Here is a 57,671-nt window from a genome sequence, read left to right on the forward strand (position 1 = left end):
TGCTCGATGTGAGCCTCGGTGTCGTGTCCGCGCTGGAGTGCGCGGCGGAGGGGGTTCCGTTCGCGCGGGACGCCGGGATTCCGGCGGCGACGGGGGTGCTGTTCGGGCTGCTGGCCGGTTCGGTGCTGGTGGTGCGGCGGAAGTGGCCGATCGCGGTGGTGCTGGTGGCGCTGGCCATCACGCCGGCCGAGATGGGCTTCCTGATGGGCGTCGTCGGCCTGTACACGCTGGCGGCGTCGGAGTTGCCGCGGCGGATCATCGGGGCCCTGGCGGGGATGACGTTCCTGGGGACGCTGGTCGTGACGTTCGTGCGGCTGGGGCAGGACATGGCGCGGGACGGTCTGGAGCTGGGGGACTGGTTCCTTCCGTTCGCGTCGATCGCGACGTCGCTGGGGATGACCGCGCCGCCGTTGCTGCTCGGCCTGTACGTGGGGCAGCGGCGTCGGCTGATGGAGAGTCTGCGGGAGCGGGCGGACAGTCTCGAGCGTGAGTTGCAGTTGCTCGCGGAGCGGGCGGAGGAGCGCGCGGAGTGGGCGCGTGGCGAGGAGCGGACGCGGATCGCGCGGGAGATGCACGACGTGGTGGCGCACCGGGTGAGTCTGATGGTGGTGCATGCGGCGGCGTTGCAGGCGGTGGCCCGGAAGGATCCGGAGAAGGCGGTGAAGAACGCGGCCCTGGTGGGGGACATGGGGCGGCAGGCGCTGACGGAGTTGCGGGAGATGCTCGGGGTGCTGCGCAGCGGTGGGGACGGTGCGCGTGCGGAGCGGGCGTCGGTGCCGTTGGCGGCGGTGGGGGTGGCGGCTGCGGCTGCGGCTTCGCGGGCGGCGGAGGGCGGGGAGTCGTCGTCGGAGGGGCCGTGTCTGTCGGAGCTGGACGAGTTGGTCGGGCAGTCGGAGGCGGCCGGGATGGCCGTGGATCTGTCCGTGGAGGGGGAGGTGCGGGTGTATGCGGCGGAGGTGGAGTCGACGGCGTTCCGGGTGGTGCAGGAGGCGTTGACGAACGTGCACAAGCATGCGGCGGGTGCGAAGACGTATGTGCGGCTGGCGCACCGGGTGTCGGAGATCGCGATGCAGGTGGAGAACGAGCCGCCGCCGGAGCTGTCGGGTGAGGCGTCGGCGCGGTTGCCGTCGGGGGGCAACGGGCTGGTGGGGATGAAGGAGCGGGTGGCCGCTCTGGGGGGTGTGTTCGTGTCGGGGCCGACGGATGCGGGGGGTTTCCGGGTGTCGGCGGTGATTCCGGCGTCGTAGGCGTCGTAGGTCTTGGCGGCGGCGCAGGTCTCGTAGGCATCGTAGGCCTTGTGGCCGCGCCCTGCGTCAGCCGGTGGCGGTGAGGCGGGTCGGCTGGGTGCCGGCGACGAGGGTGGCGAGGGCGGTGTCGATGGTGGGGCCGAGGTACCAGTCGCCGGTGTGGTCGAGGGCGTAGACGCGGCCTTCGGTGTCGATGGCGACGAGGGCCTGGCTGTCGGTCTCGGTGCCGAGGGGGCAGGCGTGGGTGTCGAGGGCGCGGCCGAGGTCGCCGAGGGTGCGGGCCATGTGGAGGCCGTGCAGGGGGTCGAGGTGGAGGGTCGCGGGGGCGAGCTGGCGGCCGGGTCCGGTGGGGGCGATGTGGAGGCCGCCGAATTCGGCCCAGGCCTCGACGGCGGCGGGGAAGACGGTGTGGCGGTGTCCTGCGGGTGAGGTGTGCTCGCGCAGGGTGTCGGCCCAGATCTCGGCCTGTTTGATGTCCCAGCGTCCGGGTTGCCAGCCGGCGTCGCGGAGTGCGGCGTCGACGGGGACGGGGAAGCGGGTGGTGGAGGTGCGGTCGGCTTGCATCGGCCCTTGGTTCGTCTCGGTCGGCTGGTTCGGCCCGGTCTGTGCTGTCAGCCCTTGTCCGTCGTGGGGTCGACGACGCGGACGCCGAAGTGGGCGGTGAGGGCGGTGCAGGCGCGGCAGGGGGTGGCGAAGGCGCCGTGGAGGGGGTCGCCGTCCTCGCGGATGCGGCGGGTGGTGAGTTTGGCGTGTTTGAGTGCTTTGCGGGCTTCGCCGTTGGTCATGGGTTTGCGTGCGGCGCGTTTGCTGCGTGCGGCGTCGGCGGTGGCGAGGTGCCGTGAGATGAGGATGGTCTCGGCGCAGCGTCCGGTGTAACGGTCTCGTTGGCCGCTGGTGAGGGTGTCGAGGAAGTCCTGGACGAGGTGGTGCAGGGCGGGCGGTGCGTCGGCGCGTGTCGCGGTGCCGGTGAGGGTGGTGCCGCGTACGGAGAGGGCGGCGGCGACGGTGGGGAGTATGCCGTCGCGGCGGTGCCGGAGGGTGGGGGCCTGGGCGGCGTCGGTGCTGCTCCAGCCGATGCGGGGGTCGCCGCCGCGTGGGTCGCCGCCGCGGGGGTCGTCGGACCGCCCGGTGTCGGGTCCCGTCTGTGTCGCACTCATGATCGTTTCCCCTCCTGAGCATCCCCCCGAAGGTCACAGGGTGCCAAATCCCGTGGCTGCTGCGGAAGCTGGGGCGTGGCGACACGCCCGGGTATGGGCGGTGTGTCACGGGAGGGTGACGGCTGGTCACGGAAGCGGGGTGGCGGCCGCCGGGTGCGGGGTCCGGCGCCGGTGACCCCTCTGGCCGTACCGCATAGGCTGTCGGCACCGCGATCGGACGCGGTGCCATCAGACAGTGCAGGCAGATCAGACGGATCTGGCAGCAGACAGACGCCGCAGGGGGCAACCGCCATGACGACAGGTCGGCTCGGGCAAGCAGCCGCGCCGCCGAACGCGGCCTATGCCGGGCAGGTCGTGCATTTCCCGGATCCGGTGCGTGCGGCCCGTCACCCGAGAGGGGTACGGGTGGATGCGGGTGGTTACCCCGTTTTCTCGCCGTACGCGCGTGCGGTCGCGGAGATCGCGGATCCGCCGGAGGGGTTCGGGGTCGACGAGCTGCGGCTGACGGACTACGTGTCGGCGAACGCGGCCCTGTCGGCGTCGGGGCACGAGCTGTGGGACACGGTGCCGGCGGTGGCGACGCCGCACGGCTGGACGTGGCACCACGTGGTGGGTTCGCGGCGCATGGAGCTGGTCCCGGTCGAGGTGAAGGCGCTGCTGCGGCACCACGGCGGGATCTCGACGGCGGTGGTGGACCAGGGCAAGCGCGGGACGCGGCCGTTGCAGGAGACGCGTCCGGTGCACTTCGGTCTGCCGAAGTCGGGTGTGGCCGTCACGGAGCAGCAGGTGCAGGGGGTCGAGGAGGACCTCGGGTACCGGCTCCCGGGTGCCTACCGGTCGTTCCTGAAGGCGGCGGGCGGCTGCGCGCCGGTGGGTACGGCGCTCGACGCGGAGCTGGGGCTGCTGGTGGACCAGCCGTTCTTCACGGTGCGTGAGGAGGCGGCGGTCAACGACCTGGTCTATGTCAACAAGTGTCTGCGGGACCATCTGACGAAGGACTATCTGGGCGTCGCGTTCGTCCAGGGCGGTCTGCTCGCGGTGAAGGTGAAGGGCGAGCGGATCGGTTCGGTGTGGTTCTGCGCCTACGACGACGTGCGGGACGTGGACCCGTCGTGGCCGCCGGCGGACCGCGTGGAGCGGCTGCTGCTGCCGTGCGGTGAGGACTTCGACGCGTTCCTGTCGCGCCTGGCGGGCTCGCCGCCGGAGCTGGAGACGGTGGCGAACCTGATGGTGGACGGCGGGTTCGCGCGTGCGGTGCCCGCGTCTGCGCCGGTAGGGGAGTGAGCTGACGATGGTGACGTTCGCGCAGGCGCAGGAGCGCGCGGAGGAGTGGGTCAACGGCGAGCTGCCGGCGTACCAGCACCGTGAGGTGCGGGTGCGGGAGTTCGACCTCGGGTTCGTGGTGTGGGCCGAGGACCGTGCGGACGGGCCCCGTTCGGACGGGGGTGCGCAGCGGCTGGTGATCGCCCGGGACAGTGGCGAGGCGACGCTGTGGCCCTCGTTGCCGGTGGGTGAGGTGATCCGCCGGTACGAGGAGGAGTACGGCCGTCCGGACGAGGCGGAGGTGTCGGCTCCGGCGCCCGCGGCGCGGGTGGACCTGAACCAGACGTCGTTCCTGCTGAGTCCGCCGGAGTGGTTGCAGGAGGCGGCGGACCGGATCGGCATTCCGGATCGCCGGGGTGGGGATCAGGAGGGGCAGGACGGGCCGGAGGGCGGTGGCACCGGGGGAGCCGGGGCTGTCGCCGGTGCCGGGTCCGGGTCCGGTGCCGGTGGCGGGCTGCCCGAGACGCAGGCCGGGGTGCCGTCGGCTCCGGCGGCGCCGGCGGACGCCTCGTCCGGGAGCGGTGCGGGGTGGCCGGCCGCGGGCGCGGGTGACTCGGGGGCGGGCGCGGGTGCGTCCGGTGTGCCGAGTGGTCCGGGTGCGCCGGGTGCGCCTGCCGGGGCGACGCCCTGGGCGGGGACGGACACCAACGCGGACGCCGGTGAGGACCGTTCCGTACCGCTGCCCCAGACCGTGTTCGCACCGCCGTTGAGCGGTGCCGACGACGACACGCCGCCGCCCTCCGCGACGCCGGACGCCAAGACGGCGCTGATGTCGGGCGGCAGCCAGCTTCCGCCGACGGCGCTCTCGCCGGCGATCGGCGACCCGAACGCGCCGGGCGGGCCGGGCGCGCCGGGTGGTCCGAACGCCCCGGGCGTGCCTGCCGGGGCGGACACGCCGCCGCCCGCGCCGCCGACGCCGCCCGCCGGGCAGCCGTCCGCCGGGGACATCGCCGACGCCGCGACGAGCAAGGCGGGGCCCCCGCCGCGCCGTGGCGGTGGCGCGTCGACGCCGCCTCCGCCGAGCGCGCCGGGTGTGCCGGGCGCGCGTCCGGGGAGCACGCCCGCGCCGTCGGGGACTCCGGCACCGGGTACGCCGGCGGGTGGCTACGTGCCGACGCAGCTGGTGTCGTCGCTCGGCCCCGAGGGCCCGGCCGGTCCGGGAGGTCCGGGTGGTCCGGGTGGTCCGGGTGGTCCGGGTGGTCCTGGCGGCCCGGGTACGCCTCCCCCGCCCAACGCCCCCGGTACTCCGCCCCCGCCCAACGCCCCGCAGCCTCCGGCCGGTCCGGGCGCGCCGGGTACGCCGCCTCCGCCGAGTGCGCCGAACGCGCCGGGTGGGACGCCGCCGGGCGCTGTGCACCACGCCGCGACGATGCTGGCCGACCCGGGCCGGACGGGCGGCGGCGCCCCGCCGCCTCCCGGTCCTCCCGGGGCTCCTGGTGCTCCCGCCGCTCCGGGGGCGCCCGGCGCCCCTGCCGGTGCGGGCGCGCCGCCGCCTCCCCCGTCCGTTCCCGGCGCTCCGGGTGCCGTGCCGCCGCCGCCCGGTTCCGCAGGGGGCGCGGGCGGTGCCGTGCACCACGCGGAGACCATGCTGGCGTCGCCCTCCGTGGGCGGTCCCGGCGGCGTCGGTGCGCCGCCGCCCCCGCCGCCTCCCGGCGCTCCGGGCGCTCCGGGTGCTCCGGGCGCCCCCGGTGCCGTACCGCCGCCGCCGGGGCAGCCCGTGCCGGGTCAGCCCCCGGCGTACGGCTACCCGCCGCAGCCCACCGGTCAGCCGACCGTCGGCCCCGGCTACCAGGCCGTGCTGCGCTACCGCGCGCAGGACGGTTCCGAGCAGCAGCTGATCCGGCGTTCCGCGCCGGGCACGCCGCACCCGGAGTGGCAGATGTTCCACGAGCTGCGCTCCATGAACGTGCCGCCGGACCAGGTTCTCGAGCTGCACACCGAGCTGGAGTCGTGCGAGCTGCCGGGCGCGTACTGCGCGCGGATGATCCGGGAGCAGTGGCCGCAGGCGCGGATCACGTCGATCGCGCCGTACGGGCTGGACCACGCGAGCCGGCAGCAGGGCATGCGGCAGCTGCTGGCGCACCAGGGCGAGCTGCATCAGGTGGCCGACGGGCCGGCGCGTCCGGCGCCGGTGCGCGCTCCGCTGCCGCAGGTGCAGCCGGTGCCGCCGGTTCCGCCGGAGGCCGTCGGGCAGGAGTTGGCCGGGGCCTTCGGGCCGGGTGTGTTCCGGTTCGAGCAGGCCGCGGTGTCCCGGCAGGGGGTGCCGCCGGTGGTGGCGCACACGCTGGTGGCCGCGGGCCTGCCGATGGACATGGGGCCGTTCTTCTGGGCGCAGGCCCAGCCGGGGCGGCCGGTGCCGACGCTGGCGGAGCTGGCGGCGGAGCGCGGGGTGCAGCCGGCCTCGGACGCGGGGTCGTACCTCGTCGTGGGCAGTGACTTCGGCCGGGCGATCTGTGTGCAGTACGGCACGGCGGCCATCGTGGCGGTGCCGGTGGAGGCGGGTCCGGGCGGTGCGCCCGTGCCGCCGCAGTTCGTGAACTCGGGGCTGCCGGAGTTCGCGCGTTCCCTGGCGCTGCTGGGCCGGATGTGGCGGCTCAGGTTCGGTCTGAACCAGGAGCAGGCGGGCCGCTGGACCGTCGACTTCCAGGCGCAGTTGGCCGCGCTGGACCCGGCGGCGCTCGGGTCGCCGGAGAGCTGGTGGTCGGTGCTGCTCGAGCAGATGTGGGACGGGTTGCTGTGAGGCGCTCGCGCCGCTGAGGTGCCCGACGGGCGGGGCCCGGTCGACCTGTGGGTCGGCCGGGCCCCGCCCTTTTGTGTGCGGTGTGTCGGATTATGTGGGCTTACATCCGGTCCATAAAGTCGGTCGGGTCCATGTGATGCGGCAGGTTCACCGCGAGGTGAGCACAGGGTGATGCAGGGGTGATGGGCATGAGTGGTGCATCGGCGTCTCCCCACGGCTTCGTGACCGTGCGCGGCCGCGGCCGCGGCTACCGTCCCGAGCAGGTGGAGGCGTACGCCGCCGCCCTGTCCGAGGAGCGGGACGCGGCCTGGGAGCGGGCCGCCCGTCTCACCGTGCTGGCCCGGGAGATGGAGGAGGACCTGGGGGACCTGGAGGAGGTGGTCGAGCAGCTCACCGCGCAGGACTACGAGGTGCTGGGGGAGCAGGCGCGGGATCTGTTCCGGCTGGTCGAGGCGGAGGCCGAGGCGGTGCGCGAGCGGGCGCGCGGTGCCGCGGAGGGGCTGATGGAGGACGCGCGGGCGCACGCGGCCGGGGTGCGGGAGGCGGCCCGGGCGCATGCCGACGCCGTACGCGCCGAGGCCGACGAACGGGCGCGGCAGTTGCTGCTCGCGGCGCGCGCGGAGGCCGACGAGGCGCGGATCGCGGCGCGGCGCGAGGTGAAGGCGGAGCGCGCGGAGGCGCTGTCCGCGCTGCGCGAGACGCGCAGGCGTGCCACGGGGGCGGCGGCCGAGCAGAGCGGGGAGCTGGCCGGGCGGTGGGCCGCCGCCGAGCGGGCCGAGGAGGAGCGGGCGCGGGCCCTGGACGACCGTCACGCGGAGTTGACGGCGCGGGCCGAGCAGGAGGTGCGCGAGGCGGAGCGGGAGCTGGCCGACGCCCGGGAGGCGGCCGTGCGGCGTCAGGAGGAGGCCCGGGAGCGGGCGGCCGAGGTGGTCGCCGAGGCCCGGCTGTGTCAGGAGCGCGTCGCCCGCGACACGGAACGGGTGCTGCGCGAGCACGGGGAGCGGTGGGACGAGTTGCAGGCCCAGATGGACTCCGTGCGCAGCAGCCTCAGTTCGCTGACCGGCCGCGCGGTGGAGTGACGGTCTGACGGTCCGGGCGGGGCCGGCTTGACCCTGACGTCGCGTCAGGGTGGAGGCTCGGTGCGTCTGAAGGGGGAGGGCGACCCTGAGGTCCGCTCCGCCGGAGGGTGGACTGCCCCTAGGGGTACCTCCGTACTAGGGGTCGGGGAGGGTTCGTACCGACGGAGGACGAGGCGGGGGCGGTGGCGTCCTTAGTCTGGCTTTACGCCGCTGGGGGGCGGTGAACCGGAGCCGCGGGGGTGGGGTTTTCCTCAGTAGAAGACTGCGCTGAACACCAGCGCGGTCGACCCCCGGTTCCGGCCAGACTCTTCGAGACAGCAACCGGGACGGCCACAAGGCGCATGCGCGGCGGCACGGACGTCGCGCCGGGCACCGGCGGCTCACTCGATGACCGACATAGGAGACTTGACATGACATCGGCCGTAAGTATTCCCGCACACGGGAGCACTGGAGGGCGTACGGCCGTTGCCGCGCGAGCGCGGCAGGTCGTGAAGGCATACGGGTCGGGCGAGACCCGGGTGGTCGCCCTCGACCACGTGGACGTGGACATCGCCCGCGGGCAGTTCACCGCGATCATGGGCCCTTCGGGTTCCGGCAAGTCCACGCTGATGCACTGCCTGGCCGGCCTGGACACGGTCACCGGCGGGCAGATCTACCTCGACGAGACCGAGATAACCGGCCTGAAGGACAAGAAGCTCACGCAGCTGCGCCGGGACCGGATCGGCTTCATCTTCCAGGCGTTCAACCTGCTCCCGACGCTCAACGCGATCGAGAACATCACGCTGCCCATGGACATCGCCGGCCGCAAGTACGACCGCGCGTGGCTGGACCGCGTCGTGGAGACCGTGGGCCTCGCCGGGCGGCTCAAGCACCGGCCCACCCAGCTCTCCGGCGGCCAGCAGCAGCGGGTGGCGGTGGCGCGGGCCCTGGCCGCCCAGCCCGAGATCATCTTCGGTGACGAGCCGACCGGAAACCTCGACTCGCGCGCCGGCGCCGAAGTCCTCGGCTTCCTGCGCCGCTCGGTCACCGAGCTGGGCCAGACCATCGTCATGGTCACCCACGACCCGGTCGCCGCCAGCTACGCGGACCGCGTGCTCTACCTGGCCGACGGCCGGATCGTCGACGAGATGTACCAGCCCACCGCCGAGGCCGTCCTCGACCGGATGAAGGACTTCGACGCCCGGGGGCGCACGTCATGACCGTCGTGAAGACCTCGATGCGCAACTTCCTCGCGCACAAGGGCCGCATGGCGCTCTCGGCGGTGGCGGTGCTGCTGTCGGTGGCGTTCGTGTGCGGCACCCTGGTGTTCACCGACACGATGAACACCACCTTCGACAAGCTCTTCGCCGTCACCTCGTCGGACGTGACGGTCGCCCCGAAGGACGCCGAGGCCGAGGACACCCCGCAGAACGGGGTGCCCGAGTCGCTGCCGGCGTCCACGCTGGAGAAGATCCGTTCGGCCGACGGCGTCGAGTCCGTCGAGGGCGCGGTCGTCTCGATGAACGTGACCGTCGTCAACTCCGACAACGACAACGTGGGGGCCACCAGCGGCGCCCCGACCCTCGCCGGGAACTGGACCAGGAACGACCTGCGGTCCATGGAGATCACCTCGGGCCACGCGCCGCGCGGTCCGACCGAGACGATGGTCGACTCCGACACCGCCGACAAGCACGACCTGAAGATCGGCGACGAGCTGCGCACCATCGCGCAGACCGGCGACTTCAAGGCGAAGATCGTCGGTATCGCCTCCTTCACCGTCACCAACCCCGGTGCCGCGGTCGTCTACTTCGACACCCCCACCGCACAGCGTGAACTGCTCGGCGGCCCCGACCGGTTCAGCCAGTTCAACGTCACCGCGGCCTCCGGCGTCACCGACACGCAGCTCAAGCGCAACGTCTCCGGGGCCCTGGGCGACGGCACGTTCAAGATCCAGACGGCCAAGGAGGCGTCCGACGAAGGCCGCGCGGACGTCGGCGAGTTCATGGACGTCATCAAGTACGCCATGCTCGGCTTCGCCGGGATCGCGTTCCTGGTCGGCATCTTCCTGATCATCAACACCTTCTCCATGCTGGTCGCCCAGCGCACCCGCGAGATCGGACTGATGCGGGCCATCGGCTCCTCCCGCCGGCAGGTCAACCGCTCGGTGCTGGTCGAGGCGCTCCTCCTCGGCGTCGTCGGCTCGGTCCTCGGCGTAGCGGCCGGTGTCGGTATCGCCATCGGCCTGATGAAGCTGATGTCGGCGGCGGGCATGAACCTGTCCACCGACGACCTCACCATCAAGACGGCGACCCCCGTGACCGGCCTGATCCTCGGCGTCGTCGTCACCGTCCTGGCCGCCTACCTGCCCGCCCGCCGGGCCGGGAAGATCTCCCCGATGGCAGCCCTGCGCGACGCCGGGACCCCGGCCGACGCCAAGGCCGGCCGGCTACGCGGCCTGATCGGCCTGGTGCTCACCGGCGCCGGTGCCGCCGCCCTGCTCACGGCCGCCTCCGCCGACAAGGCGAGCGACGGTTCGATGATGCTCGGCGCGGGCATCGTGCTCTCCCTCATCGGCTTCGTCGTCATCGGCCCGCTGCTGGCCGGGTTCGTGGTGCGGGTGATCAGCGCGGTGCTGCTGCGGGCCTTCGGTCCCGTGGGCCGCCTCGCCGAGCGCAACGCCCTGCGCAACCCGCGCCGCACCGGCGCCACCGGCGCCGCCCTGATGATCGGCCTCGCGCTGGTCGCCTGCCTGTCCGTCGTCGGCTCCTCCATGGTCGCCTCGGCCACCAGCGAGCTGGACAAGACGGTCGGCGCGGACTTCATCGTCCAGGGCAACCAGCGGATCGTGCCGCAGGCCGAGAAGGCCATGACCAACACCCCCGGCCTGGAGCACGTCACCCGCTACAAGGTGCTCGACGCCACGCTGACCTCGCCCGACGGCAAGACGGACGACGACGGCGTCACGGCCGCCGACCCCACCTACGCCGAGGACGTGCGCCGCGCCACGACCGAGGGCAAGCTCTCCGCCGCCTACGGCACCGACGCCATGTCGGTCGGCTCGGACTACGCCGAGAAGCACGGCGTGCACGTCGGCGACACCGTCTCCGTCGCCTTCAAGGGCGGCGAGACCGCGAAGCTCAAGGTCGCCGCGATCACCAGCGACGACGTGGCCATCGACCAGGGCGCCCGGTACATCAGCATCGAGACGATGGAGAAGTACCTGCCGGCCGAGAACGTCCCGCCGAACATGATCATGTTCGCCAAGGCGAAGGACGGCCAGGCCGACCGGGCGTACGACGCGCTGAAGAAGTCGCTGGACGCCTACCCGCAGTACCAGGTGGCCGACCAGACCGACTACAAGCAGGAGCTGAAGGACCAGATCGGCCAGCTCCTGAACATGGTCTACGGTCTGCTCGCCCTCGCGATCATCGTCGCCGTCCTCGGTGTGGTGAACACCCTGGCGCTGTCGGTGGTCGAGCGGACCCGGGAGATCGGCCTGATGCGGGCCATCGGCCTCTCCCGCCGCCAGCTGCGCCGCATGATCCGCATGGAGTCCGTGGTCATCGCCCTCTTCGGTGCCCTGCTCGGCCTCGGTCTGGGCATGGGCTGGGGCGCCACGGCCCAGAAGCTGCTCGCCCTGGAGGGCCTGAACGTCCTGGACATCCCCTGGCCGACGATCATCGGCGTCTTCATCGGCTCGGCCTTCGTGGGCCTGTTCGCCGCCCTGGTCCCGGCCTTCCGGGCAGGCCGCATGAACGTCCTGAACGCCATCGCGACGGAGTAGCTCCCGTCCCGACCGCCACCGCACACGGGGGTTGCGGGGGAGGGCCCGGCGCCGACGTCCCAGAGGGACGAAGGCGCCGGGCCTTTTGCGCCGCCGCCCGGGGCACCGCCGGCGTCCCGACCCGGGGTGCCCGTCACTCCCGGGGGCGCTGCGCCTTTCGGCGCCGGGGGGCCAGGGGCCGGGGCGCTGCCGCCTGCCGGCGCCGAGCCGTCCGGAGGAGGGGGCCGGGGGCCGGGGCGCGCCGCGTCCCCGGGTCGTCCGTCACCCCGGGCGTTCGCGTTTCAGCCCACCGAGTCGGGTGGTGGGGTGGGCACAGGCCCGGGGGTCCAGGGGGCGGAGCCCCCTGGTACGGCCACCGTGGCGCCGGCCACCGCGCACCCGGCCACGCACCCGGCGCCGTCCACAGCCCCCGACGCCCGCGCATGCGGAGACGTACGCTGGAGGCACCCCGGCCCGCGGCGCGTGTCGGGCCCGTCGTGTTGTACACCCCCCGCACGGAAAGCGCCCCGAATGAGCCTGCACGGTCTGCTCGACGCCGTAGTCAAGGACACCGCCCTCGCGGAAGCGATCGCGGCGGCCGCAGACGGCAACCGCATGCACGTCGACCTGGTCGGCCCGCCCGCGGCCCGCCCCTTCGCGATCGCGGCCCTGGCCCGCGAGACGGGCCGCCCGGTGCTGGCGGTGACGGCGACGGGACGCGAGGCGGAGGACCTGGCCGCGGCCCTGCGCTCCCTGCTCCCGCCCGAGGGCGTCGTCGAGTACCCCTCCTGGGAGACCCTCCCGCACGAGCGGCTCAGCCCCCGCAGCGACACCGTGGGCCGCCGCCTCGCCGTCCTGCGGCGCCTGGCCCACCCCCGCCCCGACGACCCCGAGACCGGCCCGGTCTCCGTCGTCGTCGCACCCGTACGTTCCGTGCTCCAGCCGCAGGTCAAGGGCCTGGGCGACCTGGAGCCGGTGGCCCTGCGCACCGGGCAGAGCGCCGACCTGGGGGAGATCGTCGAGGCCCTGGCGGCAGCGGCGTACGCGCGCGTCGAGCTGGTGGAGAAGCGCGGCGAGTTCGCCGTGCGCGGCGGCATCCTGGACGTGTTCCCGCCGACCGAGGAGCACCCGCTCCGGGTCGAGTTCTGGGGCGACGACGTCGAGGAGATCCGTTATTTCAAGGTCGCCGACCAGCGCTCCCTCGAGGTCGCCGAGCACGGCGTGTGGGCGCCGCCCTGCCGTGAGCTGCTGCTGACGCCGGACGTGCGCGAGCGGGCCGCCGCCCTCGCCGAGGACCACCCGGAGCTGGGCGAACTGCTCGGGAAGATCGCCGAGGGCATCGCGGTGGAGGGCATGGAGTCGCTGGCCCCCGTCCTCGTCGACGATATGGAGCTGCTCCTGGACGTGCTGCCCAAGGGCTCGATGTCCGTGGTCTGCGACCCGGAGCGGGTGCGGACCCGGGCCGCCGACCTGGTGGCGACGTCGCAGGAGTTCCTCCAGGCGTCCTGGGCCGCCACCGCCGGCGGCGGCGAGGCGCCGATCGACGTGAACGCGGCCTCCCTGTGGTCCATCGCGGACGTCCGGGAGCGGGCCCGCGAGCTGGACATGATGTGGTGGTCGGTCTCCCCCTTCGCCGCCGACGAGACGCTGACGTCCGACGCCGGCGCGGAGGGCGACCCGGACACCCTCAAGCTCGGCATGCACGCCCCCGACACCTACCGCGGCGACACCGCCAGGGCACTGGCCGACACCAAGGGCTGGCTCGCCGACGGCTGGCGCGCGGTCTACCTCACCGAGGGCCACGGCCCCGCGTCCCGCACCGTCGAGGTCCTCGGCGGCGAGGGCATCGCCGCCCGCCTCGACCAGGACCTCGGCACGCTCAGCCCCTCGGTCGTGCACGTCTCCTGCAGTTCGCTCGACCACGGCTTCGTCGACCAGGCCCTCAAGCTCGCCGTGCTCACCGAGACCGACCTGACCGGGCAGAAGGCCGCAGGACGCGAGGGCGCCCGGATGCCCGCCCGGCGCCGCAAGACCATCGACCCGCTCACCCTGGAGGCGGGCGACTACATCGTCCACGAGCAGCACGGCGTGGGCCGCTACATCGAGATGGTGCAGCGCACCGTCCAGGGCGCCACCCGCGAGTACCTGGTCGTGGAGTACGCCCCCGCCAAGCGCGGCCAGCCCGGCGACCGGCTGTACATCCCCACCGACCAGTTGGAGCAGATCACCAAGTACGTGGGCGGCGAGGCCCCCACCCTGCACCGGCTCGGCGGCGCCGACTGGACCAAGACCAAGGCCCGCGCGAAGAAGGCGGTCAAGGAGATCGCCGCCGACCTGATCAAGCTCTACAGCGCGCGGATGGCGGCGCCCGGTCACGCGTTCGGCGCGGACACCCCGTGGCAGCGCGAGCTGGAGGACGCCTTCCCCTACGCGGAGACGCCGGACCAGCTCACCACCATCGCCGAGGTCAAGGACGACATGGAGAAGACGGTCCCCATGGACCGCCTGATCTGCGGCGACGTCGGCTACGGCAAGACCGAGATCGCGGTCCGCGCCGCCTTCAAGGCCGTCCAGGACGGCAAGCAGGTCGCCGTCCTCGTGCCCACGACACTCCTGGTGCAGCAGCACTTCGGCACGTTCGGCGAGCGCTACGCCCAGTTCCCGGTGAACGTGAAGGCGCTCTCCCGCTTCCAGACGGACACCGAGTCCAAGGCGACCCTGGAGGGCCTGCGCGAGGGCTCCGTGGACATCGTCATCGGCACCCACCGCCTGTTCTCCTCGGAGACCAAGTTCAAGGACCTGGGCCTGGTCATCGTCGACGAGGAGCAGCGCTTCGGCGTCGAGCACAAGGAGCAGCTGAAGAAGCTGCGCGCCAACGTCGACGTGCTGACCATGTCCGCCACCCCCATCCCGCGCACCCTGGAGATGGCGGTCACCGGCATCCGCGAGATGTCCACGATCACCACCCCGCCGGAGGAGCGCCACCCGGTGCTGACCTTCGTCGGCCCCTACGAGCACAAGCAGATCGGCGCCGCCATCCGCCGCGAGCTGCTGCGCGAGGGCCAGGTCTTCTACATCCACAACCGCGTCGAGTCCATCGACCGGGCGGCGGCCAAGCTCCGCGAGATCGTCCCCGAGGCGCGCATCGCCACCGCCCACGGCCAGATGTCGGAGCAGGCCCTGGAGCAGGTCGTCGTCGACTTCTGGGAGAAGAAGTTCGACGTGCTGGTCTCCACGACCATCGTCGAGTCCGGCATCGACATCTCCAACGCCAACACCCTCATCGTCGAGCGCGGCGACAACTTCGGCCTCAGCCAGCTCCACCAGCTGCGCGGCCGCGTCGGCCGCGGCCGCGAGCGCGGTTACGCCTACTTCCTCTACCCGCCGGAGAAGCCGCTGACGGAGACCGCGCACGAGCGGCTCGCCACCATCGCCCAGCACACCGAGATGGGCGCGGGCATGTACGTGGCGATGAAGGACCTGGAGATCCGCGGCGCGGGCAACCTGCTCGGCGGCGAGCAGTCCGGCCACATCGCCGGTGTCGGCTTCGACCTGTACGTGCGGATGGTCGGCGAGGCCGTCGCCGACTACCGGGCCTCCCTGGAGGGCGGGGTCGAGGAGGAGCCGCCGCTCGAGGTCAAGATCGAGCTGCCCGTCGACGCGCACGTCCCGCACGACTACGCCCCCGGCGAGCGGCTGCGCCTCCAGGCGTACCGGTCCATCGCCTCCGCCAACAGCGAGGAGGACATCAAGGCCGTACGGGAGGAACTCGTCGACCGCTACGGCAAGTTGCCGGAGCCGGTGGAGAACCTGCTGCTGGTCGCGGGCCTGCGGATGCTCGCGCGGGCGTGCGCCGTCGGCGAGATCGTGCTCCAGGGCAACAACATCCGCTTCGCGCCGGTGGAGTTGCGCGAGTCCCAGGAGCTGAGGCTCAAGCGGCTCTACCCCGGCAGCGTCATCAAGGCGGGCACCCACCAGGTGCTCGTACCGCGCCCGAAGACCGCGAAGGTGGGCGGCAAGCCGCTGGTCGGGCGGGAGCTGCTGGGCTGGGTGGGCGAGTTCCTGACCTCGATCCTGGGGTCGTAGCGGCCGCGCAGGTCCGTCGCGACCGTTGACGAAGCCGTCCACGGGAGAGTCGCCGTGGACGGCTTCGACGTATCCGGGTTACGGGAAGCGGTGCTACTGCTCCCGGCCGCCGCCCTGGTCGCGTCCGAAGCCGAGCTTGCCCTCGGCCTGCTGCTGCGCGGCGTCGACCTGCTTCTCGTACTTGCCGCCGGTCCGCTGGTTGACCTGGCGTTCGGCGGCGTCGGACATCTTCCTGGACTTGTCCTTGTCCTTGCCGGCCATGCTCTTCATCTTGTCGAGGATGCCCATGCAGAGCTCCTTCCGAGACGTGACTCACTGTCGACCGTACGACAGATATGTCCCGTGTGCCCATTAACGTCCTTCTAAGGCCTCCTGCGCCCCGGACCACTCCCTCGCTACGGTTGTGGTCGCGGACGGCAAGGGGAGGGCGCGTATGAGGCGGCACAGCGGGATCCGTACCGGATGGGCCGCCGGAGCGGTCCTCGCCCTGGCTCTGGTGACCGGCTGCGAAGGCCTGGAGGCGGACGGCGATACCCCCGCCTCGGGCGGCGGCGCCGCGGCCCCCGCCGCGGGCCGTGCCGTCAGCCCGCTGAAGAATCCGGACGGGACCGAACCGGGACTCGCCCCGGTGACGGGCGACGGTCCGCGGGCCGAGGCCCGCAAGCTGATCGACGGCCTCACGACCAAGGGGCGCGGCCCCAGGACGGGGTACGACCGCGACGAGTTCGGCTACGCGTGGATGGACACGGCGGACGGAGTGCCGCTGGCGAGGAACGGCTGCGACACGCGGAACGACCTGCTGAAGCGCGACGGCCAGAAGGTGCGCTTCCGGTCCGGCTCCGACTGCGTGGTCATCGCGATGACGCTGGACGACCCGTACACCGGGTCGAGCATCGAGTGGCGCAAGCAGAAGGCGAGCGAGGTGCAGATCGATCACGTCGTGCCGCTGTCGTACAGCTGGCAGATGGGCTCCTCGCGATGGCCGGAGAACAAACGCGAGCAACTGGCCAACGACCCGCTGAACCTGCTCCCCGTCGAGGGCCGTGCCAACTCCGCCAAGAGCGACTCCGGCCCGGCCTCCTGGCTGCCGCCCAGCAAGGCGGTCCGCTGCGCGTACGCGGTGCGGTTCGCGCAGGTCGCCGTCAAGTACGAGCTGGCGGTGACGAAGGCGGACAAGGCGATGATGTCCGAGCAGTGCCGGGGCTGACGGAGCAGTGCCGGAGCTGACGGAGCAGTGCCCGGGCTGACGGCGGGCCGGGGCGCGGGAGCGCCCCCCTTTCCCCCGGGGCGCGGCCGGCCGGGCGTCAGAACTGGCCGTTGCCGAGCAGCTCGCCGTCGGCGTCGTAGACGGTGACGAGGCCGTTCTCGCTGTCCTTCCAGTCGGCGAACGCGGAGGCGATGAGCTTGGCCGGGCCCGAGCCCTCACCCATGAAGCCGCCGGTGAAGTCGGTGTAGACGTCGGCGGCGTCGAGGATGTCGTTCTGCTCGTCGGCGCCCTGCACCTTGGTGACGTGGGAGACGGCGTCCTTCTCGTTGGGTGAGCCGTTCTTCTGCACGAACGCCTTGAACTGCTCGGCCTGGGACGCCTTCTCGACGGCCTTGTCCTCGGCGGGCTTCGCGTCGGCGGCGCCGCCCGGCTTCTCGCCGCCCTTCTCGTCGCCCTTCTCGGAGCCACCCTTGTCCTTGGCACCGCCGTCCGCGTTCTCGCCCGCGCTCGCCGAGGTCCGGCTGTCGCTCTTGCCGTCGCCCTCCCCGTCACCCGAGTTCGCCGACATCGCGCCGATGACGGCGATCCCCACGACGGCACCCAGCGCGATCTTGGTCTTCATCCCCATGATGTCGGTCCTCTCCCCAGAGACAGATCGGTTGTCGACCGTGAACCGGAACCCGTTTGCCGGGCCGGTCCGCGGTTCGGTGCGTCAATAAGAGCAGAGCTTGTGAACCGAGTCAACATGGTTCACAAGGGTGTGGCAGTACACGACGTGAATCGGGGTCCGCCCATGTTCATCGGTAGGATCGGCGTCACACGACCAGGACGAGGGGGCCCGAGCGTGCAGGACAACGGGACAGAGGTGACCGCCGCCGGTATCGCGCGGCTCGCCGGCGTCGGCCGGGCCGCCGTCAGCAACTGGCGCCGCCGGCACGCGGACTTCCCCAGACCCGTCGGCGGCACCGAGACCAGCCCGTCCTTCGCCCTCGCCGACATCGAGGCATGGCTGCGCGCCCAGGGCAAACTCGCCGAGGTCCCCCCGCGCGAACGCGTCTGGCAGCAACTCGTCGGCCACCCCGAGGGACCGGTCACCGCCCTCACGCACGCCGGCTGCGTCCTCCTGCTCGTCCACGAGCGCCCGAACCTGTGGCTGGACGCGAGCGCCGGCTCCGACGAACGCCTCGCCGCCATGCTGCCCGCCGCCCTCGACCAGGTGCTCGACGCCCGCTTCGGCCCCGGCCCCGAGCGCACCGTCGCCACCCCGATCGGCCCCCGGCTGCTCCCCTCCGCACCGCTCCTGCGCGGCGCCGCCGAACTCGCCGCCGGACCGGGCGCCCGCAAGGCGTACGAGTTCCTGCTCGGCCGGCATCTCGACGCCAACCCGCGGCAGTACACGCTCACCCCGGAACCTCTGGCCGAGCTGATGGCCGAACTCGCCGGCCCCGCCCGCACGGTTCTCGACCCCGCCTGCGGCACCGGCACCCTGCTCCGGGCCGCCGCCGGCACCGCCACCGCCACCCGCCCCGGACAGGAGCTGTACGGCCAGGACAGCGACCCCGCGCCGGCCGCCCTCACCGCGCTGCGCCTCGCCCTGAGCACGGACGCCACCGTGCGGGTCGCCGCCGGGGACAGCCTGCGCGCCGACGCCCGCACCGCCCTGCGCGCCGACGCCGCCCTGTGCCACCCCCCGTTCAACGAGCGCAACTGGGGCCACGACGAACTCGCCTACGACGCCCGCTGGGAGTACGGCTTCCCGGCCCGCACCGAGTCCGAACTGGCCTGGGTGCAGCACGCCCTGGCCCGTGTCAGGGACGGCGGCACCGTCGTCGTCCTCATGCCTCCCGCCGCCGCCTCCCGCCGCTCCGGCCGCCGTGTCCGCGCCGACCTGCTGCGCCGGGGCGCCCTGCGCGCCGTGATCGCCCTGCCGGTCGGCGCGGCACCCCCGTACAACATCCCCCTGCACCTGTGGGTGCTGCGCCGGCCCGAGCGGGCGCCCGCGCAGCCCGAGGTGCTGCTCGCCGACGCGGGGCAGTTCGCCGGGGAGGGCCGCGGCGGACCGGACTGGCGGTCCGTGCGGGACGCCGTGCTCGACGCCTGGGGGACCTACGACCGCACCGGCCGGCTCGACGACCGGCCGGGCCTCGCCCGGTGCCTGCCCGTCATCGAACTCCTCGACGACGACGTCGACCTGGCCCCCGCCCGCCACCTGCCGCCCCCCACCGCCACCGGCGGCACCGGACGGCTCACGGACGTGCGCGAACGCCTGGACGAGACCCTGCGCCTGACCGCGGAACTGACCCCCGCGGCCCCCGGCACCGGACGCGCCGCGCCCCGCCGCCCGCTCACCACCGTCGGCGAACTCGCCCGCGCGGGCGCCCTGACCCTGCGCACCGGCACCAACGGCGGCCACGCGCGCGTGCCCGTCCTCACCGACCACGACGTCCTCACCGGCACCGGCCCCTCCGGCACCCTCCCGGAGAGCGACGAGGAACCCGTGCTGACCGAACCCGGCGACGTCGTCGTGCCCGTCCTCGGCGGCGGCACGGTCGCCCGCGTGATCGACGACGCGACCGCCGGCGCCGCCCTGGGGCGCAGCCTCGTGCTCCTGCGCCCCGACCCCGCCGCCCTCGACCCCTGGTTCCTCGCCGGGTTCCTGCGCGGCACCGCCAACCACCGGCAGGCCAGCAGCTACGCCTCCACCGCCACCCGCCTCGACGTACGCCGCCTCCAACTGCCCCGCCTCCCCCTCGAGGCCCAGCGCGGCTACGGCGACCGCTTCCGCGCCCTCGACGAGTTCGAACGCGCGCTGCGCCTCGCGGGCCGCCTGGGGGAGCAGCTGGTGCGGGGCATGTACGACGGGCTCACGGACGGCACGGTGGCTCCCGACTGAGCGGTCCGCACGGGCCGGGCGACCGGGACGGCAACGGCTCGGTACAACCCCGGGCCGCTTGTCCGTGTCGCCCTATACGCTCGACTCCGCACCGGACGACACCCGGTGCGCGTCCGTCTCTTCAGGTCCCCGGGAGAAGTCATGCACGGCCACGGCTACGCGCCGCCACCGCCGCCGCGCCGGCCCGCCACCGCGGTGCTGGTCCTGCTGCGCGTCTTCTTCGTGGCCCTGGCCCTGCTGAGCCTCGGATTCCTCGCCTGGATCCCGACCCTGTACGCGGCCGTCGTGACCCGCCGACCGCGTCACTGGTGGGCCTTCGCGGTCTCGGTCGTCCTCCTGGTGGTCAGCTTCTGCTTCATGGCCACCGACGACACCGACGACTTCAGCACCCCGGCCGGCACCGCCGGCATGATCATCCTGCTGCTCAACGCCTGCGCCTGCGCCGGGTACTTCCTGTACGCGGACATCACCCACCACCGTCGGCCGCCCCGCCCTGGCCACATACCCCCGATGCCACTGCCCGGGGCGCCCGGCTACGGACACCCGCAGCCCGGACACCCGCAGCCCGGGCACCCGCAGCCCGGATACCCCTACGCCCCGGCACCCGCCGCCGCGCAGACGCCCGCACCGCCGTACCAGGCCCCACCGCCGCAGCACCAGCCCGCCCCCGCCCGCATCGACCAGGTCCGCGCCGAACTCGACGAGCTCAGCGACTACCTGCGCCACCACGACGGCGGCGGCCACGACGGCCGCGGCCACGACCAGGGCGGAAGGTGACCGTGGCGACGGGACGCGTCGTCGCCGGCCGGTACGAGCTGTCCACGCTCATCGGCCAGGGCGGCATGGGACAGGTCTGGACGGCGTACGACCGGCGTCTGGACCGGCGCGTGGCGGTGAAGCTGCTGCGCCCCGACAAGGTCGCCGGGGCGGAGGCCGACGAACTGCGCCGCCGGTTCGTGCGCGAGTGCCGGATCACCGCACAGGTCGACCACCCCGGCCTGGTCACGGTGCACGACGCGGGCAGCGAGGGCGAGGAGCTGTTCCTCGTCATGCAGTACGTCGACGGCGCCGACCTCTCCGACCACCTCGCCGAGCACGAGCCCTACCCGTGGCAGTGGGCGGTCGCGGTCGCCGCCCAGCTGTGCGCCGTACTGAGCGCCGTGCACGCCGTGCCGATCGTCCACCGCGACCTCAAGCCGCGCAACGTCATGGTCAAGCAGGACGGCACCGTCACCGTCCTCGACCTCGGCGTCGCCTCCGTCATGGACGCCGACACCACCCGCCTCACCCACACCGGCACGCCCATCGGCTCCCCCGCCTACATGGCACCCGAGCAGGCCATGGGCGGCGCCGTCGGCCCGTACACCGACCTGTACGCGCTCGGTGTGCTGCTGCACGAACTGCTCAGCGGCGACGTCCCGTTCTCCGGCTCGACGGCGCTCGGCGTGCTGCACCGGCACCTGTACGAGCCCCCGCTGCCCGTGCGCGGCATCCGTCCCGAGGTCCCGGAGGCGCTCGAGGCCCTGGTGCTGCGCCTGCTCGCCAAGGACCCGCAGCACCGCCCCGACTCCGCCCAGGAGGTCTACGAGCACCTGGCGCTCCTGCTGCCCGCACGCGGCGTACCCACCGGCGGCCCCCTGGACCCCACCCGCCCCTTCGTGCGCCCGCACGCCCCCTGGCCCGACCTCGCCCGCACCCCCGCGCCGCAGCCGGCCCCCGCCCCGCCCGTCGCCGAGGCGGGCAAGCCGGACGTCGCCCGTGCCGTCGACGACGTCAAGCGGCTGCTCGGCGAGGGCCGCATCACCCAGGCCGTCGACATCCTCGGCGCGATCCTGCCCGCCGCCGCCGAACAGCACGGCGAACGCTCCCCGGTCGTGCGCACCCTGCGCAAGCAGTACGCGGCGACCCTCATGGACGACGGCCAGTACCGGCGCGCCCTGCCCGAACTGCGCCGCCTCGCCGACGAACGCGCCGCCGAGGCCGGCCAGGCCGACCCGCAGTCCCTGCGCCACCGCTACGACGCCGCCCAGTGCCTGGAACAGCTCGGCGAACCGGCCGCCGCACTCACCGAGTACCGCGCGCTGCTGCCGTACTACGAGAACCGGTACGTCGCCGGAGACCCCGACCTCGCGCACGACGTGCGCCGCCGCATCGGCCACCTGCTCCTCGCCCTCGGCGACCGCGCCGCCGCCCACGACACACTGGCCCGGCTGCTGCACGACGTGGAGCGCGTCCACGGCCCCGGCCATCCGCTCGCGGCCGAGATCCGGCGCACGTTGCAGTGGCTCGGCCAGATGCGCGGCTGACCACCGCCCGGTCACCGGTGGACCACCGGCCGGCCCCCGCCGCCACGCGGGCCGGGGGCGAGGCGGTGCCCGAAGTCCTGATGAATCGTTGGTCCAATGGGTTGGCCAGAGCCGGGCCACTGCCTAACATCGATCATCGCAAGACTTTGTGCACCGTCGCACAATCTCCAAACGGGAGGTTCCCTTGCACCGCCGCAGCCGCCGTCGCCCCGCGCTTCTCCTCACCGCCGCGATCGCCGCAGCGGCACCCCTGCTCACCGCCTGCGGCAGCGACGCGCACCCGGGCGCCGCGGCCGTCGTCGGCGACCAGCGGATCACCGTCGCCCAGCTGGAGAACCGCGTCGACGAGGTGCGCGAGGCCCAGCGCGCCGCCGTCCCGGACGACGCCCAGTACCAGCAGGTCGTCGCCAGGACCGGCACCCTCACCCGGGACACCCTGCACGGCATGGTCCTCGACCGGGTCCTGCACCGGGCCGCCCAGGACGCCGGTGTGACCGTCAGCCGCAAGGAGGTGCAGGGGATGCGCGGCGATCTGGAGACGCAGGCCGGCGGCCCCGAGCAGCTGGAGACGGTATGGCTCCAGCAGTACGGCGTCGCCCCCGAGCGCCTCGACGACAACCTCCGCGTCCAGCTGGAGGCGCAGAAGCTCGCCCAGAGCCTCGGCACCGACACCAGCCGGCCCGAGTTCTGGCAGGCCCTGTCCGAGGCCTCCAAGAAGCTCGACGTCGACCTCAACCCGCGCTACGGCGCCTGGGACGTCCAGAAGAGCAGCCGCGTCGACACGCCGACGCCGTGGGTGCGGGAGGTCGCGGCGGCCGGCGGGCAGCAGCCGGCATAGCGCCACTGAGCTGCACCGATACGGTGCCCTGTGGACAACTCGCGGGGCCGTCGGGGGTGTGCGTTAGGTTCGGAGAGTGAACGCAACCAGCGCCGGCCCGACCGCCCCCGACCAGGGCCGCATCGTCCTGCTCACCACCAGCCACCGGGTCGCCCCCGGCCTGCTGTCCTGGCCCGCCTGGCAGGCCCTGCGGACCGCCGACCGCGTCCTGTGCGCCGACGGCGCCCACCCCCAGCTGCCCTATCTGCGCGAGGCGGGCATACGGGTCGACGAGGCGTCCCCGACCGCGGAGGAACTGGTGGACGCCTGCGCCGGCGGCCGCACGGCCGTGGTCGTCGCCACCGGCGAGGGCGACCCCGCGCTCACCGACGGACTCGCCCGCCTCGCCGGCTCCGGCCGCGTCCACATGCCCGAGCTCGAACTGCTCCCCGCCTCCTACGACCTCCCCGGCGCCCGCCTCCTCGACCTCGTCCAGGTCATGGACCGCATCCGCCTCGAATGCCCCTGGTCCTCGCAGCGCACCCACAAGGGCCTGGCCAAGTACGCCATCGAGGAGGCGTACGAACTCGTCGAGGCCATCGAGGACGGCGACCGCGACGAACTGCGCGAGGAGCTGGGCGACGTCCTCCTCCAGGTCGTCTTCCACGGCCGCATCGCCGAGGAGGACCCCGACGCGCCGTTCTCCGTGGACGACGTGGCCGGCACCATCGTCGACAAGCTCGTCCACCGCCACCCGCACGTCTTCGGCGACGAGACGGCCGACACCCCCGAGGAGGTCCGCGAGCACTGGCTGCGCACCAAGGCCGCCGAGAAGCAGCGCACCTCGGTCACCGAGGGCGTCCCCCTCGGCCAGCCCGGCCTCGCCCTCGCCGCCAAGCTCCACTCCCGCGTCCGCACCGCGGGCCTCGACGTCCCGCTGCCCACCGGCGAGGGCATCGGCTACGACCTGCTCGCCCTCGCCGCCCGCGCCGAGGCCGGGGGCACCGACCCCGAGGCGGCCCTGAGAGCGGCGGCCCGGACCTACCGGGACGCGATCAGGGCGGTCGAGGGATGACCGGCAACCCGCCCGTACCCGGTTCTGCTTCCGGCCCCGTAGCCGGTTCTGCTTCCGGCCCCGTAGCCGGTTCTGCTTCCGGCCCCGCCCCCGGGCCTGCCTCCGGACCCGTCCCCGAGCTGTTCACCTGGGAGTTCGCGAGCGACCCCTACCCCGCCTACGCCTGGTTGCGCGAACACGCCCCCGTGCACCGCACCCGGCTGCCCAGCGGAGTGGAGGCCTGGCTGGTCACCCGGTACGCCGACGCGAAGCAGGCGCTCGCCGACCCGCGGCTGTCCAAGAACCCGGCGCACCACGACGAGCCCGCGCACGCCAAGGGCAAGACCGGCATTCCGGGGGAGCGGAAGGCCGAGCTGATGACCCATCTGCTGAACATCGACCCGCCCGACCACACCAGGCTGCGACGGCTGGTCAGCAAGGCCTTCACACCCCGCCGGGTGGCCGAGTTCGCGCCCCGGGTGCAGGAACTGGCCGACGGCCTCATCGACCGCTTCGCCGCCACCGGCTCCGCCGACCTCATCCACGAGTTCGCCTTCCCGCTGCCCATCTACGCCATCTGCGACCTGCTCGGCGTCCCCCGCGAGGACCAGGACGACTTCCGGGACTGGGCGGGCATGATGATCCGTCACGGCGGAGGCCCGCGGGGCGGCGTCGCACGCTCGGTGAAGAAGATGCGCGGCTACCTCGCCGACCTCATCCACCGCAAGCGCGCCGCACTGCCGCTCGAACCCGCACCCGGCGAAGACCTCATCTCCGCCCTGATCCGCGCCTCCGACCACGGCGAGCACCTCACCGAGAACGAGGCCGCGGCCATGGCCTTCATCCTGCTCTTCGCAGGATTCGAAACCACCGTCAACCTGATCGGCAACGGCACGTACGCGCTGCTCACCCACCCCGAGCAGCGTGAGCGGCTGCAGACCTCGCTGGCCGCCGGGGAGCGCGGCCTGCTGGAGACCGGCGTCGAGGAACTCCTGCGCTACGACGGCCCGGTGGAGCTGGCGACCTGGCGGTTCGCCACCCGGCCGCTGACCATCGGCGGGCAGGAGGTCGCGGCCGGCGATCCCGTTCTCGTCGTCCTGGCCGCCGCCGACCGGGACCCGGAGCGGTTCACCGACCCGGACACCCTGGACCTCGCCCGACGCGACAGCCAGCACCTCGGGTACGGACACGGCATCCACTACTGCCTCGGCGCCCCGCTGGCCCGGCTCGAGGGACAGACGGCGCTGGCCACGCTCCTCACCCGGCTGCCGGACCTCCGCCTCGCCGCCGACCCGGCCGAACTCCGGTGGCGCGGCGGCCTCATCATGCGCGGTCTGCGCACTTTGCCGGTGTCGTTCACCCCGCCCGTGTCATCGGGCGACAACGGTCCGTCGCCTACGCAAAAGTGACACGCGCTCAACTCTGTGATCTTCACGTGATCTGCGCGGCATGAACTTGTGACAAGCGATGATCTCCCTATACGTTCACGGATCAACGTGGTGTCGAGCGTCATCCGCCGCGTGGTCCCCGTCGTCTTGTGAAAGGTCGTCGCATGCTCTCCGGGAACGGTCGTCACCGCCGCCCCCGCCAGGCACCCGCTCTGGTCGTCGCAGCCGGAGTGACCGGCTCCGCCATCGCGATCCCCCTGCTCGGCGCCACCGGTGCCCACGCGGCCGACGGAGCGAACTGGGACCGCGTCGCCGAGTGCGAGACCGGCGGCGCCTGGAGCCAGAACAGCGGCAACGGGTACTACGGCGGCCTGCAACTGTCGCAGGAGGTCTGGGAGCAGTACGGCGGTCTGGACTACGCGCCCAGCGCCGACCAGGCCAGTCGCTCCCAGCAGATAAGAATCGCCGAGAAGATACACGCGGACCAGGGCATCGCCGCCTGGCCGACCTGCGGACTGCTGGCCGGGCTGGGCAACGGCCCGGGGGTCTCGAGCGGCGGCTCGGACGCGTCCGGTGACGGTGCGTCGGAGGGCACGGACGCGTCGGGGGAGACGGACGGCTCCGGCGCGTCCGAATCGCCCACGAACACCGAAAAGCCCGAGTCGTCACAGTCGCCCGAGTCGTCCGAGCCCTCCCAGCCGTCCGGCACGACCGACTCGGCCGACGCCTCCGAGTCGACGTCCGGAGCGCCCTCTTCGTCCCCTTCGCCCACTTCTCCGCCGTCGTCCGGCACTCCCTCCGAGGCCTCGCCCGACGACGCGGCCTCCTCCACGAAGTCGGACACACCCACCGAATCCGACCTCGGTGCCGGCGCGGAACAGCGGGACGCCGAGGGCTCGTCCGGCTCCGGCCGCCACCGCGGCGACAGCGCGGACGAGGGTGCGGCGGACAGGAGCCGTACCGACGATGCGACGGGGCGGCACGCCTCGCGGGACGGCGAGCCGCGAGAGGTCGAGGACGGCTCGTACACGGTCCGTTCCGGCGACAACCTCTGGGCCATCGCCGACTCCCTTGAGGTCGACGGCGGGTGGCGCGCGCTGTACGCCGGCAACAAGGCGGTCGTCGGCGCCGACCCGGACCACATCCTCCCCGGTCAGACGCTCACGGTCACGGGCGAATCGGGCGAAAAGTAGGGGGAGTTCGCGTCACGGTTAGAGACCGTATGTCCCTTTTGGATCTCGTGAGAGATAGGTCTCAGAAGCCGTGATCGTCTTTGAAAATCCGCGGAGCGCGTGTCTACGGTCATGACCGCTCGCCACCGCGGGCCCCGACAGCCGCAACGCCGAATCCTGCCAGCGGCCGTACGGGAACAGTCGTCGCGTCAAGCGCCGCAGGCAGGAGCGGGGGACCCAAGGTAAGTGCCGCACCGGGCAGTTGAGCCGGAGCGGCTAGGGGTGAAGCCGAGTTCCGCGAGGAACCCGGCCGGGCAACTCAACCGGCCCGAACCCGACAGCTCACCTCGCAGGCGTCGGTGAGGGGATCAACCATGCTGTTTTCCGGCAAGGGCAAGCACCGTCGCCCGTCCAAGGCCACCCGTGTCATCGCCGTCGCCGGCGTCACCGGTGCCGCCGTCGCCGCCCCGCTGATGGCGGCCGGCAACGCCTCCGCCGCCACCGCGTCCGAGTGGGACGCCGTCGCCCAGTGCGAGTCCGGCGGCAACTGGTCCATCAACACCGGCAACGGTTACTACGGCGGTCTGCAGTTCTCCGCCTCCACCTGGGCCGCCTACGGCGGTACGCAGTACGCCTCCTCCGCCGACCAGGCGAGCAAGTCCCAGCAGATCGAGATCGCCGAGAAGGTGCTCGCGGGCCAGGGCAAGGGTGCCTGGCCGGTCTGCGGCACCGGCCTGTCGGGCGCCGCGTACACCGGTGGCGGCTCCGAGGACAGCGGTTCCTCCAGCTCCGAGAGCTCGCAGAGCCAGAGCGGCGGCTCCACCGCCAAGCGCTCCACCGAGCAGAAGGCCTCCCGCTCCTCCGAGCGCCCGGCCGCCGAGCCGAAGGCCGAGGAGCCCGCCAAGAAGACCGTCACCACCCCGACCGGCAAGAAGGTCGAGAAGGGCGACGGCGAGTACAAGGTCGTCAAGGGCGACACCCTCAGCTCGATCGCCGAGGAGCACGACGTCAAGGGCGGCTGGGCGAAGCTGTTCAAGCTGAACGACGACATCGTCGACGACGCCGACCTGATCTACCCGGGCCAGCAGCTGCACCTGAAGTAAGGGGCGGCGGCTCCCGAGACTCCCGCCCCGGTGCGTGTTCCCCCGTACGCACCGGGGCGGGATTTTTCGTGCCCCGGTCCCGCGGGGTGCCCGCCCGGTTTCCGGAAACGTCTTTGTTCCGTTCGGAAACAATTTACTCTCGGTTCTGTCCAGCGGGTGGGCGATCGGCTGGCCGATCGCCCCGGGCCGGTTAGGCTCGGTCCCGCAGAGCCGCCGCGGTCCCGCGGGACCCGCGCGTCACACCGAAGCGTCACATTGAAGAAGGAGATGCTCGTGCCGTCCATCGACGTCGTCGTAGCCCGGGAAATCCTGGACTCCCGAGGCAACCCCACGGTCGAGGTCGAGGTCGGCCTCGACGACGGCAGCACGGGTCGTGCCGCCGTTCCGTCCGGCGCCTCCACCGGTGCCTTCGAGGCCATCGAACTCCGTGACGGCGACCAGAGCCGTTACCTCGGCAAGGGCGTCGAGAAGGCCGTGCTGGCCGTCATCGAGCAGATCGGCCCGGAGCTGGTCGGCTACGACGCCACCGAGCAGCGGCTGATCGACCAGGCCATGTTCGACCTGGACGCCACCGACAACAAGGGCTCGCTCGGCGCCAACGCCATCCTCGGCGTCTCCCTCGCCGTCGCCCACGCCGCCTCCGAGGCCAGCGACCTGCCGCTGTTCCGCTACCTGGGCGGCCCGAACGCGCACCTGCTGCCGGTGCCGATGATGAACATCCTGAACGGCGGCTCGCACGCCGACTCCAACGTGGACATCCAGGAGTTCATGATCGCTCCGATCGGCGCGGAGTCCTTCTCCGAGGCCCTGCGCTGGGGCGCCGAGGTCTACCACACCCTCAAGAAGGTCCTGAAGAACAAGGGCCTGGCCACCGGACTCGGCGACGAGGGCGGCTTCGCCCCGAACCTCGGCTCCAACCGCGAGGCACTCGACCTCATCCTCGAGGCGATCAAGGAGGCCGGCTACACCCCCGGCGAGCAGATCGCCCTGGCGCTCGACGTCGCCGCGTCCGAGTTCTACAAGGACGGCTCCTACTCCTTCGAGGGCAAGGACCGTACCGCCGCCGAGATGACCGAGTACTACGCCGAGCTGGTCGAGGCGTACCCGCTGGTCTCCATCGAGGACCCGCTGTTCGAGGACGACTGGGACGGCTGGAAGACCATCACCGCCAAGCTCGGCGACAAGGTCCAGCTCGTCGGCGACGACCTGTTCGTCACCAACCCGGAGCGCCTGGCCCGCGGCATCGAGGAGAACTCGGCCAACGCCCTGCTGGTCAAGGTCAACCAGATCGGTTCGCTGACCGAGACCCTGGACGCCGTCGAGCTGGCCCAGCGCAACGGCTTCAAGTGCATGATGTCCCACCGCTCCGGCGAGACCGAGGACGTCACCATCGCCGACCTGGCCGTCGCCACCAACTGCGGCCAGATCAAGACCGGCGCCCCGGCCCGCTCGGAGCGCGTCGCCAAGTACAACCAGCTGCTGCGCATCGAGGAGATCCTCGACGACGCCGCGGTGTACGCCGGCCGCAGCGCGTTCCCCCGCTTCAAGGGCTGAGCGCCACCCGGTAAGGCCCCGTAAGAGGCAGCGTCGTACGTACGTCCCCGTACCCGGTCCCGTACCGTGTGCGGGGACGTACGCACGTATGCGGACGACGCAGGCAGGACGACGCGCGAAGGCGGAGGCGGCACATGGCGGTGAAGGACCGGGACCGTTTCTCCACCGCGACCAGGATCCGGATCATCGGGGAGCAGACCGCGGCCCGGGTCTACCGCTCGCAGACCAAGCGCCAGGCCCGCCGCTCCCGGCTGACCGGCCGGGCCGCGCTGCTCGCGATGGTGCTCTGCTCCCTCGTGGTCGCCCTCGCCTACCCGATCCGGCAGTATGTCGCCCAGCGCGCCGAGATCGCCGATCTCCAGCAGGAGCAGCGGGAGACCCGGCAGCGGGTCGAGGACCTGCGCGACCTCAAGGCACGCTGGCAGGACGACGCCTACGCCGAGCAGCAGGTGCGGCTGCGGCTGCACTACGTGATGCCGGGGGAGACGGGGTTCATCGTGGTCGATCCCGAAGCGGCCGACCGGACCCGCGCCGAGGCCGGCGCCGCCGACCGGGCTTGGTACCGGAACGTCTGGGACGGGGTCGACAAGGCAGACGCCGCCGCCCGCCGGCAGTGAACCGACCACGCCGACAAGTGCCGACCACGCCGACGGCGCGGACCGCTCCGACCGCTCCGACCGCTCCGGCAGTGACTCAACAGGAAGACCAGCAGAAGACAGTCATGCAGACTCCCCCGCCGACCACCCCGCGCACCGAGCCGACCGACGCGGACGTGGCGGCCTTCAAGCAGCAGCTCGGACGGCCCCCGCGCGGCCTGCGCGCCATCGCGCACCGCTGCCCCTGCGGACAGCCGGACGTCGTGGAGACGGCACCGCGCCTTCCCGACGGCACGCCCTTCCCCACGCTGTACTACCTGACGTGCCCGAAGGCGGCCTCCGCCATCGGCACGCTGGAGGCGAACGGCGTGATGAAGGAGATGACCGAGCGCCTGGCCGCCGACCCGGAGCTGGCCGCCGCCTACCGCGCCGCGCACGAGGACTACATCCGGCGCCGCGACGAGATCGAGGAGCTGACCGGCTTCCCGAGCGCGGGCGGCATGCCGGACCGGGTGAAGTGCCTGCACGTGCTGGTCGCCCACTCGCTGGCGGCCGGCCCCGGCGTCAACCCGCTGGGCGACGAGGCGATCGCGATGCTGCCCGAGTGGTGGCGCAAGGGGCCGTGCGTGACGGTTGCCGAGACCGACGGGGAGGACGCCCAGTGACCCGTGTCGCCGCCATCGACTGCGGTACGAACTCCATCCGCCTGCTGGTCGCCGACGCCGACCCCTCGACCGGCGAGCTGACCGACCTGGACCGCCGCATGACCATCGTGCGGCTCGGCCAGGGCGTCGACCGCACCGGGCGGCTGGCCCCCGAGGCGCTGGAGCGGACCTTCGCCGCCTGCCGGGAGTACGCCGAGGTCGTCAAGACGCACGGCGCCGAGCGGCTGCGCTTCGTGGCCACCTCCGCCTCCCGCGACGCGGAGAACCGGGACGACTTCGTGCGCGGGGTGCTGGACATCCTGGGCGTGGAGCCGGAGGTCATCACCGGCGACCAGGAGGCCGAGTTCTCCTTCACCGGCGCCACGAAGGAACTGACCGGCCGCACGGACCTCGCCAGGCCCTACCTGGTCGTCGACATCGGCGGCGGCTCCACGGAGTTCGTCGTCGGCGACGACCACGTGCGCGCCGCGCGCTCCGTGGACGTCGGCTGCGTCCGGATGACCGAGCGGCACCTGGTGCGCGACGGCGCGGTCACCGACCCGCCCACCGAGGCGCAGGTCGCGGCGATGCGGGCGGACATCGAGGCCGCCCTCGACCTCGCCGGTCGGACGGTGCCGCTGCGCGAGGCGCGCACGCTGGTGGGGCTGGCCGGTTCGGTGACGACCGTCTCCGCGATCGCCCAGGAGCTGCCGGAGTACGACTCGGCCGCCATCCACCACTCCCGCGTCTCCGTCGGCCGCGTCCGTGAGATCACCGACTGGCTGCTGCGCTCCACCCACGCCGAACGCGCGGCGGTCCCCTCCATGCACCCGGGCCGGGTCGACGTGATCGCGGCCGGTTCCCTGGTACTCCTGACGATCATGGAGCGGACGGGCGCGGAGGAGGTCGTCGTGAGCGAGCACGACATCCTCGACGGGATCGCTTGGAGTTGCGCCTCCGAGGCGCGCTGAGGAGCGATCCTCGACGGCATCGCGTGGCGCATCGGCCAGGGGGTGTGCGCGGCGGCCGTGCGGTAGTGGTCTGAGCAGGGCGGACGACGATTGAGCGGGGATCGGGGGCCTTCCGGGGGCCCTCGGTGACATCCCGTCGGGAAAGTTCGTGAAGTTCTTCACAAGGAAATGGGCCCCGTCGGACGACGAAAGTGCGCTCGTTGACCCTTTTGGGGTTTCAACTGCCCTTTGAACGTGTTCAGGACGGTGTCGCGAGAGGGTCGCGCGGAACCGTCGGGGGCGGGTGGTTCACCGTCCCGGCGGTGCGGAGGTGCAGCTCACGCGGCATTGACAACGGGGCGCCCTACACGCTGGTTCCTTCGCTCGCCATGATCTCCGTCACTTCGGCGGCGGATGGTAGCACAGCCTCCACCGAACCTTGTGAAGGGGCGCACGAACCACCCCCCTCGGTCGGGTGGATACTCGATGGCATGAGCACCACGGAGCGTCCCAGGATCCTCGTAGTAGGCGGTGGGTACGTAGGCCTGTACGCAGCTCGACGCATCCAGAAGAAGATGCGTTACGGCGAGGCGACCGTCACCGTCGTCGACCCGCGGTCGTACATGACCTACCAGCCCTTCCTCCCCGAAGCCGCCGCCGGCAGCATCTCCCCGCGGCACGTCGTCGTCCCCCTGCGGCGCGTGCTTCCGAAGGCGGAGGTCCTCACCGGCCGGGTCACCACCATCGACCAGGACCGCAAGGTCGCCACCGTCGCGCCGCTGGTCGGCGAGGCGTACGAGCTGCCCTTCGACTACCTGGTCATCGCGATGGGCGCGGTCTCCCGCACCTTCCCGATCCCCGGCCTCGCCGAGCAGGGCATCGGTATGAAGGGCATCGAGGAGTCCATCGGTCTGCGCAACCACGTCCTGGAGCAGCTCGACAAGGCCGACTCCACCACCGACGAGGAGATCCGCCGCAAGGCGCTCACCTTCGTCTTCGTCGGCGGCGGTTTCGCCGGTGCGGAGACCATCGGTGAGGTCGAGGACATGGCCCGGGACGCGGCCAAGTACTACAACAACGTCTCCCGCGAGGACATGCGCTTCATCCTCGTGGACGCCGCCGACAAGATCCTCCCCGAGGTCGGCCCCAAGCTCGGCCAGTACGGCAAGGAGCACCTCGAGGGCCGCGGCGTCGAGGTCTACCTGTCCACCTCCATGGACTCCTGCGTCGACGGTCACGTGGTGCTGAAGAACGGGCTCGAGGTCGACTCCAACACCATCGTGTGGACGGCCGGCGTCAAGCCCAACCCGGCGCTGGCCCGCTTCGGCCTGCCGCTCGGCCCCCGCGGCCACGTCGACACCCAGGCCACCCTCCAGGTCCAGGGCACCGACTACATCTGGGCCGCGGGCGACAACGCCCAGGTGCCGGACCTCGTCGGCCGCAAGGCGGGCAACGAGAACGCCTGGTGCCCGCCCAACGCCCAGCACGCGCTGCGCCAGGCCAAGGTCCTCGGCGACAACGTGATCTCCGGCATGCGGGGCTTCCCGCAGAAGGAGTACAGCCACGCCAACAAGGGCGCGGTGGCGGGCCTCGGCCTGCACAAGGGCGTCGCGATGATCGTCATGGGCAAGATGAAGATCAAGCTCAAGGGCCGCCTCGCCTGGTACATGCACCGCGGCTACCACGGCATGGCGATGCCGACCTTCAACCGCAAGATCCGCGTCTTCGCGGACTGGACGCTCGGCATGTTCCTCAAGCGCGAGGTCGTCTCCCTCGGCGCGATGGAGACGCCGCGCGAGGAGTTCTACGAGGCAGCCAAGCCGGCCCCGAAGCCGGCCGCGGCGAAGGCCGCCGACGACAAGCCGGCCGAGAAGACGGCGGAGAAGACCGAGGCCAAGGCCTCCTGACCCCCGGTCGCTCCCGGCAGTACGCGCAGCAGTAGCAGTCCCTCGAAGGGGCCGTCCGCCATCCGTGGTGCGGGCGGCCCCTTCGCGTGGGCGCGCCGCCCGGGCGACAAAGCCGTTGGTGTGTACAGCTATTTTGCCGAGTCGTAACGCGCGCCGGGGACTGTACGGCGGGCTCCCAGGTGTTTACGTGGTGTTGGACATTCCGGGATCGCTCGTCACGGAGGTACGCCATGGCTGACGCCGCGCTGCGGCTGCAGAACCTCTTCGAACAGTTGCTGGGAGCACCACTCCCGGTGCGCATCCGCGCCTGGGACGGTTCGCAGGCGGGTCCGCCGGGCGCACCGACCCTCGTCGTCCGCAACCGCAGGGCGCTGCGCCGCCTGCTGTTCAAACCCGGTGAACTGGGCCTGGCCCGCGCCTGGGTGGCCGGCGACCTCGACATCGAGGGCGACCTCTACACCGCCCTCGGTCTGATGGCCGGCCTGATCTGGGAGCGCGGTGAGGACGCCCGCGGCCTGGTCGAGGCGCTGCGCGACCCGGAGGCCCGGGCCGCCGTACGCGGTCTGGTGAGGCTCGCCGGGCCGCCGCTGCCCCCGGCCCCGCCGCCGGAGGAGGTCCGCCGCTCCCGCGGCCACCTGCACACCAAGCGCACCGACCGGCGGGCCATCAGCCACCACTACGACGTCGGCAACGACTTCTACGAACTCGTCCTCGGCCCCTCCATGGTGTACTCCTGCGCCTACTGGCCCGCGCCGCCCGCCGAGGGCGGCACGCTGGAGGACGCCCAGCGCGACAAGCTCGAACTGGTCAGCCGCAAGCTGGGCCTGAGCCCCGGTCAGCGTCTCCTCGACGTCGGCTGCGGCTGGGGCTCCATGGCGATCCACGCGGCCCGCGAGCACGGCGTGAGCGTCGTCGGCGTCACCCTCTCCCAGGAGCAGGCCGCGTACGCGCGCAAACGCGTCGCCGACGAGGGGCTCACCGACCGGGTGGAGATCCGCGTCCAGGACTACCGGGACGTCGCGGACGGGCCGTACGACGCCATCTCCTCCATCGGCATGGCCGAACACGTCGGCGCCGAGCGCTACCTGGAGTACGCCACCGACCTGCACAAGCTGCTCAAGCCCGGCGGACGGCTGCTGAACCACCAGATCGCCCGCCGCCCCCAGAGGGACGAAGCCACCTACCGCGTCGACGACTTCATCGACGCCTACGTGTTCCCCGACGGCGAACTGGCCCCGGTCGGCACCACCGTCACCCAGCTGGAGCGTGCCGGGTTCGAGGTCCGCGACGTGGAGTCGATCCGCGAGCACTACGCGCTCACCCTGCGCCGCTGGGTCGCCAACCTGGAGTCCGACTGGGCGACCGCCGTCCGGCTCGTCAGCCCCGGCCGCGCCCGGGTCTGGCAGCTGTACATGGCCGCCTCCGCGCTCGCCTTCGAACGCAACCGCATCGGCGTCAACCAGGTCCTCGCCGTGAAGACGCCCGGCTCGGGCGCCTCCGGCCTGCCGCTGCGCGCCCGCGTGTGGGGCGCCCCCGGCCAAACCTGATCCACGCACGACCCGAAGGGCCGGGCCCCGTGCGGGGAGCCCGGCCCTTCGGGTCGTGCGGTGTCGCGGCGAGGTCACTCGGTCTTGATCGCGTTCAGCATGTTCAGCCGGGCGGCGTTGCGGGCCGGCCACAGGGCGGCCAGGACGCCCACCAGACCGGCCAGCACCACGAAGATCCCGATCCGGTCCCAGGGCAGGACCAGCGCGTACCCGGGGATCTCCTCGGCGACGGTCTCGCCGATCGCCCAGCCGAGGAACGTGCCGAGACCGATGCCGACCACCGCGCCGAACACCGAGATCACGACGGCCTCCAGCCGCACCATCCGCTTCACCCGGCGCCGGTCCAGGCCGATCGCGCGCAGCATGCCGATCTCCTGCTGCCGTTCGAAGACGGACATCGCGAGGGTGTTGACGACACCGAGCACCGCGATGATCAGTGCCATCGCCAGCAGGCCGTACATGACGTTCAGCAGGGTGTTGATGGCGCCGCCGAACTCGTCGCGGATGTCCTGCCGGTCCATCACGGTGATCGCGGGGTTGTCGCCGAGCGCGTCGACGAGGACCTTCTCGTTCGCCGACGACTGGCCGCCGTCGACCTTCACGAAGATCTGCCGGATGGACGGCTGCGCCTCGTGCCCGTCCACGATCTTCCGGTCGACGAGGACGGGGGAGAGGAACTCGCTGTCCTTGTAGACGGCGCCGACCGTCAGCGTGGCCTTCTCGTCGTCGTCGAAGGTGACGGGGACGGTGTCGCCGGGCTTCCAGCCCCTGTTCTCGGCCGTCTTCTCGGCGACCGCGATCCGGCCCCGGGCCAGCGAGCCGGCGTCGCCGCTGACGACGTCGACGGTGAGGACCTTCTCGATGTCGCCGGGGGTGACGGCGGAGGCCGACACGTACTCGCCGTCGACCCGGAAGTAGGCGTCCTGCTGCGGCGACACCGCGGACACGCCGTCGGCCTTCTCCAGGGCCGTCAGCGCGGACCGGTCGAGGTCGCCCCCGTTGGCCATCGAGACCATGTAGTCGGCCCTGATGTTGTCCGTGGTCATCTTGTCGATGGCCGCGCCGACCGTGACGCCGAGCACCGACAGGCCGGTCACCAGCGTCAGTCCGATCGCCAGCGCCGAGGCGGTCGCGCCGGTACGGCGCGGGTTGCGGACCGCGTTCTGGCCGGCCAGCTTGCCCGCCACCCCGAAGGGCCCGACGAGCAGCGGACGGACGAGCGCGATCACGGGCCGGGACAGCAGCGGGATGAGGACGATCACGCCGATCAGTGCGAAGAACGCGCCCCCGCCGATGTACATCCGGCCGTCGTCGCCGCCGGCCGAGGCGCCCGCGACGATCCCCGCCGCACCGAGGGCGGTGACGGCCGCGCCGATGGAGTTGCGCACCACCAGCGACTTGGTGGTGGCCACCGCGTGGACGCTGTTCATGGCCGCCACCGGCGGGATCTTCGCGGCCCGGCGGCCGGGCAGCCAGGCGGCGAACACCGTGATCAGCACGCCCACCGCGAACGCCGCGACCACCGGCGTGGCGGACAGGACCAGCGGACCGGCCGGCATCTTCATGTCGAACGCGGCCATGCCGGAGCGCAGTCCGACGGCCAGACCGACACCGAGGGCGAAGCCGACGGCCGAGGCCACCAGGCCCACCAGCGCGGCCTCGGCGAGCACCGAGCGGGTGATCTGCCTGCGGGACGCGCCGACGGCGCGCATCAGGGCGATCTCCTTGGTGCGCTGCGCGACCAGCATCGTGAAGGTGTTGGAGATCAGGAAGATCCCGACGAAGAGCGCGATGCCCGCGAAGCCGAGCAGGACCTGCTTGAGGTTGCCCAGACCCTGTTCGATCTGGTCGGCCTGCTCGTCCGCGAGCGCCTGCCCGGTCCGGGCCTCGGCGCTGTCCGGCAGCAGCGGCTCGACCGCCTTCAGGATCCGCGCGTCGTCGGCGCCGGGGGCGGCGGTGACGGTGACCTCCTCGAAGTAGCCGGGCCGGAGGTACTGCTTCTGCGCGACGGCGGTGTCGAAGAGGACGAGGCTGCCGCCCGCGTTGACGGCGCCGTCCTCGGTGGTGAACACACCGCTGAGGGTGTACTCCTTCACCGGGCCGTTGGTCGCGACGCGCACCCGGTCGCCGACCTCGTACTCGCCCTTGCCGGCGGACTCCTCGTCCAGGGCGATCTGGTCGTCCTTCACCGGGCCCGAGCCGTCGGTGAACGTGTACGCGGTGTCCTTGCCGTCCTTGCCGGGCGCGAAGTTGGAGCCCTTGTTGGACCAGCCGACGCCGATCAGCTTCCCGTCGGGGTCGGCGACGCCGGCGAAGCCCTCGACGCGGCCGTACACCCCGGCGACGCCGTCCACGGCGGAGATCCGGTCGAGGACCTCGCCGGAGAGGCCGGGCTCCTCCTTGGGGTTGTCCGGGTCGGCGTACGAGGTGACGGCGACGGCGACGTCGTCGTAGCTCTTCGCCGACTGGTTGCGGAAGGCGTGGGAGAGGGTGTCGGCGAAGACCAGGGTGCCGGAGACGAACGCCACGCCGAGCATCACGGCGAGCACGGTCATCAACAGCCTGGCCTTGTGCGCGAAGACGTTGCGCAAGGCGGTACGGAACATGGGTCTTCTCTGTCCGGAGGTACGTGCGAATCAGGGGCGGGGCGGGTCGGCCGGTGCCGATTCAGGGGCGGGGACGGGGACGGGTCAGCTGGTGCGGCCCTTGGCGTCGAACCGCTTCATGCGGTCCAGCACCGAGTCGGCCGTCGGCCCGTACAGCTCGTCGACGATGCGTCCGTCCGCGAGGAAGACCACCCGGTCCGCGTAGGCGGCGGCCACCGGGTCGTGGGTCACCATCACCACGGTCTGGCCCAGTTCCCGCACCGAGTTGCGCAGGAAGCCGAGGACCTCGGCGCCGGAACGGGAGTCGAGGTTTCCGGTCGGCTCGTCACCGAAGATGATCTCCGGCCGCGAGGCCAGCGCCCGCGCCACGGCGACCCGCTGCTGCTGCCCGCCGGAGAGCTGGGCGGGCCGGTGCCCGAGGCGTCCGGACAGCCCGACCATCTGGATCACGGAGTCCACCCACTGCTTGTCGGGCTTGCGGCCCGCGATGTCCATCGGAAGGGTGATGTTCTCCAGCGCCGTCAGCGTCGGCAGCAGGTTGAACGCCTGGAAGATGAAGCCGATCTTGTCCCGGCGCAACTTGGTGAGCTGCTTGTCCTTGAGCGAGCCCAGCTCGGTCTCGCCGATGCGCACCGAGCCGGACGAGAAGGTGTCCAGGCCCGCGACGCAGTGCATCAGGGTGGACTTGCCGGAGCCGGAGGGGCCCATGATCGCGGTGAGCTCGGCCTGCCGGAACTCGATGGAGACCCGGTCCAGGGCGACCACCTGGGTCTCGCCCTGGCCGTAGATCTTGGAAAGCTCCGTGGCGCGCGCGGCCACGAGGGTGGACCGGTCGGCGATGGGTGCGGTGGTCACGGGAAGGGCGCTCCTGTCGGTACGGCGAGTGCTGGGGACGTCCTCCATCGTTCCTGCCGTACGGCGCCGTGTAGTCAGCCGCTGTTCCGGTTTACGGGGGCGACTCCGGTCGGACGGCACCGGCCCGTGTCATACCTGCGGATGACGGGCGACCCCGACGGCGGGGCGGGTGAGAACGGGGCGGGCGCCCTGGTCGAGACGGTGAAATCCCGTCATTCCGCATACACGGCGAGCCGTCACACGCAAGGCTGTTGGCATGTGCTGATGGCCTGCCCCTGGTATCTGATGCTCCCTCAGGCGCCAATAAAATAAGACAACATCGGGCCTCCCGCCGAAGGGCGGGAGGTGCCTCCCGATAGGCTCAAGGCACGCGACGCGGAGCCCACGGCCTGCCCGGATGGTGGAATGCAGACACGGCGAGCTTAAACCTCGCTGCCCCTTCGAGGGCGTGCCGGTTCAAGTCCGGCTCCGGGCACCATCACCGTCGCGCCGGTGCGCGGAACCGCCGCGGCCCTCTTGGTTCCCGAGACCGTTGACAGAGGTGTGCAGTCGACCGGAAACTCATCCCCAGATAGTGAAGGAAATTTCACTACGCGAACAGCGTCTGTCCATGGCAACGACGCCGATCGAAGGGAACGACCGATGCGCACCACCGTCGGCATCATCGGGGCAGGCCCCGCCGGGCTCCTGCTGGCCCGGCTGCTGCACAACGCCGGGATCGACTCGGTCGTCCTGGAGAGCCGCGACCGTGCCTACGTCGAGCGCAGGCAGCGCGCCGGGATCCTGGAGCAGGGCACGGTGGACGTGCTGCGCGAGGCCGGGGCCGGGGAACGGATGGACCGGGAGGGGCTCCGCCACGACGGCATCGAGCTGCGGTTCGACCGCCGCCGTCACCGCGTCGACTTCCCCGCGCTCACCGGCGGCAGGTCCGTCATGGTCTACGCCCAGACCGAGGTCTGCAAGGACCTCATCGCCCTCCGGATCGAGGAGGGCGGCCCGCTGCTGTTCGAGACCGAGGCGCTGGCGGTGGAGGGTGCCGACACGGACCGGCCGCGCGTCCGCTTCCGCCGCGAGGGCGTCGAGGACGTGCTGGAGTGCGACTACGTCGTCGGCTGCGACGGCTTCTGGGGAGTGGCCCGGAGCGCGGTCCCGGACGGGCGCACCTTCGAGCGGACGTACCCCTTCTCCTGGCTCGGCATCCTCGCCGACGTCGCCCCTTCGCACGACGAACTGGTCTACGCCCGGCACGACCGCGGCTTCGCCCTGCTGTCCATGCGCTCCCCGTCCGTCTCCCGCCTCTACCTCCAGGTCCCCGCGGACACGGACGCCGACGACTGGAGCGACGAGCGGATCTGGGACGAGCTGGAGCGCCGCTTCGAGACCGACGACGACTGGACCCTGCGCCGGGGGCCGGTCACCCAGAAGTCGGTCACCCCGATGCGCTCCTACGTCCACGAGCCCATGCGGCACGGCCGCCTCTTCCTGGCCGGCGACGCCGCGCACATCGTGCCGCCCACCGGAGCCAAGGGCCTCAACCTCGCCGTCGGCGACGTGGTGACCTTCGCGCGGGCGCTGGCCCACCGCACCGCGACCGGCTCCGACGACCTGCTCGACGCCTACTCCGCGACCTGTCTGCGCCGCGTCTGGCAGGCCGAGCGGTTCTCGTACGACATGACGACCCTGCTGCACACCGCCCCGGACGCCACGCCCTTCGAGGACCGGCTCCAGCTGGCCCGCCTCGACCGGATCGCCTCCTCCCGCGCCGCCGAGACCGACCTCGCCGAGGCCTACACCGGGTTCCCGATCGGGTGAGCGGTGCCCGGCAGTCCGGGCACCCCCGGCCGTGAGGGGAATCACTGATCGGCGTAGCGTGTTGAGTCGCAAGGCGAGGGAAAGATCCTCCCCAAGCAGTAGGGTCATTCCTTTGCCGTTCTATTACTCTTGAGCCAAGGCTGCGCCGTGTGGCCATGGAGGAGTGAAATGAGGAGCAGAAACCCGGTCTTCTCGCGACGGGGGTTCAGCCGCGACAACGGCTACGCGGGCTTCAACGCCGCGCCGCAGGCCGGGGGACCCGCCGTCGCCACGCAGGCCAACCCGTACGCGCAGGGCACCCAGGGCAACCCGTACGCCCAGCCGCCCGCCGGCAACCCGTACGCGCAGAACCCGTACGCCCAGCCGGACCAGCAGTTCGGCGCGCCGCCGCAGGCGCCCGCCACCGCCGGCCGGATGACGATGGACGACGTCGTCATCCGTACGGCGAGCACGCTCGGCGTGCTCGTGGTGACGGCCGCGCTCGCGTGGGCGCTGCTGCCGGTGGACGACGCCAACATCAGCCGCTCTTACGGCATCGGCATCGGCGCCGCCGTGATCGGCATGGTCCTGGCGCTCGTCCAGTCCTTCAAGCGCAAGCCGACGCCGGCGCTGATCCTGTCCTACGCGGCGTTCGAGGGTGTCTTCCTCGGCGTCGTCTCCAGCGTCGTCGACAACCGCATCGCGGACGGCGCGGCCATGCAGGCCGTGATCGGCACGATGGCGGTGTTCGCCGGTGTGCTGATCGCCTACAAGGCGGGCTGGATCCGGGTCAACCGGCGCTTCTACGGCTTCGTGATGGCCGCCGCGCTCGGCTTCGTCTTCCTGATGATGGTGAACCTGCTGTTCGCCGTCTTCGGCGGCGGCGACGGCCTCGGCTTCCGCAGCGGCGCGCTCGGTGTCGTCTTCGGCATCGTCGGCATCATCCTCGGCGCCTGCTTCCTGGCCCTCGACTTCAAGCAGGTCGAGGACGGGCTGGCCTACGGCGCCCCGCGCGAGGAGGCCTGGTTCGCCGCCTTCGGCCTCACGCTGACGCTGGTCTGGATCTACCTGGAGTTCCTGCGTCTCATCGCGATCCTGAACAGCAACGACTAGCAACGACTGGCAACGGCTGGTACGGCTGCTACGACTGCGCAGGTGAAGGGCCCCGGGCTTCGTGCCCGGGGCCCTTCGTGTTGTGCGTGACCAAGTCGTACAACCATACGAATAGATCGCGAGTCTGATCCGGGCGCAGTGCTTCCGTGTCCGATCCTTCTCGTGGGAGTCTCTCTTGCCGTTCCGTTCCCGTGGCACCCGCCTCTCGACGGCGATCCTCGCGGTCCTCGCCGTCACCGCCCTCGGCGCAGGCACGCTGTCCTCCGCCCCGGCCGCCCTCGCCGCCACGTCCGGCGCCGCCCCGGGAACGGCGTCGGTCGCCCCGTCGGCCGCGCTCACCGCGTTTCCGAAGGACGTCGAGATCACGGGCACGAGCGCCGACGGCTTCTTCGGCTACTCCTTCACCCCGGACGGGGAGCGGAAACTGCGCTGGTGGCCCTACGGGGGCGGGGCCCCGACCCCGCTCGACCCTCCCGAGAACGGAGGCTGGGCCTCCTCGGGCGGCGACGTGGTCGCCCTCGGCGACGACAACTGGACCGTCCAGATGCGCTCCCTCACCCTGCGGAACATGGCCGACCCCACCGCCCCCGGTGTCGACATCGACCTGGGCGCGCTCGGTGGCAACTACGTCGCCGTGCTGGGCCCGGCGAGCGTGCTCGCCCAGGTGACGACGGACGACGGCACCGCGGAACTGCACATCGTGAGCAAGGACGGTGCCGGCACGACCAGCCGCAAGGTCTCGGGGCTCCCGGCGGACGCCACCGACTTCACCGGTTCCGCCGTGCGGGACGGCGCCGTCCTCGTCGGGTACGAGACGGGCCCGGCCGACGCCCGCAGGGGCGGCCGGGCGCTGGTCGACCTGGCGGACGCGACGGTGTCGGAGACGTACGCCTCCGCCGATTCCGGGTACGACTTCACGCACCTCATGTTCTCCGGCTCCCAGGTGGCCTGGCTCGACTGGAAGTCCGGCACCGGCATGTTCGTCACGTCCGTCGACCGTGCGACGGGTGAGCGGACACAGACCGTCCTGGGCGCCCGGGACAGTGAGTGGTACACCGAACTCGTGGGCGACTGGCTGGTGTACGGCAACGCGTCGGCGCCCGTCCGGGCCGTCTCCCTGGCCGGCGGAGAAACCCGCGTCCTGGCGGAGAGCGGGTCCGGCTCGGCGGGCGCCGGGGACGGCAGCGCGGTGGTGCGGGGCACGAGGGCCGCCGACGGCGACGGGCTGTTCCGCATAGCGGCCGCGCAGGACGGCACTCCGACGGTCACCAAGGTGGCGGACGCGGCGGAGCCGGCGGTCGGTGTCGAGATCCAGGGGGCCGACGTCCCCGAGGTGGCCCACCTCGACCGGACGGGCGGCAAGGTGACGCTGGGCTGGACGCTGTCCCGCCCCGACGCCCGTCTGGACCTCACCCTCACGCACGACGCCACGGGCAGGCAGCTCCGGACGCGCGTCACCGCCCCGGCCACCGGAACCGACTTCACGTACACCTGGGACGGCACCATCGCCGGGGTGGACGCACCGAACGGCGCGTACACGGTGGACGTCACGGCGAGGTCGCTCGACGGCCTCGGCGAGATCGCCGGGCAGAGCTTCGCCATGACCGTGGACCGGACGGCCAACCCCCACGACTACACCGACAACGGTTCCACCGACCTGCTCGCCCGCGACGCGTCCGGTGTGCTGTGGCGCGACGACCTGCGGGACCGGCCGCTGGACGGCCGGGTCCAGCCCGCCCAGCGGGCCCGGGTCGGCGGCGGCTGGAACACGTACAAGCAGATCGAGGCCGTCGGCGACCTCGCGGGTTCCCGGGCCGGTGACCTGGTGGCCCTCGACGGTTCCGGCGTGCTGTGGCACTACCTCGGCAAGGGGGACGGCACCTTCGCGACCCGCACCCGGGTCGGCGGCGGCTGGAACGTCTACACCAGGCTCACCGGCGGCTCGGACCTCGACGGCGACGGCCGCACCGACCTCCTCGCCGCGGACACCTCCGGAGTGCTGTGGTTCTACAAGGGCACGGGCTCGGCCGCCGCTCCCTTCGCCGCGCGCGCCCGGGTCGGCGGCGGCTGGGGCGTCTACGACCGGCTCACCGCCGTCGGCGACATTGCCGGCACGGCTGCCGGAGACCTCGTCGCGCGCGACAGGAGCGGCGTCCTGTGGCTCTACCAGGGCAACGGCAAGGGCAACTTCCTCAGCCGCGTGCGGGTCGGTGGAGGCTGGAACGTGTACACACACCTCGTCGGCGCCGGCGACGTCGACAACGACGGGCGCCCGGACCTGATCGCGTACGGCGCGGGCGGCACGTACCTCTACCACTCGACGGGCTCCGTCACCGCCACGTTCGTCCGCCGGGCGACGTCGTTGTACCCGGGCGAGGGCGCCGAGTTCAACAACATCGCATGACAGCGGTGGCGGGAGCCGCCCGGTGAGCGGCCCCCGCGCACGACTTCGCCCCGCCGGGACGACAACCCCCGGCGGGGCGAAGTGAGCGAGGACGTCTGGCGTCGGACAGGACCCGCGGTCACAGCAGTTTGCGCGCGGCCCTTCTCAGGTCGTACTCGTGGACGATCGCCTTCGCGTGGCCGTACGCGAGGTTGTGCTCGTGGCGGAGCCAGCTGACCTTCTCCTCGAAGCGGAAGAGGGCGGGGCCGTCGTCGACGGCGCGCAGCCAGTCGGAGATGTCACGGCCGGTGCACTGGGGAATGCGGGCGAGCAGATTGCGATGGGTCTCCTCGGAGAAGACTTGGGACATCGGCGCCTCCGGGCGAAAGGGGTAGTAAGCCGGTCCTTCAGGTCACCGTGCCTGAGCGTTCGCCCGTTGGCAACAGTCCCGCACGGCCGCGTACGCTCGCGCCGTGGTTGATACGACGCCTTTGACCCGTGCCGTGGACGACTTCGCCGACCGGCTGCGGGCCGCCCCGCAGAGCAGGCTTCAGCGCGGCGCCGCCGCCGAGGCGCTGGAGCTGGCCAGGGAGTTGGCCCGGCGCGCCCAGCTCGTGGAGGAACCCGGGACCGAGCCCCGCGAGATGCCGGACGCGGGCATGTTCGCCGCCGCCGACCAGATCGCCGTGGCCGCACACGACTTGGCCCTCGTACTGGAGCACGAGGGCCAGGTGGAGGAGGCGGCGGCGCTGGTGGAGGAGGCCCGCAAACGGGCCGGGGTCTGAGGCGACCGGCACGCCCGGCGAGACCGGTGTGACCGGTGTGACTACAGGGACGCTATGACGCGGTCCGCCAGGATGTACACGTTCTCCTCGCCGCAGGCGAAGGTCAGCGTGTAGGCGCCGGAGATCCCGGAGCCGCCGAGGAGGTACGGGGTCTGGCCCGTGCCGAGCGCGGCGGCCAGGCGCTCCGCGGTCTCGCGGTGGCCCGGGGTCATGCACAGGGTGGTGCCGTCGGCGAAGACGTACACGTCGAGGGTGCCCAGCGGCCCCGGGCGGACGTCCGCCAGCGCGACGCTCGACTCGGCCAGCTCCTCCAGGGTCGCCACGGTGCGGTCGTGGTCGTTCACGGCCGGCGACGGGTTCGGTACGAAGTCCGGGTGCGAGGGGTGCCTGCGGCGGGCGGCGGCCAGCTCGGCGGACTCCCTCGAACCCGAGTGGCCCGCGTCCTGGCCGGACGGCTCGTCGGTGTCCGCGGCCGGCTCGGTCACGGGCTCCAGGCCCACGAGGTCGGCCTGGCGGGGCAGGAACAGCTCACTGTCGGACAGGCCGAGCAGCAGGGGCGCGTCGGAGGCGTCCCTGGTCTCCTGGGCGGCCCAGAAGGCCCGCGCCTCGGCGAGTTCACGCTCGCGCTCCTCGGCGAGCGCCTCCGCGACGGCGGCGCGTATCTCCTCGGCGTCGGCGGTGGTGCGGGCGGCGGGCACCCGGCCCCGCGCGGCGGTGGCCCGGCTCTCGGCCAGCTCGGTGCGCAAGGCGGTCACCTGGCGGCGCAGCACCAGGATGCTGCGCAGGACGGCGACGCCCACGGCGCCGGTGGCGGCCGTGGTGAGCAGCAGGGCGATCGGCATGGCGCTCACTGACGTACTCCCGGTTCAAAGTCGACCCCCGACTTCCTACATCAGCTTGAAGGGAGGACTAACCGTCTGTCAGTGCGTAACGTCACGAAACGGACAGGACTTTGGGCCCGGACGGTGGGGGTGGTGCTGGTCTGACCTGCGTAAATCAAGGGGGTGGGAGAGGTAGGTCACATCCTGGGGGAGTTTGGGTCACAAAACGGCCCGGAGCCCTGCGGTCGGCAGGGCTCCGGACCGGGCTGTCACGCACGGTCCACCAGGCGCTACTGACGGTCCCTCAGCGCCTTTCGGTGACGGCCCCGGCGGGGTCAGCTCAGGCGCTCGACGACCATGGCCATGCCCTGGCCGCCGCCGACGCACATGGTCTCCAGGCCGAACTGCTTGTCGTGCGTCTGGAGGGAGTTGATCAGCGTGCCGGTGATGCGGGCGCCGGTCATGCCGAAGGGGTGGCCGACGGCGATGGCGCCGCCGTTGACGTTCAGCTTCTCCAGCGGGATGCCGAGGTCGCGGTAGGAGGGGATGACCTGCGCCGCGAACGCCTCGTTGATCTCGACCAGGTCGATGTCGCCGATGCCCAGCCCGGCGCGGGACAGCGCCTGCTTGCTCGCCTCGACCGGACCGAGGCCCATGATCTCGGGGGAGAGGCCGGAGACGCCGGTGGAGACGATCCGGGCGAGCGGGGTCAGGCCCAGCTCGCGGGCCTTGGTGTCGCTCATGATCACGAGGGCGGCGGCGCCGTCGTTGAGCGGGCAGCAGTTGCCGGCGGTGACCAGGCCGTCGGGGCGGAAGACGGGCTTGAGACCCTGGACGCCCTCCAGGGTGACGCCGGCGCGGGGGCCGTCGTCCTTGCTGACGACCGTGCCGTCGGGCAGCGTCACCGGGGTGATCTCGCGCTCCCAGAAGCCGTTCTTGATGGCCTCCTCGGCGAGGTTCTGCGACCGGACGCCGAACTCGTCCATCTCCTGCCGAGTGACGCCCTTGGCGCGGGCGAGGTTCTCCGCGGTCTGGCCCATCGCGATGTACGGGTCGGGGACGAGGCCGTCCTCGCGCGGGTCGTGCCAGGTGGTGCCCTCCTGCTGGGCGACCTCGGCGGTGCGGGCCTCGGCCTCCGCGAACAGCGGGTTGCGGGTGTCCGGGAGGCTGTCGGAGTTGCCCTTGGCGAACCGGGAGACCATCTCGACGCCGGCCGAGATGAAGACGTCGCCCTCACCGGCCTTGATGGCGTGCAGGGCCATGCGGGAGGTCTGCAGGGACGAGGAGCAGTACCGGGTGATCGTGCAGCCCGGCAGGTGGTCCATGCCCATCTCGACGGCGACGATCCGGCCGAGGTTGTTGCCCTGCTCGCCGCCGGGCAGACCGCAGCCGAGCATCAGGTCGTCGATGTCCCGCGGGTCCAGCTCGGGGACCTTCGCGAGGGCCGCCTGGATGATCGTGGCGGCCAGGTCGTCGGGACGCAGGTCCTTCAGGGAGCCCTTGAAGGCGCGGCCGATGGGGGAACGGGCGGCAGAGACGATCACGGCTTCGGGCATCACGGCTCCAGTGGCGAGGCGGTGTGGGCACGGGCAGGGCTGGTTGGGAAGTTACCCGGCCGTATGGCCCGGGTCACGGCTATGGGCATGTGACATGGACCGCAACTGTCTAAGCGCTTGCTTTTGCCTCCGGCGGTTGGGCGGGCGGCGTTCCCGTGCCGGGTGCTGTGGCGGGCGTACCCGGGGGCTGCGCCCCCAGACCCCCATCGGCCTGGACGGCCTCGTCCTCAAACGCCGGACGGGCTGGAAGGCTCAGCCTCCGACACCCTCCGCCTCCGTCGGCGCTTCAGCAGCGCCCAAGCCCCCCGCGGCCCCGTCGGCATGGCGGCAGCGACCTCCGTACCCGCCTCCGACGCCGCCTCCGCCGCCGCACGCGCCACCGGCAGGAAGCCCTCGCGGCGCAGCGCGTCCGGGTGCTCCTCCTCGGCCGGCCACAGGCCGAGCGCGGCGCACACCGACGGCAGTACCGCCATCGCCGCCGTGGCGTACCCCTCCGCGGAGGGGTGGTAGTTGTCCGGCCCGAACAGCTCCCGCGGGTTCTGCGCGAACTCCGGGCCCAGCAGGTCGCCCAGCGACACCGTGCGCCCGCCCTGCTCGACCGCGCCGATGGTCTGCGCCGCCGCCAGCTGCCGCGACGCCCGCCGGGCCAGCCAGCGCAGCGGCTGCCGCACCCGCTCGATCGTGCCCAGGTCCGGACAGGTGCCGACCACCACCTCCGCACCGGCCGTGCGCAGCCGCCGCACCGCCCCGGACAGGTGCCGCACCGAGCGGGTCGCCGGCATGCGGTGGGTGACGTCGTTGGCGCCGATCATGATCACGCAGATGTCCGGGATCCGGTCCGGATCCGCGAGCGCCAGCGTCACCTGCCGGTCCAGGTCGTCCGAGCACGCCCCCGGCAGCGCGACCGACCCCAGCCGTACCGGACGTTCCGCCACCGCCGCGAGCCCCGACGCCAGCAGCGCGCCCGGCGTCTGCCCGGCCCGGTGGACGCCCTGCCCGGCGGCCGTGGAGTCGCCCAGCATCATCAGCCGCAGCGGCGGCTCACCGGCCGTGGGCAGGGTGCCGCCGTACAGTCCCTGCGCGTTCGGCACCCGGGCCGGCGGGCCCACGCCCACCCGGCGCCTGGCCAGCTGCACCTCCGCGACCACCAGGCCGACCGCCGCCGCACCGGCCAGCCCGATGCCGCCGCCGCCGTACGCGGCGCCGGCCGCGATCCGCCGGGCCACCCTCGCCCTCGACATACTCGTCATACGTCGCCGCCACCTCCCGAAACCCGTACACCCACTCCTTGCCCCGTACGGACGGTCGCCCAATCTCAACGCAGGGTGAACGACCGTCACGGGGCATGCCCGGGCCGGCAGGCCATAGGCTGGCGGAACCGATATCGACCCCTCATTTGCGGCATCCGGAGACCACGGTGCAATTCCACGACTCGATGATCAGCCTCGTCGGCAACACCCCGCTGGTGCGGCTCAACAGCGTGACCAAGGGGATCAGGGCGACCGTCCTGGCCAAGGTGGAGTACTTCAATCCCGGCGGCTCGGTGAAGGACCGCATCGCCCTGCGCATGATCGAGGCCGCGGAGAAGAGCGGAGAGTTGCAGCCGGGCGGCACGATCGTCGAGCCGACCAGCGGCAACACGGGCGTGGGCCTCGCCATCGTGGCCCAGCAGAAGGGCTACAAGTGCATCTTCGTCTGCCCCGACAAGGTGTCCACCGACAAGATCAACGTGCTGCGCGCGTACGGCGCCGAGGTCGTCGTCTGCCCGACCGCGGTCGACCCCGAGCACCCCGACTCCTACTACAACGTCTCCGACCGGCTGGTCCGCGAGACGCCGGGCGCCTGGAAGCCGGACCAGTACTCCAACCCGAACAACCCCCTCTCCCACTACCACTCCACGGGCCCCGAGCTGTGGGAGCAGACCGAGGGGAAGATCACCCACTTCGTGGCCGGCGTCGGCACCGGCGGCACCATCTCCGGCACCGGCAGGTACCTGAAGGACGCCAGTGACGGCGCGGTGAAGGTCATCGGCGCCGACCCCGAGGGCTCCGTGTACTCCGGCGGCTCCGGGCGTCCGTACCTGGTCGAGGGCGTCGGCGAGGACTTCTGGCCGACGGCCTACGACCGCGAGGTCGCCGACGGGATCGTCGCCGTCTCCGACAAGGACTCCTTCCAGATGACCCGCCGCCTCGCCAAGGAGGAGGGCCTGCTGGTGGGCGGCTCCTGCGGCATGGCGGTCGTCGCGGCCCTCGAGGTGGCGGCGCGGCTCGGCGAGGACGACGTGGTGGTGGTCCTGCTGCCGGACAGCGGACGCGGCTACCTCAGCAAGATCTTCAACGACGAGTGGATGGCCGACTACGGCTTCCTCGAGGACGCCGGTCCCAGCGCCCGCGTCGCCGAGGTCCTGAACCACAAGGAGGGCGGCCACATCCCCTCCCTCGTCCACATGCACCCGGACGAGACCGTCGGCGAGGCCATCGAGGTGCTGCGCGAGTACGGCGTCTCGCAGATGCCGATCGTCAAGCCCGGCGCCGGCCACCCGGACGTGATGGCCGCCGAGGTCGTCGGCTCGGTGGTGGAGCGCGAACTGCTGGACGCGCTGTTCGCCAAGCGCGCCTCGCTGGAGGACCCGCTGGAGAAGCACATGTCCGCCCCGCTGCCCCAGGTCGGCTCCGGCGAGCCGGTCGCGGACCTGATGTCGGTGCTCGGCGGCGCCGACGCGGCGATCGTCCTCGTCGAGGGCAAGCCGACCGGCGTGGTGAGCCGGCAGGACCTGCTGTCCTTCCTCGCCAAGGGCAAGTAGGCAAACAGGGCAAGTAGGGCCCGTAGGGCACGCAGGGCAGGAGCGCGAGCAGGGCGGGCGGGGAACGGCGGCCGGCGCGGTGATCTTCGCGGACTTCGCGGAAGTGGTACGCGCATGTCACGTGGGCGCAGCAGTCGCTTAACACGGGACCGGCAGAGTACGGGGTGTCGGCGGGAACCGGCGGGGAAACCTCCCAGGCGTTCAGCACGGGGGGAGGCTCCCCGGTCGCGCCGGCGCCGAACGGCGTCACGGACCTTCCGGAGCGGCTCCCGGACCTCCAAGGACGCCACGGACGCGCCGCCCCGGCCGTGAGGCCCGGCACCGCGCGTCCCCCGCGGGGACCGCCGTCGTCCCGCCCCCCAGCGCTGGGGGTGCGGCGGTCCCCGCGCGGTTCTTTCCCCGGGGGCTCAGTCCTCCCAGGCGTCGTTCCTGTCCCTGCGGCGGCGCCCGAACAGGTCCGGGTTGGTGCGGGCGACCTGGACGACGTTGACCCCGACGATGCCGGCCCAGGCGACCAGCATTCCCGGCAGGTGCGCCACACCGCCGCCGATCGCGGACAGCGGGATCGCCAGCACCAGCGAGACGATGCCGAAACCGAAGCGCTCGCCGAAGGTGTCCGTGGGCTTCGGCGACCGGCTGTCCCGGGCCGTCGTCATCTGCTGCTCGGCGAGCTGCCGGCGCACCCGGCGCTCCACCGCCCCGTCGATGCGCTGGTCGACCTTCTCCAGGAACGAGTCGACCAGCGCGGACTCGTACTCCTCGCCGAGCTCCCTGCGGGTCCGCAGGGTGGCGTCGAGATCCTTCTTGAGGTCGGCGTCGCGTGCGTCCATTCCCGTCATGGACCCCACGGTAGGCAGCCCGGGCGGCTTCGGCACTGGGGACAACCCCCGTTTCCGGAGGGGGCCGGCCGGTACGGGTCGGCGGAACCGCGCCACCCCGCTGTATAACGGTATGCAGGATTCGGGGTGCGTGAATAGGTCGAGGGGGCCACATGACGAACGGGACCGGCGGGACGAGCGGGACCGACAGCCCGGCCGCGCGGCTGCAGGCGCTGTTCGAGGGGCACCGGCTGACACCGACCCAGCGGCGCATCGCGCACAGCATGGTGCGCCGCGCCTCGGACGTGCCGTTCCTCTCGAGCGTGGAGCTGGCCGAGCTGGCGGGGGTCAGCCAGCCATCCGTGACCCGCTTCGCCGTCGCCCTCGGCTTCGACGGTTACCCGGCGCTGCGCCGACATCTGCGCGAGGTCGCCCCCGCGGAACCGGTCGCGGACACCGGCGCGGTCAACGAGTACCAGCAGGCCGTGGCCGCCGAGATCGAGAACCTGCGGCACCTCGCGGAAGTGCTGGCCGACCCGGCGCCGGTGCGGGAGGCGGGACGGCTGCTCGCCGGGAGCCGGCCGCTGCCGGTGCTCGGGCTGCGGGCCGCCGCCGCCCAGGCACACGGCTTCGCCTACTTCGCCGCCAAGGTCCACCCGGACGTCCGGCTGCTCGGCGAGGGCGGCACGATGCTCCACGACCGCATCGACGCGGCCGTCCGGGCCGGGGCGCGCACGCTGCTCTGCTTCGCGCTGCCCCGGCACCCGCGCGAGGTCGTCGAGGCGCTCGCCCACGCCAAGGAGGCCGGACTCACGGTGGTGACCGTCGCCGACTCCGCCTTCGCCCCGGTCGCCAAGGTGTCCGACCTGCTGCTGCCCGCCGCTGTCGGCACCGGCCTCGCCTTCGACACCGCCTGCGCGCCGATGCTGCTCGGCCGGGTGCTGCTCGAGGCGATGTGCGACGACCTGCCGGACGCGCAGGCCCGGCTGGAGGAGTTCGACGCCAAGGCCGCGGCACGGGGACTCTTCGTGGACTGACGCCGTGTGGGCCCGCCCCGGCGGGGCCCGACTCGGCGTGGAGTGACCCGGCGCGGAGTGACCCGCGTGGAGTGACCCGTACGGCGGACGGGTTCTCAGATTCGTCTCAGCTTGCCCCGCTACAGTGCGGCGCCTGACACACCCTTCAGACGCAACGCACGGGCAGGAACGGGACAGGAGGCAGGACGTGGCGCGCGGAGGACAGGTGGGGCTGGCTCGGGTCGCCGTCGTCGTACGGGCGGGCGCCGCACCACTGTGGTGGCTGGGCGTTTTCGCGGCCGGCATCGGGGTGCTGGTGCCGGGACTCACCGGACGCCGGATCGGGGTCATGGTGGGGGCCGCGCTCTTCATCGTCGCCACGGCGGTCGTGGCGTGGGTCCGACGGCGGCGCTACACCGCCCTGGCCGGCTCTGCCGCCCGCGCGGGCAAGCACGACGTGCTCCAGGACCGCGGCGTGACCGTGCGCAACTGGCGTCGGGGGCACCGCTGGTGGCTGCTCCTCGCCTTCCTCGCCGCGCTCGGCAGCGCCTTCGCCGTCCCCGCCGCGGGCGGGCTGCTGCTGGCGGGATGCGGCGCCGGGCTGTGGCTCAAGTCCGCCTGGATCGGCCGCCGCGAACAGTCCGGCGCGGCCCTGCTGTGGGTCCGCGTGGACTGGCTCGGCGGCAACACCGGCCGCCCCGCGGGCAAGGCCGTCAAGGGCTACCGCAGCACGGGCATCGCGGCGGGCGACGCGGCACCGGGCGGGGCGAGGCGGAAGACGGCGGCCGTGGTCTGATCGGGGGTGGTCTGACCAGGCGTGGTGTGACCAGGCGTGGTCTGACCAGGCGTGGTGGGCGGCGCGCAGCGCCCCGCCCACCAGGGCCGCGGGGCGGTGACCTGGTGCGGCTCCGTCGCGTGGGCGCGCCCGGCCACGACGCACGCGCGCGTCACGAACCGGCCGCACCCTCAGGGCGAAGATCCCCGATCAGAGAGTCGCCGTACTCCCCGCCCGCCTCGGCCACGATCTCCTCAACCGTCTGCTCCCTGCGCACCGGGGCGAAGGCGACATCCCCGTCCCTGTCCCCGGCGAACCCGTACACCGCGGGCCGCGCCAGCGAGTTGTACGCGTAGTGGTGCGCGAAGTAGTACGCCCCGGTGTCCAGCGCCGCCGCGTAGTCCCCCTGTTCGAGCAGCGGCATCGCCCGGCCCACGGCCAGCAGGTCGCCCGCGAAGCACGCCGGACCGGCCACGTCCTGCACCACGTCGGGCCCCGCCTTCGGCAGACCCTTGCCGTCGTACGCGGCGATCCGCAGCGGCCACGCCCCCGGCGCGTACACCGTCCGCGTCGCGACCTGCACGCCCGCGTGCGTCACCGCGACCGGCCGCCCCCCGGCGCTCTTGGCGTACTCCACGCGGGCCACGACCGTGCCGTGCTTGGCCAGCAGCGACCGCCCGAACTCGGTGACCAGCCCGTACCGCCCGTCGAACAGCCCCGGCACCGCCTCGCTCAGCACGCGCGCGTACTCGGCGTACGTCGGTGCCGTCTCCTCCGACGCGAAATTCACCGGGAGACCGCCGCCGATGTCGAGCGTGTCGACCTGTCTGCGGCCCGCCCGCTCGTTGATCTCCTCGGCGAGCGTGTACGTCTCCCGCACGCCCTCGGCCATCAGAGCCAGCGGGACGCCCTGGGAGCCGGAGTGCGCGTGCAGCCGGGTCAGCCACGGGCGGTCCAGATACGCCCGCACCACCCACTCGCGCGCCCCCTCGTCGCGCAGGGCCACCCCGAACTTCGAGGTCGCCGTCGCCGTTGACAGCGCCTCGATGGAGCCGCCGCCGACCTGCGGATTCACCCGGATGCCGAGCGGGGAGGCGCTGGTCCCCCCGGTCACCAGGGCGTCGAGGCGCTCCAGCTCCTGCGGGTTGTCCGCGTTCAGGGCGATGCCCAGTGACAGGGCCTCGCGCAGCTCGTCCGGCGTCTTGGCGGGCGAGTCCAGCACCGTCCGCCCGGCCGGCACCCCGGCCGCCCGTGCCAGGGCCAGCTCGCCCGGGCTCGCGACCTCCGCGCCGATGCCCGCCTCGTGCAGCAGCCGCAGCACCGGGACCAGCGGGGACGCCTTCACCGCGAAGGCGTGCAGCACGGGCGTCCCCGGCGCCGTCACCGCCTCGAACGCCGACCGCAGGGCCGCGGCCGACTCCCGTATCCCGGTGACGTCCAGCAGACCGACGATCGGTGTGCCGGGTCCCAGGAGCCCCTGCTCCACGGCCGCCCGCACGGCCCGGTCCCGCCGCACCGCCCGCCCGGCGCCGGCGCCGCCGACGTCCGCGCCCGTCTCCGTGCCGTCGCTCACGCGTTCCTCCGTCCCTCGCCTGCCTGTGAACCGTCCGCAGTTCCAGCCAAACATCCGCGACGCGCCCGCGCCGGGACACGGACGTATTGACTAGTTCTATTCACGAGGTGAGTATGTGAATATCCGCAGTAAAAAATCCGCCGGGAGCAAGCCACCAGGAGGCAGAACATGTCCGGACCCCGCCCCGTCCGCGCGCCACGCGGCACCACGCCGAGCGCCCTGGGCTGGCAGCAGGAGGCCGCCCTGCGGATGCTGCAGAACAACCTCGACCCCGAGGTCGCCGAGCACCCCGACAAGCTCGTCGTCTACGGCGGCACCGGCAAGGCGGCGCGTGACTGGCGCTCCTTCGACGCCATGGTCCGCACCCTGCGGACCCTGAAGCAGGACGAGACGATGCTCGTCCAGTCCGGCCGCCCCGTCGGTGTCATGCAGACCCACGAGTGGGCCCCGCGCGTCCTCATCGCCAACTCCAACCTGGTCGGCGACTGGGCCAACTGGGAGGAGTTCCGCCGCCTGGAGGCCCTCGGCCTGACCATGTACGGGCAGATGACCGCCGGCTCATGGATCTACATCGGCACCCAGGGCATCCTCCAGGGCACCTACGAGACCTTCGCCGCCGTCGCCGCGAAGAAGTTCGGCGGCACCCTGGCCGGGACCATCACCCTCACCGCCGGCCTCGGCGGCATGGGCGGCGCCCAGCCGCTGGCCGTCACCATGAACGACGGCGTCGTGATCTGCGTCGACTGCGACCCGCGCGCCATCGACCGCCGCATCGAGCACCGCTACCTCGACGTGAAGGCCGACTCCCTCGACCACGCCCTCCAGCTGGCCACCGAGGCTCGCGACCGGCGCAAGCCGCTGTCCATCGGCGTCCTCGGCAACGCCGCCGAGCTGGTCCCGCAGCTCCTCGCCATGGGCGCCCCGATCGACATCGTCACCGACCAGACCTCGGCCCACGACCCGCTGGCCTACCTCCCCACCGGCATCGCCTTCGAGGACATGGCCGACGCCGCCGCCAAGGACCCGGCCGGCTTCACCACCCGGGCCCGCGAGTCCATGGCCCGGCACGTCGAGGCCATGGTCGGCTTCCAGGACGCCGGTGCCGAGGTCTTCGACTACGGCAACTCCATCCGCGGCGAGGCCCAGCTCGCCGGGTACGACCGGGCGTTCGCCTTCCCGGGCTTCGTACCGGCGTACATCCGCCCGCTGTTCTGCGAGGGCAAGGGGCCCTTCCGCTGGGCCGCCCTGTCCGGCGACCCCGCGGACATCGCCAGGACCGACAAGGCGATCCTCGACCTCTTCCCCGAGAACGAGTCCCTGGCCCGCTGGATCAAGATGGCGGGGGAGCGCGTCCACTTCCAGGGCCTGCCCGCCCGGATCTGCTGGCTCGGCTACGGCGAGCGCGACAAGGCAGGTGAGCGTTTCAACGACATGGTCGCGAGCGGCGAGCTGGCCGCCCCCATCGTCATCGGCCGCGACCACCTCGACTGCGGCTCCGTCGCCTCCCCGTACCGCGAGACCGAGGCGATGCTCGACGGCTCCGACGCCATCGCCGACTGGCCGTTGCTCAACGCCATGGTCAACGTGGCCTCCGGCGCCTCCTGGGTCTCCCTCCACCACGGCGGCGGCGTCGGCATGGGCCGCTCCATCCACGCCGGGCAGGTCACCGTCGCCGACGGCACCCCGCTCGCCGGGGAGAAGATCCGCCGGGTGCTCACCAACGACCCCGGCATGGGCGTCATCCGGCACGTCGACGCCGGGTACGACATCGCCGAGTCGGTCGCCGCGGAGCGGGACGTGCGGGTGCCCATGCGCGAGGGCGACGAGGGGCGCGCGGGCGACGAGGGGCGCGCGGGCGACGAGGCGCACGGGAGCGGTGCGACGCGCGAGGGTGACGGCGCGTGAGCTTCCACAGCATGTGGGCGGAGCTGCTGCCGGTCGGCCGCAGCTCCGCCTCCGGCGGCTACCGCCGGCACGCCTGGACCGGCGCCGACGCCGACTGCCGGACCTGGTTCCAGGAGCAGGCCGAGGCCCGCGGCCTGACCTACGAGACCGACCGCAACGGCAACCAGTGGGCCTGGCTCGGCGACCCCGCCGCCGGGAACGCCGTCGTCACCGGGTCCCACCTGGACTCCGTGCCCGACGGCGGCGCCTTCGACGGCCCCCTCGGCGTGGTCTCCGCCTTCGCCGCCCTGGACGAACTGCGCGGGCGGGGAGCGCGGTTCACCAAACCGCTCGGCATCGTCAACTTCGGCGACGAGGAGGGCGCCCGCTTCGGCCTCGCCTGCGTCGGCTCCCGGCTCACCTCGGGAGCGCTCACCGTCGAGCAGGCCCACCGCCTCACCGACGGCGACGGCGTCACGCTTCCGCAGGCCATGGAGTCCGCCGGGTACGACCCGGGCACCCTGGGCCCCGACCCCGAACGGCTGGCCCGCATCGGCGCCTTCGTGGAACTCCACGTCGAGCAGGGCCGCGCCCTGGACCTGTCCGGCGACCGCATCGGCATCGCCTCCGCCATCTGGCCGCACGGACGCTGGCGGTTCGACTTCCGGGGCGAGGCCAACCACGCCGGCACCACCCGCCTCGCCGACCGGCACGACCCGATGCTGCCGTACGCCGAGACCGTCCTCGCCGCCCGCCGCGAGGCCGAACTCGCCGGTGCCGTCGCCACCTTCGGCAAGATCGGCGTGGAGCCCAACGGCGTCAACGCCATCCCCTCCCTGGTGCGCGGCTGGCTCGACTCCCGCGCCGCCGACCAGGCGAGCCTGGACACCGTGGTCACAGGCGTGGAGAAGGCCGCCCGCGAGTACGCCGCCGCCCACGGCGTGGACCTCGACGTCGTGCGCGAGTCCTTCACGCCCGTCGTCGACTTCGACCACGCCCTGCGCGACGAACTCGGGCGCATCCTGGGCAAGGAGACGGAACTGCGGGTCCCCGTCCTCGGCACCGGTGCCGGACACGACGCCGGAATCCTCTCCGACCGCATCCCGACCGCCATGCTGTTCGTGCGCAACCCCACCGGCGTCTCGCACTCCCCGGCCGAGTACGCGGCCGAGGACGACTGCGTGGCCGGGGTGAACGCACTCGCCGACGTACTGGAAGGGCTGGCCTGCACGTGACCTCCACCGAGCGGACCCGGACGTACTGGCTGGAGCACGCGTGGCTCGGCACCCACGTCGAGCCGGACGTCGCCGTCGACGTGGGCGACGGCCGCATCACCGCCGTCCACCAAGGCGTCGCCACCCCGCCGCCCGGCGCCGAGATCCTGCGCGGACTGACCCTGCCGGGACTGGCGAACGCGCACTCGCACGCCTTCCACCGCGCCCTGCGCGGCACCGTCCAGGTCGGCTCCGGAACCTTCTGGACCTGGCGCGAGGTGATGTACTCCGTCGCCGACCGGCTGACCCCGGACACCTACCACGCCCTCGCCCGCGCCGTGTACGCCGAGATGGCGCTGGCCGGCATCACCACGGTCGGCGAGTTCCACTACGTCCACCACGCCCCCGGAGGCACCCCGTACGCCGACCCCAACGCGATGGGTGACGCGCTGATCGAGGCCGCGGCCGAAGCCGGTGTCCGCATCACCCTCCTCGACACCTGCTACCTGTCCTCCGGCTTCGGCGAGCCCCCGAACAGCCACCAGCGCCGCTTCTCCGACGGCACGGCGGACGCCTGGGCCGAACGCTGTTCAGTTCTCAAGGAACGGGATCACGCACGGATCGGGGCCGCGATCCACTCCGTACGGGCCGTGCCCGCGGACCAGCTGGCGACCGTGGCGCAGTGGGCCGAGGCACGGCGGGCCCCGCTGCATGTGCACCTGTCCGAGCAGACCGCCGAGAACGACGCCTGCCGACAGGCCCACGGCTGCACCCCCACCCGGCTCCTCGCCGACCACGGAGTGCTGGGCGCCCGCACCACCGGCGTCCACAACACCCACCTCACCGACGAGGACGTCGCGCTGCTCGGCGGCAGCCGCACCGGCACCTGCATGTGCCCCACCACGGAACGGGACCTGGCCGACGGCATCGGTCCCGCCGCCGCGCTCCAGCGGGCCGGCTCCCCGCTCTCCCTCGGCTCGGACAGCCACGCCGTCGTCGACCTGCTGGAAGAGGCCCGCGCGATGGAGCTGAACGAGCGCCTGCGCACCCGCAGCCGCGGCCACTGGACCGCCGCCGCGCTGCTGCGCGCCGCCACCGCCGACGGCCACGCCGCCCTCGGCTGGGACGACACCGGGCGCATCGAGGCCGGCGCCCGGGCCGACCTC

The 57,671-nt window shown here is 72.6% G+C and carries 44 protein-coding genes, 1 tRNA gene and 1 riboswitch (2 of these 46 only partly in view); of the genes, 33 read left to right on the forward strand and 12 right to left on the reverse strand.

Going from position 1 to position 57,671, the window contains the following annotated elements; genetic code table 11:
- On the forward strand, positions 1-1,247 hold the 3' portion of the coding sequence (locus tag Sco07f_RS34175; RefSeq protein ID WP_108990173.1) for a sensor histidine kinase. 73 nt of this gene lie to the left of the window's left edge; only the last 1,247 of its 1,320 coding nucleotides appear in the window; its start codon lies beyond the left edge, outside the window; it ends in the stop codon at positions 1,245-1,247.
- Positions 1,248-1,313: 66 nt separating this feature from the next.
- Here the strand turns inward: Sco07f_RS34175 and Sco07f_RS34180 are convergent, their stop codons facing one another.
- Positions 1,314-1,811, reverse strand: a complete 498-nt coding sequence (locus Sco07f_RS34180) for an SUKH-3 domain-containing protein (protein WP_087790651.1) — start codon at positions 1,809-1,811, stop codon at positions 1,314-1,316.
- Between the two features lie 47 nt (positions 1,812-1,858).
- Positions 1,859-2,404 (reverse strand): YwqJ-related putative deaminase, encoded by a 546-nt coding sequence (locus Sco07f_RS34185; protein WP_007450641.1) that lies wholly within the window; start codon positions 2,402-2,404, stop codon positions 1,859-1,861.
- Between the two features lie 291 nt (positions 2,405-2,695).
- On the opposite strand from Sco07f_RS34185, the gene Sco07f_RS34190 reads away from it, so the two are divergent.
- The 6 genes from Sco07f_RS34190 (at position 2,696) to mfd (ending at position 15,374) form a co-directional block, all read left to right on the forward strand.
- A complete protein-coding gene (locus Sco07f_RS34190) occupies positions 2,696-3,688 on the forward strand; it encodes an SMI1/KNR4 family protein (RefSeq protein WP_063789726.1) in 993 nt (330 codons plus the stop codon).
- 7 nt (positions 3,689-3,695) lie between these two features.
- Positions 3,696-6,467, forward strand: coding sequence for an SUKH-4 family immunity protein (locus tag Sco07f_RS34195; protein WP_108990174.1), 2,772 nt, complete (start codon positions 3,696-3,698; stop codon positions 6,465-6,467).
- A gap of 188 nt (positions 6,468-6,655) precedes the next feature.
- Entirely contained in the window at positions 6,656-7,546 is an 891-nt protein-coding gene (locus Sco07f_RS34200; protein ID WP_108990217.1) for a coiled-coil domain-containing protein, read from the forward strand.
- A 410-nt stretch (positions 7,547-7,956) separates the two neighbouring features.
- Positions 7,957-8,745, forward strand: coding sequence for an ABC transporter ATP-binding protein (locus Sco07f_RS34205; RefSeq protein WP_007450496.1), 789 nt, complete (start codon positions 7,957-7,959; stop codon positions 8,743-8,745).
- Positions 8,742-11,309 carry an ABC transporter permease gene (locus Sco07f_RS34210; protein ID WP_054103492.1) on the forward strand — a complete coding sequence of 856 codons (2,568 nt, stop codon included), beginning with the start codon at positions 8,742-8,744 and terminating at the stop codon, positions 11,307-11,309. Before Sco07f_RS34205 ends, Sco07f_RS34210 begins: the two co-directional genes overlap by 4 nt.
- A gap of 510 nt (positions 11,310-11,819) precedes the next feature.
- Positions 11,820-15,374, forward strand: a complete 3,555-nt coding sequence (mfd, locus tag Sco07f_RS34215) for a transcription-repair coupling factor (RefSeq protein WP_108990175.1) — start codon at positions 11,820-11,822, stop codon at positions 15,372-15,374.
- Between the two features lie 93 nt (positions 15,375-15,467).
- On the opposite strand, the gene Sco07f_RS34220 is transcribed toward mfd, so the two are convergent.
- Positions 15,468-15,662, reverse strand: coding sequence for an antitoxin (locus Sco07f_RS34220; RefSeq protein ID WP_007450456.1), 195 nt, complete (start codon positions 15,660-15,662; stop codon positions 15,468-15,470).
- A 145-nt stretch (positions 15,663-15,807) separates the two neighbouring features.
- On the opposite strand from Sco07f_RS34220, the gene Sco07f_RS34225 reads away from it, so the two are divergent.
- Positions 15,808-16,581 carry an HNH endonuclease family protein gene (locus tag Sco07f_RS34225; protein WP_108990176.1) on the forward strand — a complete coding sequence of 258 codons (774 nt, stop codon included), beginning with the start codon at positions 15,808-15,810 and terminating at the stop codon, positions 16,579-16,581.
- A 97-nt stretch (positions 16,582-16,678) separates the two neighbouring features.
- Here Sco07f_RS34225 and Sco07f_RS34230 read toward each other — a convergent pair whose 3' ends face one another.
- Positions 16,679-17,209, reverse strand: a complete 531-nt coding sequence (locus Sco07f_RS34230) for a hypothetical protein (protein ID WP_007450455.1) — start codon at positions 17,207-17,209, stop codon at positions 16,679-16,681.
- A gap of 216 nt (positions 17,210-17,425) precedes the next feature.
- Between Sco07f_RS34230 and Sco07f_RS34235 the strand changes: the two genes are divergently transcribed.
- The 14 genes from Sco07f_RS34235 (at position 17,426) to Sco07f_RS34300 (ending at position 34,512) form a co-directional block, all read left to right on the forward strand.
- Entirely contained in the window at positions 17,426-19,474 is a 2,049-nt protein-coding gene (locus Sco07f_RS34235) for an N-6 DNA methylase (protein ID WP_108990177.1), read from the forward strand.
- Between the two features lie 141 nt (positions 19,475-19,615).
- Complete coding sequence (locus tag Sco07f_RS34240; RefSeq protein WP_007450481.1) at positions 19,616-20,251, forward strand: hypothetical protein; 636 nt, start codon at positions 19,616-19,618, stop codon at positions 20,249-20,251.
- Between the two features lie 38 nt (positions 20,252-20,289).
- Entirely contained in the window at positions 20,290-21,780 is a 1,491-nt protein-coding gene (gene pkaE, locus Sco07f_RS34245; protein ID WP_203604091.1) for a serine/threonine protein kinase PkaE, read from the forward strand.
- Positions 21,781-21,964: 184 nt separating this feature from the next.
- Positions 21,965-22,618, forward strand: coding sequence for a SurA N-terminal domain-containing protein (locus tag Sco07f_RS34250; protein WP_007450478.1), 654 nt, complete (start codon positions 21,965-21,967; stop codon positions 22,616-22,618).
- A 76-nt stretch (positions 22,619-22,694) separates the two neighbouring features.
- Positions 22,695-23,672: a nucleoside triphosphate pyrophosphohydrolase gene (locus Sco07f_RS34255; RefSeq protein WP_108990178.1), complete on the forward strand. Its 978-nt coding sequence runs from the start codon at positions 22,695-22,697 to the stop codon at positions 23,670-23,672.
- Positions 23,669-25,060 carry a cytochrome P450 family protein gene (locus Sco07f_RS34260; protein WP_244942209.1) on the forward strand — a complete coding sequence of 464 codons (1,392 nt, stop codon included), beginning with the start codon at positions 23,669-23,671 and terminating at the stop codon, positions 25,058-25,060. Before Sco07f_RS34255 ends, Sco07f_RS34260 begins: the two co-directional genes overlap by 4 nt.
- Before the next feature lie 143 nt (positions 25,061-25,203).
- The gene (locus tag Sco07f_RS34265; protein WP_108990179.1) at positions 25,204-26,232 is read left to right on the forward strand and encodes a transglycosylase family protein; all 1,029 of its coding nucleotides are present in this window, start codon (positions 25,204-25,206) and stop codon (positions 26,230-26,232) included.
- A 183-nt stretch (positions 26,233-26,415) separates the two neighbouring features.
- Positions 26,416-26,582, forward strand: a riboswitch (cyclic di-AMP (ydaO/yuaA leader).
- Positions 26,583-26,585: 3 nt separating this feature from the next.
- Positions 26,586-27,314 carry a resuscitation-promoting factor protein RpfA gene (gene rpfA, locus Sco07f_RS34270; protein ID WP_108990180.1) on the forward strand — a complete coding sequence of 243 codons (729 nt, stop codon included), beginning with the start codon at positions 26,586-26,588 and terminating at the stop codon, positions 27,312-27,314.
- A 273-nt stretch (positions 27,315-27,587) separates the two neighbouring features.
- Positions 27,588-28,868: a phosphopyruvate hydratase gene (gene eno / locus Sco07f_RS34275; protein WP_007450473.1), complete on the forward strand. Its 1,281-nt coding sequence runs from the start codon at positions 27,588-27,590 to the stop codon at positions 28,866-28,868.
- Between the two features lie 134 nt (positions 28,869-29,002).
- Entirely contained in the window at positions 29,003-29,485 is a 483-nt protein-coding gene (divIC, locus tag Sco07f_RS34280; protein WP_007450472.1) for a cell division protein DivIC, read from the forward strand.
- A gap of 104 nt (positions 29,486-29,589) precedes the next feature.
- Positions 29,590-30,129, forward strand: a complete 540-nt coding sequence (locus tag Sco07f_RS34285; protein WP_007450471.1) for a DUF501 domain-containing protein — start codon at positions 29,590-29,592, stop codon at positions 30,127-30,129.
- Entirely contained in the window at positions 30,126-31,079 is a 954-nt protein-coding gene (locus tag Sco07f_RS34290; protein WP_007450470.1) for a Ppx/GppA phosphatase family protein, read from the forward strand. The genes Sco07f_RS34285 and Sco07f_RS34290 overlap by 4 nt, the downstream gene beginning before the upstream one ends.
- A 470-nt stretch (positions 31,080-31,549) precedes the next feature.
- On the forward strand, positions 31,550-32,965 hold the full coding sequence (locus tag Sco07f_RS34295) for an NAD(P)/FAD-dependent oxidoreductase (protein ID WP_007450468.1): 1,416 nt from the start codon (positions 31,550-31,552) through the stop codon (positions 32,963-32,965).
- Positions 32,966-33,195: 230 nt separating this feature from the next.
- On the forward strand, positions 33,196-34,512 hold the full coding sequence (locus Sco07f_RS34300) for an SAM-dependent methyltransferase (RefSeq protein ID WP_108990181.1): 1,317 nt from the start codon (positions 33,196-33,198) through the stop codon (positions 34,510-34,512).
- A 74-nt stretch (positions 34,513-34,586) separates the two neighbouring features.
- On the opposite strand, the gene Sco07f_RS34305 is transcribed toward Sco07f_RS34300, so the two are convergent.
- Together Sco07f_RS34305 and Sco07f_RS34310 are read right to left on the reverse strand one after the other, a co-directional pair.
- Complete coding sequence (locus tag Sco07f_RS34305) at positions 34,587-37,118, reverse strand: ABC transporter permease (protein ID WP_087790665.1); 2,532 nt, start codon at positions 37,116-37,118, stop codon at positions 34,587-34,589.
- A gap of 84 nt (positions 37,119-37,202) precedes the next feature.
- Complete coding sequence (locus tag Sco07f_RS34310; protein WP_054103480.1) at positions 37,203-37,973, reverse strand: ABC transporter ATP-binding protein; 771 nt, start codon at positions 37,971-37,973, stop codon at positions 37,203-37,205.
- 391 nt (positions 37,974-38,364) lie between these two features.
- On the opposite strand from Sco07f_RS34310, the gene Sco07f_RS34320 reads away from it, so the two are divergent.
- From Sco07f_RS34320 to Sco07f_RS34335, 4 genes are all read left to right on the forward strand, one after another.
- Positions 38,365-38,451, forward strand: a tRNA-Leu gene (locus Sco07f_RS34320).
- 164 nt (positions 38,452-38,615) lie between these two features.
- The gene (locus Sco07f_RS34325) at positions 38,616-39,785 is read left to right on the forward strand and encodes a 4-hydroxybenzoate 3-monooxygenase (RefSeq protein WP_108990182.1); all 1,170 of its coding nucleotides are present in this window, start codon (positions 38,616-38,618) and stop codon (positions 39,783-39,785) included.
- A gap of 168 nt (positions 39,786-39,953) precedes the next feature.
- Entirely contained in the window at positions 39,954-40,877 is a 924-nt protein-coding gene (locus Sco07f_RS34330; protein ID WP_007450431.1) for a Bax inhibitor-1/YccA family protein, read from the forward strand.
- Between the two features lie 175 nt (positions 40,878-41,052).
- Positions 41,053-43,281 carry an FG-GAP-like repeat-containing protein gene (locus Sco07f_RS34335; RefSeq protein ID WP_108990183.1) on the forward strand — a complete coding sequence of 743 codons (2,229 nt, stop codon included), beginning with the start codon at positions 41,053-41,055 and terminating at the stop codon, positions 43,279-43,281.
- A gap of 118 nt (positions 43,282-43,399) precedes the next feature.
- Here the strand turns inward: Sco07f_RS34335 and Sco07f_RS34340 are convergent, their stop codons facing one another.
- Positions 43,400-43,630, reverse strand: a complete 231-nt coding sequence (locus Sco07f_RS34340) for a DUF4287 domain-containing protein (protein ID WP_007450441.1) — start codon at positions 43,628-43,630, stop codon at positions 43,400-43,402.
- A 133-nt stretch (positions 43,631-43,763) separates the two neighbouring features.
- On the opposite strand from Sco07f_RS34340, the gene Sco07f_RS34345 reads away from it, so the two are divergent.
- Positions 43,764-44,045: a hypothetical protein gene (locus Sco07f_RS34345; RefSeq protein WP_007450430.1), complete on the forward strand. Its 282-nt coding sequence runs from the start codon at positions 43,764-43,766 to the stop codon at positions 44,043-44,045.
- 41 nt (positions 44,046-44,086) lie between these two features.
- Here Sco07f_RS34345 and Sco07f_RS34350 read toward each other — a convergent pair whose 3' ends face one another.
- The 3 genes from Sco07f_RS34350 to Sco07f_RS34360 form a co-directional block, all read right to left on the reverse strand.
- Positions 44,087-44,896, reverse strand: coding sequence for a hypothetical protein (locus tag Sco07f_RS34350; RefSeq protein ID WP_007450440.1), 810 nt, complete (start codon positions 44,894-44,896; stop codon positions 44,087-44,089).
- Positions 44,897-45,201: 305 nt separating this feature from the next.
- Positions 45,202-46,422 (reverse strand): acetyl-CoA C-acetyltransferase, encoded by a 1,221-nt coding sequence (locus Sco07f_RS34355; RefSeq protein WP_007450438.1) that lies wholly within the window; start codon positions 46,420-46,422, stop codon positions 45,202-45,204.
- A 227-nt stretch (positions 46,423-46,649) separates the two neighbouring features.
- A complete protein-coding gene (locus Sco07f_RS34360) occupies positions 46,650-47,672 on the reverse strand; it encodes an SGNH/GDSL hydrolase family protein (protein ID WP_054103474.1) in 1,023 nt (340 codons plus the stop codon).
- 167 nt (positions 47,673-47,839) lie between these two features.
- Here Sco07f_RS34360 and Sco07f_RS34365 point away from each other — a divergent pair, with 167 nt between their 5' ends.
- On the forward strand, positions 47,840-49,225 hold the full coding sequence (locus tag Sco07f_RS34365; protein ID WP_007450428.1) for a cystathionine beta-synthase: 1,386 nt from the start codon (positions 47,840-47,842) through the stop codon (positions 49,223-49,225).
- A gap of 407 nt (positions 49,226-49,632) precedes the next feature.
- Here Sco07f_RS34365 and Sco07f_RS34370 read toward each other — a convergent pair whose 3' ends face one another.
- A complete protein-coding gene (locus Sco07f_RS34370; protein WP_167468310.1) occupies positions 49,633-50,055 on the reverse strand; it encodes a hypothetical protein in 423 nt (140 codons plus the stop codon).
- Positions 50,056-50,216: 161 nt separating this feature from the next.
- On the opposite strand from Sco07f_RS34370, the gene Sco07f_RS34375 reads away from it, so the two are divergent.
- Positions 50,217-51,080 (forward strand): MurR/RpiR family transcriptional regulator, encoded by an 864-nt coding sequence (locus Sco07f_RS34375; protein WP_007450427.1) that lies wholly within the window; start codon positions 50,217-50,219, stop codon positions 51,078-51,080.
- 187 nt (positions 51,081-51,267) lie between these two features.
- Positions 51,268-51,855, forward strand: coding sequence for a hypothetical protein (locus Sco07f_RS34380; RefSeq protein ID WP_108990185.1), 588 nt, complete (start codon positions 51,268-51,270; stop codon positions 51,853-51,855).
- A 151-nt stretch (positions 51,856-52,006) separates the two neighbouring features.
- Here the strand turns inward: Sco07f_RS34380 and Sco07f_RS34385 are convergent, their stop codons facing one another.
- Positions 52,007-53,407, reverse strand: a complete 1,401-nt coding sequence (locus tag Sco07f_RS34385) for a type III PLP-dependent enzyme domain-containing protein (protein WP_244942210.1) — start codon at positions 53,405-53,407, stop codon at positions 52,007-52,009.
- Positions 53,408-53,575: 168 nt separating this feature from the next.
- On the opposite strand from Sco07f_RS34385, the gene hutU reads away from it, so the two are divergent.
- The 3 genes in view from hutU to Sco07f_RS34400 are tightly spaced (each overlapping or abutting the next) and all read left to right on the forward strand, a layout consistent with a single transcriptional unit that may run on beyond the window.
- Positions 53,576-55,312 (forward strand): urocanate hydratase, encoded by a 1,737-nt coding sequence (gene hutU, locus Sco07f_RS34390; RefSeq protein ID WP_108990187.1) that lies wholly within the window; start codon positions 53,576-53,578, stop codon positions 55,310-55,312.
- Positions 55,309-56,526: an allantoate amidohydrolase gene (locus Sco07f_RS34395; protein ID WP_087790672.1), complete on the forward strand. Its 1,218-nt coding sequence runs from the start codon at positions 55,309-55,311 to the stop codon at positions 56,524-56,526. The genes hutU and Sco07f_RS34395 overlap by 4 nt, the downstream gene beginning before the upstream one ends.
- On the forward strand, positions 56,523-57,671 hold the 5' portion of the coding sequence (locus Sco07f_RS34400) for a formimidoylglutamate deiminase (protein WP_087790673.1). The gene runs 201 nt beyond the window's last position; only the first 1,149 of its 1,350 coding nucleotides appear in the window; its start codon is at positions 56,523-56,525; its stop codon lies beyond the right edge, outside the window. Before Sco07f_RS34395 ends, Sco07f_RS34400 begins: the two co-directional genes overlap by 4 nt.

Source organism: Streptomyces coelicoflavus (assembly GCF_003112555.1).
GTDB lineage: Bacteria > Actinomycetota > Actinomycetes > Streptomycetales > Streptomycetaceae > Streptomyces > Streptomyces coelicoflavus.

What these genes read in the sequence shown, in the direction of transcription:
- Sco07f_RS34180 (WP_087790651.1), bottom strand. Translation starts at nt 1,811, where the DNA reads ATGCAAGCCGACCGCACCTCCACCACCCGCTTCCCCGTCCCCGTCGAC.
- Sco07f_RS34185 (WP_007450641.1), bottom strand. Translation starts at nt 2,404, where the DNA reads ATGAGTGCGACACAGACGGGACCCGACACCGGGCGGTCCGACGACCCC.
- Sco07f_RS34190 (WP_063789726.1), top strand. Translation starts at nt 2,696, where the DNA reads ATGACGACAGGTCGGCTCGGGCAAGCAGCCGCGCCGCCGAACGCGGCC.
- Sco07f_RS34195 (WP_108990174.1), top strand. Translation starts at nt 3,696, where the DNA reads ATGGTGACGTTCGCGCAGGCGCAGGAGCGCGCGGAGGAGTGGGTCAAC.
- Sco07f_RS34200 (WP_108990217.1), top strand. Translation starts at nt 6,656, where the DNA reads ATGAGTGGTGCATCGGCGTCTCCCCACGGCTTCGTGACCGTGCGCGGC.
- Sco07f_RS34205 (WP_007450496.1), top strand. Translation starts at nt 7,957, where the DNA reads ATGACATCGGCCGTAAGTATTCCCGCACACGGGAGCACTGGAGGGCGT.
- Sco07f_RS34210 (WP_054103492.1), top strand. Translation starts at nt 8,742, where the DNA reads ATGACCGTCGTGAAGACCTCGATGCGCAACTTCCTCGCGCACAAGGGC.
- mfd (WP_108990175.1), top strand. Translation starts at nt 11,820, where the DNA reads ATGAGCCTGCACGGTCTGCTCGACGCCGTAGTCAAGGACACCGCCCTC.
- Sco07f_RS34220 (WP_007450456.1), bottom strand. Translation starts at nt 15,662, where the DNA reads ATGGGCATCCTCGACAAGATGAAGAGCATGGCCGGCAAGGACAAGGAC.
- Sco07f_RS34225 (WP_108990176.1), top strand. Translation starts at nt 15,808, where the DNA reads ATGAGGCGGCACAGCGGGATCCGTACCGGATGGGCCGCCGGAGCGGTC.
- Sco07f_RS34230 (WP_007450455.1), bottom strand. Translation starts at nt 17,209, where the DNA reads ATGGGGATGAAGACCAAGATCGCGCTGGGTGCCGTCGTGGGGATCGCC.
- Sco07f_RS34240 (WP_007450481.1), top strand. Translation starts at nt 19,616, where the DNA reads ATGCACGGCCACGGCTACGCGCCGCCACCGCCGCCGCGCCGGCCCGCC.
- Sco07f_RS34260 (WP_244942209.1), top strand. Translation starts at nt 23,669, where the DNA reads ATGACCGGCAACCCGCCCGTACCCGGTTCTGCTTCCGGCCCCGTAGCC.
- Sco07f_RS34265 (WP_108990179.1), top strand. Translation starts at nt 25,204, where the DNA reads ATGCTCTCCGGGAACGGTCGTCACCGCCGCCCCCGCCAGGCACCCGCT.
- rpfA (WP_108990180.1), top strand. Translation starts at nt 26,586, where the DNA reads ATGCTGTTTTCCGGCAAGGGCAAGCACCGTCGCCCGTCCAAGGCCACC.
- divIC (WP_007450472.1), top strand. Translation starts at nt 29,003, where the DNA reads ATGGCGGTGAAGGACCGGGACCGTTTCTCCACCGCGACCAGGATCCGG.
- Sco07f_RS34285 (WP_007450471.1), top strand. Translation starts at nt 29,590, where the DNA reads ATGCAGACTCCCCCGCCGACCACCCCGCGCACCGAGCCGACCGACGCG.
- Sco07f_RS34295 (WP_007450468.1), top strand. Translation starts at nt 31,550, where the DNA reads ATGAGCACCACGGAGCGTCCCAGGATCCTCGTAGTAGGCGGTGGGTAC.
- Sco07f_RS34300 (WP_108990181.1), top strand. Translation starts at nt 33,196, where the DNA reads ATGGCTGACGCCGCGCTGCGGCTGCAGAACCTCTTCGAACAGTTGCTG.
- Sco07f_RS34305 (WP_087790665.1), bottom strand. Translation starts at nt 37,118, where the DNA reads ATGTTCCGTACCGCCTTGCGCAACGTCTTCGCGCACAAGGCCAGGCTG.
- Sco07f_RS34325 (WP_108990182.1), top strand. Translation starts at nt 38,616, where the DNA reads ATGCGCACCACCGTCGGCATCATCGGGGCAGGCCCCGCCGGGCTCCTG.
- Sco07f_RS34330 (WP_007450431.1), top strand. Translation starts at nt 39,954, where the DNA reads ATGAGGAGCAGAAACCCGGTCTTCTCGCGACGGGGGTTCAGCCGCGAC.
- Sco07f_RS34340 (WP_007450441.1), bottom strand. Translation starts at nt 43,630, where the DNA reads ATGTCCCAAGTCTTCTCCGAGGAGACCCATCGCAATCTGCTCGCCCGC.
- Sco07f_RS34355 (WP_007450438.1), bottom strand. Translation starts at nt 46,422, where the DNA reads ATGCCCGAAGCCGTGATCGTCTCTGCCGCCCGTTCCCCCATCGGCCGC.
- Sco07f_RS34360 (WP_054103474.1), bottom strand. Translation starts at nt 47,672, where the DNA reads ATGACGAGTATGTCGAGGGCGAGGGTGGCCCGGCGGATCGCGGCCGGC.
- Sco07f_RS34370 (WP_167468310.1), bottom strand. Translation starts at nt 50,055, where the DNA reads ATGGACGCACGCGACGCCGACCTCAAGAAGGATCTCGACGCCACCCTG.
- Sco07f_RS34375 (WP_007450427.1), top strand. Translation starts at nt 50,217, where the DNA reads ATGACGAACGGGACCGGCGGGACGAGCGGGACCGACAGCCCGGCCGCG.
- hutU (WP_108990187.1), top strand. Translation starts at nt 53,576, where the DNA reads ATGTCCGGACCCCGCCCCGTCCGCGCGCCACGCGGCACCACGCCGAGC.